A 57,671-nucleotide genomic window follows, 5' to 3' on the forward strand; every position below is an offset into this window, starting at 1 on the left:
CACGGTGACCGCGACCAACGCCGAGCAGTTCCTGGAGTACATCGACAGCCTTGAACCCCTGATCATCCGGGTGTCCGGGACGATCTCGATCACCAGCAAACAAGGGGTGCGACCCAACAAGACCATCGTCGGCGTCGGCACATCGGGGCACATCACAGGTGGCGGCCTGGACTTCTACCGGTCGTACAACGTGATCGTGCGCAACCTCCGATTCACCAACGCCGAGGACGACGCCGTCAACGTCGGCCAGAACTCCCACCACATCTGGATCGACCACAACACGTTCTCGGGCGCGGTGGACGGCTCGGTGGACATCGTGCGGGGCGCGGACTACGTCACCGTCTCGTGGAACCACTTCGACCACTCCGACAAGTCCATGCTGATCGGCCACTCCGACGGCGCCGCCGGCACGGACGTCGGCCACCTCAAGGTGACCATCCACCACAACTTCTTCGACCACAGCCGCCAGCGTCACCCGCGCATCAGGTTCGGCGAGCCGGTCCACATCTACAACAACCACTACCTGGGCAACGAGCTCTACGGCGTGGCCTCCACGATGAACGCCGGCGCGGTCGTCGAGGGCAACTACTTCGAGAATGTGCCGCACCCGCTCTACTCCCGCAGCGGTTACGCCGACAGCGACCCCGGCCGGGCCGTGCAGCGCAACAACATCTTCGTGAACTCCGGCGCCCCCGAGACCAACGGGACCGTCGTCGAGCCCGGCACCTACTACGGCTACACGGTCGATCCACCGCAGAATGTCCCGTCGGCGGTGCGCGCGGGCGCGGGCGTCGGCAAGATCGTTCCCCTATAGGAAACGTCAGGAACGAAGCGCCTCCAGGAGGCGGTCGGCCTCGGCGGCCAGGCGCGACAGCTCGGCCGCCGGGTCCGGGGAGCGGGCCAGCAGCATGCCGCCCTCGCACAAAGCGCCGAAGACCAACTGCGCGCGGGCGGGCACGGCCGCGGCGTCCTCCCCTTCGGCCGCCAGCGTGAATCCGGCGAGCAGGATGCGCAGCAGGCACCGGTGCTCGATCGCGCGCGCCGTCTCCCAGCCCAGCACCGACGGCGCGTCCAGCAGCACAATCTGCCGGAATCTCGGATAGAGGCAGTGCTCCAGGAAGGTACGGGCGCCCCGGTGCAAGGCCGCCCACACGTCGCTCTCCTCGGCGGCCACGCGCTCCAGCTTGGCGGAGGCCTCCGCCAGCTCACTCTCGAACGCCGCCCGGAACAAAAACGCCTTCCCCTCGAAGTGGTGATACGCGGCCCCCTTGGTCACCCCCGCCGCCGCGGCCACCGCGTCGATCGAGGTCCCCGCATAACCCTTGTCACCGAACACCGCCCGCGCGGCCAGCACCAACGCCGCCGTGGTCTCGTCCGAACGCTCTGCCTGGGTACGGCGGATCATGGTGCTCCCATTGACTTACATACTCGCGGTACGTAACTTCGAAGTACAGCTACATACCCACAGTATGAATCATGGAGGTGAGCCGTGTCCTCACCGCACATCGCCGTCTACGGCGCCACCGGCCACACCGGACGCCTGGTGTCGGCCGAGCTCCGCGCCCGTGGCCGGGAGATCATCATGTCCGGCAGGGATGCCGGCGCGCTCAAGACCCTGTCCGACGAGCTCGGCGGGGCCCGCGTGCATCAGGCCACGCTCGACGACCCGGCCGCGTTACGGGAGCTGGCCGGGCAGGCGGGCGTGCTGATCCACTGCGCGGGACCGTTCACGCACACCGGCAAGCCCGTGGCCACGGCCGCGGCCGAGGCCGGCTGCCACTATGTCGATCACGCGCTCGAGCAGCACCACACCAAGTGGATGTTCGACACCCTGCAGGAGCCCGCCAGGCAGGCCGGCATCACCATGGTCACCGCGATGAGCTTCTACGGCGGGATGGGAGACCTGCTCGCCGGCGCCGTGGCCGAGGGACTGACCGGGATCGACCGGGTGATCACCGCCTACGCGGTGTCGGACTGGCGGCTGACGACGGGGGCCAAGCAGACCGCCGAGCTACTGTTCGCCGACACCCGGCGGATCACGTACGAGGACGGCGAGCAGCACGTCGGCTACGTCGAGCCGCGTAACGCCGTCTTCCCGTTCCCGCCGCCGCTCGGGCCGCGCACGATGATCGCCCCCGTCCCGTTCTCCGAGGTCGTCACCGTGCCCAGGCACGTGCGGACGCCTCGCGTCGAGGCGCAGCTGACGGCGCAGACGTTCGAGGAGGAGCAGGCGTTCACCAGCGAGCACGTCGACGCCGCGACCAGGGCGGGCTCCCGCTTCACCGTCGCCGCCCAGGTGATCACCGCGGACGGCGGCAGCGCGGGACAGGTCAGCGGGCACGACCTGTGGCGCCTGAGCGCCCTGGCATCGGTGGAAGCCGCGGTACGGCTGGCCGACGGCCACGGCCGCCCGGGCGTCTACGGCCCAGCCGAGGCGTTCACGCCGGGCCCGTTCCTGCGCGACCTGGAACGGCTCGGGCTCTTCACACTGACTCTCCCAGGAAAGGCGGAAGCATGATCCTCGTGACCGGCGCGGCCGGCGGGCAGCAGGGAGCGACAGGGCGGCAGGTGGTGGACTTGCTGCTGGAGCGCGGCGAGGAGGTCAGGGCCTTCGTGCACGCCGACGACCAGCGGGCCGAGGAGCTCCGCAAGATCGGCGCGGAGGTGGTCGTCGGCGACCTGCGTGAGATCACCACGGTGCGCCCCGCCATGCGCGGGGTCAGGCGGGCGTACTTCACCTATCCGGTGACGGCCGGGCTGCTCGACGCCACCGCGGCGTTCGCGGCGGCGGCCAAGGAGGAGGGGGTGGAGCGGGTCGTGGAGGTGTCCCAGCTGGATGCCTCCCCCGAGGCGGGCACCCCGCGCATGCGCCGCCACTGGTTGTCCGAGCAGGTCTTCGACTGGGCCGGGGTGGGCGCGGTGCACCTGCGTGCCGGGGTCTTCTTCGAGAACCTGGCCGTGGTGGCGGCCGCGTCCGGCAACCGCGAGCTGGCGCTGCCGCTCGGCGGCAGGGACACGCTGGTCCCGCTCGTCGCCGCCGCCGACGTGGCCAGGGTCGGGGCCGGGCTCCTGCTCGACCCCGGCCCAGTAAATGACACAGCGGACCCGGTGTGCCTGGTGAACGGGCAGATGGCGACCATCGGCGAGGTCGCCGACGCGTTCGGGATCCCGTACGTGGACGTGCCGCCCGAGGAGTGGGAGTCCCGCGCGATGGACATCTACCAGGACGACGTCGCGGTCGAGCACCTCACCCACCTGTGGGCGCTCTTCCGCTTCATCGGCCCGGGGCACCACCCGCTCTACAGGATCACCGAGAGCATCGAGCGCATCGGCGGCCGGCCCCCGGTGACCCTGCGCGAGTTCGCTCAGGGCTCGCGGTAGTCGGCCGCCACCCCGATCAGTGAGATCAGGCCGGTGGCGAACTCCATCGCCTCTTCGTGGCCCTCGCTGAACGGCGGCTGGAAGCCGACACCCTCCCACGTGCGCGTCTGCGCGTCCCACAGGTCGGCGCCGACCTCGAAGTCCCAGCCGAACACGCCGTAGTCGTACCAGAGCTCGTCCGCGGAGTTGCCCGCCGCCGAGTAGAGCACGTCGGTCACCGGCCCGGTCTGCTGCGGCCAGATGACCGTGCCCCGCTCGGCGGCGATGGCCTCCTCGATGGTGCGGGCCGAGCGCAGGAAGTACGCCTCCTCCTGCGGGGTCGGGCGGGGCAGGGTGACGCGGCCGTCGAGCTTGTACGCGCCGGGCGGCCACATGAAGTACCCGCCGTAGCTGTGTACGTTCATCGCGAACCTGATGTTGCGGTACTTCTGCGCCAGCCAGATGACGTTGCGGCTCTCGGGCTCGGAGTGCTCACCGGGCCCGGCGTACGTGCCGCTCTGGCAGTTGGCCGAGGCGCCGAAGTAGCCGTCGCTCAGCGACCCCACGGCGTAGTTGCGGTTGACGTCCACGCCCCAGGTGTTGCGCAGCGCCGGGTCGGCCTGCTGGGGCGGGCAGTGGTTGGTCATGTTCTTCCGCTGGGCGGCGAAGTCGTAGAAGCTGTAGTTCGCGCCGTCGGGGTTGACGGTGGGCACGATGAAGATGTCGGTGCGTTCGAGCAGCCGGCGCGTGGCCGCGTCGCGAGCTTGGTTGCGCAGCAGCCGCTCGGCGGCCTCGATCGTGACCAGCGGTGTCACCCATTCCCTGGCGTGCTCCTGGGCGTAGGCGAGCACGCCGGTGCGTGAGCCGTCGCGGTGCGCGCCGATGCGCAGGGCCAGCACCGTCGCCGGTCCCCGCGCGACGTCGGCCGGGGCCTTGAGGAAGTCGCTGAGCTGGGTGAGCGGCGCGGGCGCCATGACTCCCGCGCCGGGGTCGGTGCGGTAGGTGGAGGCGCGGACGGAGATGCCGGGTGTCGCGTTGATCGCGGCGGCCACCTGGGCGGCGGTGCTGGTCACGGCGCCCGAGCCGTCGGTGGCCAGGCTGATGATGATCAGCTTGCCGTTCACCGTCACCTGCAGGGCCCGGCCGGGGGCGCCGGGGTCGACCAGCTCGACGGCCAGGTCGTTGCCGCCCTCGGAGCCGTAGGCGGTCGAGGTGATCACGACGGCGGCCGAAGGCGGGGTGCCGAGCAGGGCCTGGGCGTGCCGGCGGTAGCCGTTCGTCGGGTACGGCAGCGTGATGAGCTCCGTCAGCTTGGGGTAGCGCCGGTGCAGGGCCTTGATGCGCTCGTTGAGCTGGGCCGGCGGCATGTACTGGGTGACGAAGTCCTTCTGGTAGCCGGGTCCGGTGCGGTCGGGCCGCTCGCCGTCGGGCCATGCGCTGACCCGGGCCTCGGCCTTGCCGCCGCCTGCCGACGTGACGGTGATCCAGCGCGGCAGGCCCGTGACCGGGACCGGCGTGCTGAGCTGATGGCCGAGGTACGCGCCCGCGTCCACGTACGCCACCATCTCGGCCTGGCCGCCCTGCCAGGTGACGGTGAGCGCGGCGGCCTGGGCGAGGCTGCTGGACGCCTCGACGGACAGGAAGTACCCGTCGCGGGACTTGTACCAGACGGCCCGCTCGATCACGATCTGATCCACCGCCGTCGCGGGCGTCGACCGGGCCTGCGGCGGGGTCGCCGGCGCGAGGGCCGCGCCGAGGGCACGGAGCGCGGTCAGCTGGCTGGGGGTGACGACCGCGTCGACCTGGACGCTGCCGTCGGGTTGCGGGCGTACCCGGTGGGTGAGGTCGGTGCCGGAGGCGACGAGCCGCTCCATCGCGGCCCGGTCCGGGACGGAGAGCGTGACCAGGGAGGCCGGCTCGGGATCGCCCGGCCCGGCGACCGCCGGGGTAGACGGCTCCGCGACGGTCAGGGTTGCGATGACGAGGGTCAGAACGGCTGCGGACGCACGTAGGCCACGCATCGGCTCCTCCAATGATCGCCCTTACGAGGCCCACTCATTGAAAGCCGACGGGAGGCCGACGACAAGAACCCCGGCCGGGAGAACCGGCCGGGGTTCTTGACTGACTCGCGAAGATCAGCCGGTGAAGCCGATCTGCGTGAAGTCGTAGTACGCGTATCCGCGAGAGCCGAAGTTGGCGAGCGTCTTCTTGACCGCGTAGATGTCAGGACGCTGGTACAGCGGGATGGTGTGCACCATGTCCCAGATCAGCTTGTCCGCGGCGTTGGCCAGCTCGACGGCCTTGGCCGGGTCCATCTCGTCCACCGCGGCCTGGATGGCGGCGTCGACGGCCGGGTCACTGCCCTTCGGGAAGTTGCTCTCCGAGTCGGTGTAGTAGATCTGCTTCAGACCACCAATCGGCAGCGGCGTGCCGATCCACGAGAACGGCACCAGGTCGAAGTCGCCCTTGATGATGTAGTCGTTGAAGAACTTGTCCAGGGGGACGGGGCGGATCGTCACCTTGATCCCGGCCTCCTTGAGCATGGCCTGGGTGAGCTCGCCCTCCGTCTGCGACACCGGCGTGCCGGTGGGGATGACGAAGTTCAGGGCGAACTCCTTGCCGTCCTTCTTGCGGTATTCGCCCTCCTGCTTCCAGCCGGCCGCGTCGAGCAGCTGCTTGGCCTTCTCCAGGTTGTACTTGCCGAGGTCGCCGGAGTTGTCGACGTAGCCCTTGTGGTTGTTCATGAAGACGTGGTTGCCGAGCGTCTGGATCGGCCAGTCCATGTCCTTCAGGTCGGACTGCGTGATCACGTCACGGTTGATCGCATACACGATCGCGTGCCGGACGTTCTTGTCCTTCAGGAACTCGCTCTGGTTATTGACGGTGAAGTGCCGCCAGTTCGGGCTGAGCGCCTTGCGGATCTCCGCGCCTGGGACCTCCTTGGCCCGCTTCAGCTCGGCCGGGGCGCCGGACGGGATCTCGACTGCGTCGATCTCGCCGTTGGCGAAGGCGTTCACCTGCGCGGCGGGCGACTCGATCGCCCGGAAGATGACCTTGTCGAGCTTGGGCTTCCTGCCCCACCACTTGTCGTCACGCACGAGCGTGAGCGTCTTGGTGCCCTCGTCGAGCTTCTCCACCTTGAAGGGACCCGCGGTGACCGGGATCTTCTGCAGGTAGTCCTTGTCGTACGCCTCGGGCGTCTCGAGGTGCTTGCCCGGGAAGAGGTGCGAGGTGCCCCGGTTGAACATGCCCTGCCACTCCGGGTACGGCTTCGAGAAGGTGATGACGGCCACCTTGTCCGAGTCGCCCTTCTCCACCGACTCGATCTTGTCCCAGCCGTCGACGGAGGCCGGCTTGAACGCCTTGTTCTTGCCGCTGTTGGCCTTCCACGTGGCCTCGAGGTCCTTCCACGTGATCGGCGTGCCGTCGGACCACATGGCCTTGTCGTTGATCGTGTAGGTGACGACCTGCTTGCCCGACGACATGTCGTTCTTGACGTCGGTCACGTAGTCCTTGTTCGGCGTGAAGTTGGCCTCCGCGTCGGCCACCATCAGCTGGGGCATGAACACGTCGAGCATCTCGGCCGTGTCCGCCTGGTTGCCGTCGACGTGGTTGCCGTTCCACTGGCTCGGCCACTGGCCGACCGTGAGGGTCAGCGTGCCGCCGTCCTTGACCTGCTCGTAGGCGACCGGGTTGATGCTGATGGCCGGGGTCTCCGCCATCTGCTGCTGCGCCTGCTGCGTCTTCTCCGCGGTGGGCTGCTTGCTCTCGCCGGCGCCCCCGCCGCAGGCCGCGACGGCCAGGGCCAGGACCGCGAGTCCCGCGGCTGCCTGGTATCGAACCTTCACTTTTCCTCCTGATCGTCCGAGGCCGTGATGACCTCGATCTCCTCCGCGTAGTGGCAGGCTGCGCCGTGGTCCACGGCGTTCGCGAGCCGAGCAACCGGGGGCTCTTCGTCGACACACAGCTGCTGCTCGCCCTCGGTGAGCCGGGCGAACTTGGGGCAGCGGGTGCGGAACCGGCAACCCGATGGCGGGTCGGCCGGGCTGGGCAGGTCGCCTTCGAGCAGGATCCGCTTCCGGGTGCGTTCCATTTCCGGGTCCGGCAGCGGGATCGCCGACAACAGCGCCTGCGTGTAGGGGTGCGCGGGATGGTCGTAGACGTTCTCGACCGTGCCGATCTCGGCGATCCTGCCGAGGTACATCACGGCCACCCGATCGGCCAGGTGCCTGACCACGGCCAGGTCATGGGCCACGAACAGGTACGACAATCCCAGTGTGTTCTTCAGCTCCTCCAGCAGGTTGATCACACCTGCTTGGATGGAGACGTCTAGTGCCGAGACCGGCTCGTCCAGGACGAGCAGCTTCGGCTCCAGCGCGAGCGCGCGGGCGATGCCGATGCGCTGGCGCTGCCCGCCGGAGAACTGCTGCGGGTAGCGCTCGGCGTGCTCGGGCGAGAGCCCGACCAGCTCCAGCAGCTCGGCGACCCGGGCCCGCACGTCCTTCCTGCCGTGCGCGCGCAGCGGCTCGGCGATGATGTCGCCGACCGGCATGCGCGGGTCGAGCGCGGCCATGGGGTCCTGGAAGACGATCTGCAGGTCGCGGCGGAGCGCCTTGCGCGCGCCGTTGTCGAGCTTGGCGCTGTCCTTGCCGAGCACGACGACCCAGCCGCCCTGCGGCGGCGCCAGCTGCATGATCTGCTGCAGCGTGGTGGTCTTGCCGCAGCCTGACTCGCCGACCAGGGCCAGCGTCTCGCCTTCCGCGATGTCGAAGCTGATGCCGTCGACCGCGTACACGGTGCCGACGCGGCGCTTGAAGACCGCGCCCTTCATCAGCGGGTAGTGCCTGATCATGCTGTCCAGCTGCAGCACCGTGGGGCGCTCGGCGCGCGGCACGCGGACCACGTCGCTCGGCGGGATGACCGGCACGGGGAACACGTCGGCCCCGCTCAGGCCCTTGTGCTCGATCTCGTGGGAGCGGATGCAGGCGACGTGCCGCCCCCCGGCGAACGGCGTGAGCGGCGGCTCCTCGTCGTCGCACATGTCCACCTTCATCGGGCAGCGCGGCGCGAACGGGCAGCCGGGTGGCAGCGCCGACGGCGAGGGCGGGTTGCCCTCGATCGGCACCAGCGGCCCCTCCTCGCCGTCGACCCTGGGGATCGAGGCGAGCAGGCCCATCGTGTACGGCATCCGCGGCCGGTAGTAGATGTCGTCCACCGGCCCCTGCTCGACCGGCCGGCCCGCGTACATGACGAGCACCCGGTCGGCCATGCCCGCGATGACGCCCAGGTCATGGGTGATCATCACGATGCCGGCGCCCGTCTCCTGCTGCGCGGTCTTGAGCACCTCCAGCACCTGCGCCTGGATGGTCACATCCAGTGCCGTGGTGGGCTCGTCGCAGATCAGCAGGTCGGGGTCGTTGGCGATGGCCATGGCGATCATCGCGCGCTGGCGCATGCCGCCGGAGAACTCGTGCGGGAACGCCTTGGCCCGCAGGTGCGGGTTCGGGATGCCGACCAGGTCGAGCAGCTCCACGGCGCGCTTGGCGGCCTTGTCCTTGGCCATCTTCTGGTGCACGCGCACGGCCTCGGCGACCTGGTCGCCGATGGTGTAGACGGGCGTGAACGCCGACAGCGGATCCTGAAAGATCATGCTGATCGTCTTGCCGCGTACCTTGATCAGCTCGTCCTCGTCCATGCCGATCAGCTCGCGGCCGTGCAGCTTGACCGAGCCGCTGACCACGGCGCCCTTCGGCAGCAGGCCCATGATGGCCAGCGAGGTGACCGATTTGCCGGAGCCGGACTCGCCGACGATACCGAGCACCTCGCCGCGCTCGACCTCGTACGACACCCCGCGCACCGCCTGGATGCCGCCGGGGAAGGTGACGGTGAGGTCGCTGACCTCCAAGATGCTCACGAGTTGCTCCCCGGGTCGAGTGCGTCACGCAGGCCGTCGCCGATCAGGTTGATGCTCAGCACGAGGAGCACCAGCAGACCTGCGGGGAAGACGAACAACCACGGGTAGCCGGTGGCGTTGCGCGAGCCCTCCGCGATGAGCGTGCCGAGCGAGACGTCGGGCGGCTGGATGCCGAACCCGAAGAAGGACAGCGCCGCCTCGCCGATGATCGCGCCGCTGACGTTGAGCGTCGCGTCGATGATCAGCAAGGAGGACAGGTTGGGGACGATGTGCCGGAAGATGATCTTCCAGCGCGGGATGCCCATGTAGACGGCGGCCTGGACGTATTCACGCTCGCGGAGTGAGAGCGTCATGCTGCGGACCACCCTGGAGGTCACCATCCAGGTGAACGCGGCCAGCAGCACCACGAACCAGAGCCAGGAGCCGCCCCTCAACCTCGGCGAGATGATCGCGATGATCAGGAAGCTGGGCAGGACGAGCAGCAGCTCCACACCCCACATGAGCACCTTGTCCCACCAGCCGCCGAAATATCCGGCGAACGCGCCCACCACCGCGGCGAGGCCGGTGGCGATCAGCGCCACGAGCAGGCCGATGATGATGGACTTCTGCATGCCGCGGAGCGTGACCGCGTACATGTCCTGCCCGATGGCGCCGGTGCCCCACCAGTGGTCGCCGTCAGGGGGCGACATGAAGGCCAGGAAGTCCTTGTCGGTCCAGTCGTAGGAGCCGATGTACGGGCCGACGTACGCCAGGAGGATCAGCAGGATCAGGGCGGCGAGGCCATAGCGGGCCTGCCTGTTGCGGAGCAGGCGCCGGAGAACGACTTTGGAGCGCATGTCAGCTCACCCGCACCCGAGGATCGAGGGCCGCCACCAGCAGGTCCGACAGGAAGGCGGCGAACAGGACGCAGACGGCGGTGAAGAAGGTCACCGCGGCCACGGAATTGACGTCGTTGGCGTTGATCGCGTCGACCAGCCAGGCGCCCATGCCGTGCCAGGCGAAGATCTTCTCAGTGAAGATGGCTCCGGTGAACATCGTTCCGAACGCGAAGGCGAAGTACGTGGCGGACGGGATCAGCGCGGTGCGCAGCGCGTGCTTGGTCAGCGCGGTCCTGCGGCGCAGGCCCTTGGCCATGGCGGTGCGGACGAAGTCCTGGCCGAGCACGTCGAGCATCATGTTGCGCTGGATGCGGCTGTAGAAGGCGATCGAGCCGAGGCTGAGGGAGATAGTCGGCAGGATCAGATGGTTGAGCCGGTTGACGAACTGCTCCCAGCCCGACAGCTTCGGGTTGTACTCGCCGGTGTACTCGATCAGCGTGAACCCGAGCCCGTCGTTCAGGGTGTACGTCGCCATCGCCAGCAGCGTGGCCAGGAGGAAGACGGGAAGGGCCATGATCACGAAGGAGCTGACGCCGATTACCCGGTCGCTGAGCTTGTACTGCCGCACCGCCGAGAGGGCTCCGAAGGCCACCCCGAGGGCGAAGCCCACCACCGTGCCGATCAGCAGCAACCTCAGGCTGACGAAGATCCGCCGGCCCATCTCCGCGTTGACCGAGCCGCCGTTCCAGGTCTTGCCGAAGTCTCCCGTGATGACGCCCTTGGCCCAGGTCCCGTAGCGCACGAGCACAGGGGTCTTGTCGTTCAGGTTGTAGGCGTCGAGCGTGGCGTCGATGACCGACTCGGCGATGGGAGGCTGGCGTGCCTGGTACGCGGCCCGCGGGTTCATGGTGCTGGCGGCAAGCGTGTACGCGAGACTGGCCGCGATCGCTACCAAGATCACATTCATTGCCAACCTGCGAAGCAGGTACTTGCCCATTACTCTCCGTTCGCGCTGTCCCATACCGCGTCGTGAAAACTCAATGACGCGGTGATGGCGATCAGCCGGAGAATATCTGGCACCATATAACGTCAGAAACGAGTCAACATAACATTCAGGTCACTCACAATAGATCGCAAGAGGTCGTGTGATGCACCGAAAAAGTGGCCTGTACCTGCGGAAACACCAGCAATTCAGGGGCTTCTTTGCCGCTCCGGTAAGCGGTAGTGTCACAAAACCCGGACAATAATTGACGATTGACCGGCGTGATCCACATCATTGTGTAGCGCCTTAGAATCCGGGCTTTCTTGTCTCTCGGCCGATTCGCGGGGGTCCTCGACCCGTCGCCGCGACGGCCCACAGCTCGCGCGAGCCGCCGGCGCGGCCCACACCCCGTCTCGAGGCCACCCGCGACAACGTCTCGCTTCATCTGATGAAATTTCAGCTTCATCTGATGAAGGGCTAGGAAAAATCCGGCTCCCGAGCTAACGTGCGGGACGTGGCAACTGATCCTCAGCGGGACGCCGCCCGGCACGTCCAGGTGGTCCAGGCCCTCGGCACCCGCATCGTCGGCGGTTCTCTGCCCCCTGGCACGGCCATCCCCGTCGAAGAGCATCTCGTCGGCGAGCTGGGCGTGGGCCGATCGGCGGTGCGGGAGGGCGTCAAGGTCCTGGCCGGCAAGGGCCTGCTGGAGACCAGGAGGAGCGCGGGCACCCGGGTGCGCCCCCGCGAGTCCTGGAACCTGCTCGACGCCGATGTGCTGAGCTGGCGGTTCGAGCCGGAGCCGCGCCCCGAGGACATCCGGGTGCTGGCCGACCTCCGCGTGGCGCTGGAGCCGGGCGCGGCCAGGGTGGCGGCCGAGCGGGCCGACGCGAGCGCGGTGCGGCGCGTCGACGAGGCCCTGGCCGCCCTCTACGCCACTGCCGACGATCCCGAGCCGTTCATCGAAGCCGACCTGGCCTTCCACAAGGCGGTGTTCGCCGCGGCGGACAACGACCTGCTGCTCTACATCTACGACATGATCAGCATCGCCCTGCGGTCCGTGCGCCAGGTGCACACCCGCTCGGTGGCGCACAACAAGGAGACGCTGCCCGGCCACGAGCGGGTGGCGGTGGCGATCAGGCGCCGTCACCACCGCAAGGCCGAGGAGGCCATGCGCGAGGTGGTCGAGGTCGCCCGCGCCGACGCCGAGCAGCACATCCGCCTCTGTTGCTAGGAGCCCTCATTTGGACGTCCTCCTCGACGTCGACGGCCCGGTGGCCGTCGTCACCCTCAACAGACCCGCCAAACTCAACGCCATCACGCCCGGTATGGCCGCCGCGCTGCGTGCCTGCCTGGACCGGATCGACGCCGACCCGGCCCTGCGGGTGGCCGTGCTCACGGGCGCGGGCGAGCGCTCGTTCTGCGTGGGCAGCGACATCCGGGAGCTGGACGCGTACGAGACGCCGTGGGAGTTCCGCAACCGCGGCGACTACGGCGACGCGGTCCGGGCCCTGCGTAAGCCGATCGTCGCGGCCGTCAACGGCTACGCCTACGGCGGCGGCCTGGAGCTGGCCCTGGCCTGCGACATCCGGCTGGCCGCCGGCACGGCGACGTTCGCCGCGCCCGAGATCAAGCTCGGCTGGATCGGCGGCAGCGGCCAGTCCGCGTTGCTGGCCCATTCGATCGGCCCGGGCAACGCGGCCACCATGTTGCTGACCGGCGACCCCATTGACGCCGCCCGTGCCCTGGCGTGGGGGCTGGTCACCGACGTGTTCCCGCGGGAGGAGCTGCTGCCCGCCGCCGTCGAGCTCGCCGGGAGGATCGCGGCACGCCCCCCGATCGCCGCGCAGACCGCCAAGGCCAACCTGAAGGCCGCCTACTCGATGCCGCTCGACCAGGCCATCCAGTACGAGCGCGACCTGCAGACCGTCTGCTTCGCCACCGCCGACGCCGCCGAGGGCCGGGCCGCGTTCGCCGCCCGCCGCGAGCCCGTCTTCGAGGGGCGTTGATGGGCGCGCTCGACGGCTACCGCGTCATCGACCTGTCCATCGCGATGGCGGGACCGCTGGCCGCCATGCGGCTGGGGGATCTGGGCGCGGACGTGGTCAAGGTGGAGCCGGTGACCGGCGAGTGGCAGCGGCACGCCCCCGCGGGCGGCGCCACGGGCAACCGGGTCAACGCCTCGTTCCTGTCGCTCAACCGCAACAAGCGCAGCCTCGCCGTCGACCTGAAGTCCGAGGAGGGCCGCGAGATCGTGCACCGGCTGGCCGCGACGGGCGATGTCTTCCTCCAGAACTACCGGCCCGGAGTGGCCGAGCGGCTCGGCATGGACTACGAGACGATCAGCGCGGTCAACCCCGCCATCATCTATGTCTCCATGTCGGGATACGGGGAGAGCGGTCCCTACGTGTCGAGGCCGGGGCAGGACATCCTGTTGCAGGCCATGAGCGGGGCCATGTTCAGCACGGGCCGCGACGGCGACCCACCGGCGCCGGCCGGGACGTACGCGATCGACGCCGTCACCGCCTACAGCGCGTTCGAGGGCGCGCTGGCCGCGCTGCTGCACCGCGAGCGCACCGGCGAGGGCCAGCGGGTGAGCGTCAACATGCTGGACGCGGCCATCGCCGTGCAGATGCAGGAGCTGTCGATCTTCACGGTCGGCAAGGTGCCGCAGCGGCGCGGGCGCGAGCCGCACGGCCACACCTACATTCGCGCGCCGTACGGCGTGTTCGCCACCAAGGACGGTTACCTCGCGCTCGGCATGCCCAGGCTCGACGTGCTGGCGGTCGCGTTCGACCTGCCCGAGGTGGCCGGCATGGACGGCCACGCCGGCCGCGACGAGATCACCGCGGCCGTGGCCCGCCGCCTGCCGGACCGCACCACGGCCGAGTGGCTGGAGATCTGCGCCCGCCATGACCTGTGGGCGGGGCCCGTGTACGGCTACGCGGACCTGGTGGCTGATCCACAGGTGCGGCACAACGGCTCGTTCGTCACCTACGAGCACCGCACCGAGGGCACGGTCACGACGCCCGGCTTCCCGTACCGCATGAGCGCCGGCCCGCCATCGGTGCGCAGGGGCGCGCCGCTGGTCGGCGAGCACACGCGTGAGCTGCTCGACGAGCTCGGCTACCCGGCCGAGCGCACGGCAGAGCTGGTGGCGAAGGGCGTGCTGGCGTGCGCGGACTGACCTGGGACCATCCGCGCGGGTACGCGCCGCTGGACGAGCTGACCCGGCTCGACCTGGCGGGCGCCAACCCCTACGGTCACGTGCCCGAGCCGATCGTGTGGGATCGGCAGCCGCTCGAAGGATTCGAGTCGGAGCCGATCGCGAAGCTCTGCGAGACCTACGACGTGCTCGTGATCGACCACCCGGGGCTGGGCGCGGCCGTGGACGCGCTGGTGCCGATGGAGGAGCTGTTCGAGGCGGACGAGCTCGCCAGGCTCAAGGCGGGCACGGTCGGACGCACCTGGGACAGCTACCACCTGGAGGGACGCCAGTGGGCGCTGCCGCTCGACGCGGCCACCCAGGTCGCCGTCGCCCGGCCCGGCGTCAAGGCGCCGGCGACCTGGCCTGAGGTGGCGGAGTTCGCCCGGGGCAGGCGGATCGCCCTGTGCCTGGGCGGGCCGCACGCGTTCCTCATGTACTGCGCGCTCTGCTCCGGCGACTTCCTCGACGAGACGGCCGGGACCACGGCGCTGGAACTCATGGCCGAGCTGCTCGCGCTCGCCGACCGCGAGGTGTCGCTCCGCAACCCGATCGGGGTGCTCAACGCCATGGCGGCGGGCGGGCCCGACTACTGCCCGCTCGTGTACGGCTACGTCACCTACCCGCTGGCGTTCTCCGACGCGCCCGCCTGGCCGGGGCGCGCGCCGGGGAGCGTGCTCGGCGGCACGGGGCTGGCGGTCTCGCGGCAGCGCGTCGAGACGACCGGCGAGTCCGCCGGCACGGTCGGCCAGTCCGCCGCGGTCGGCCAGTCCGCCGGCACGATCGGCGCGGCCGTCCGCGCGCATCTGCGCCGGCTGACGTCCGCGCCGGTGCAGGCCACGCTCTTTCCCGCCACCGGCGGGCAGCCGGCCGCCCGGGCCGTCTGGCAGGCCCAGGGCGCCGCGCCGTTCTACCGCGGCACCGGCGCCACGATGGAGGCCGCCTGGGTCAGGCCGCGGTTCCCCGGCTACATCGCCCTGCAGGACAGGTCGTCCGCGCTGCTCCGCGACGGGCTGCTCGCCCGCGTGCCGGCCCGCGACCTGCTCGAGAACCTGCGTAAGGAATGGAGGCACGCATGACCACGGCGCTCGTCACCGGCGCGGCGGGAGCGCTCGGCAAGGCGATCGTCCGCCGCCTGACGGCCGACGGCCACCAGGTGGCGGCACTCGACCTCGACGCCGGCGCACTCGAAGCCGCGCTCAACCTCAAGGTGGATCTGCGCGACCCGGCCGCCATCGAGGAGGCGTTCGCCGAGACGGCCGCGCGGCTCGGCCCGGTCGGCATCCTCGTCAACAACGCGGCCGTCTACCCCAGCAGGCCTTTCCTGGAGGTGCCGCTGGCCGAGTACGACGACGTGCACGCGGTCAACCAGCGCGCCTACTGGCTGGCCGCCCAGCACGCCGCCCGGCAGATGACCGGAGGCGGCGCGATCGTCAACATCGCCTCGATCACCATGCACGGCGGCTGGTCCGACCTGGCCGCCTACGTCGCCACGAAAGGCGCGGCGGCCGCGCTGACCAGGGCGTTGGCCCGCGAGCTCGGCCCGCGTGAGATCCGGGTCAACTGCGTCTCGCCGGGTGCGTTCCCCACGGCGGCCGAGGAGATCCATCCGGATCCGGAGGCGTACAACCGGTTCGTCCTGGAACGGCAGTCGCTGCAGCGGCGCGGGACCCCGGAGGAGCTGGCCGCCGTGGTGTCGTTCCTCACCGGCCCGGACGCCTCGTTCGTGACGGGCCAGACCATCGAAGTCAACGGAGGGTGGGTGATGGCATGACGCCGGATCGCAGGCGGCTGGCCGAGCTGACCGGAGACCTGAGCGCGGCCGGCGGGGTCCGGCTGGTGACGCTCGGCGACGGGCTCGAACGCGGCATCAGGACCCTGGAGTTCCGCACCGGCTCTGGGCTGGCGTTCGACGTGCTGGTCGACCGGTGCATGGACATCGGGCACGCCGAGCACGCCGGGCGGGCGTTCGGCTGGCGCTCCCCCACCGGCTTCCGCCATCCGGGGCTGCACGAGAACGCCGACGAGGACGGCTTGTCGTGGCTGCGCTCGTTCTCCGGGCTCGTCGTCACGGCCGGGCTCGACCACACGCTGTTCGGCGGCGAGGTGCCCGCCGACGACTACCGCTACCCGCCCCGCCAGAGCGTGCGGCACGGATTGCACGGCCGCGTCGGCAACATTCCGGCCCGGCTGACCGGGTACGGCGAGCGGTGGGAGGACGACCGCTGCGTGCTCTGGGCCGAGGGCGAGGTGCGCCAGGCCGCGGTGTTCGCCGAGAACCTGCGCCTGGTCCGGCGCATCGAGGCGGACCTGGGCGGTGACGAGATCAGGCTGGTGGACACGGTCACCAACGCCGGGTTCGAGCCGGCGCCGCACATGTTCCTCTACCACATCAACCTCGGCTGGCCGCTCCTCGACGAGGGCGCCAGGTTCGAGGCCGACATCCGCGAGACCCTCTGGCAGACCGACAGCGTGGCCGAGCAGAAGGCGGACCACATCACCTTCCCCGGGCCCGCTCCCGGGTTGGTGGAGCAGGTGTACGAGCACGCGCTGGTCCCCGGCGCCGACGGGATGCACCGGGTGGCGGTGGTCAACGACCGGCTCGGCATGAAGGTGAGCGTGGAGTGGCCGGCGGCGGAGTTCCCGTACTTCTTCGAGTGGCTGAACCTGCGCTCCGGCAACTACGCGGTCGGCCTGGAGCCGTCCACCCACCACGTGTCCGGCGACGCGGCGGCCAGACACGACGGCAGCATGATCTGGCTCGGACCGCTGGAGTCGCGGGTCTACCACACGACCTTCCGCGTCTCCTAATGCAGGCCGTACGCGCGCCGGGCGGTGCCGGCGAACACCTCGGCGCGCTCACCCCCCGACAGCCCTGCGCACAACTCGTCCGCGGCCTGCGCGACCCGCTGGTATTCGGCCGCGAGCAGGCACACCGGCCAGTCGGAGCCGAACATCACCCGATCAGGCCCGAACGCCTCCAGCACGACCTCCGCGTACGGCCGCAGGTCGGACACCCGCCACGCCGCCCAGTCGGCCTCGGTGACCATGCCGGACAACTTGCAGAAGACGTTGGGGTGCGCGGCGAGCTCCTTGATCCGGCTCCGCCACGGCTCCAGCTCGCCGGCCGCGATCGGCGGCTTGGACAGGTGGTCGAGCACGAACGTCAGCCCCGGCATGGCCCTGACCGTGTCGATGGCGGCAGGCAGCTGGTGCGGCAGCGTCAGCAGATCGTAGGCCAGCCCGGCGGCCCCCACCGCGGCGAGCCCGCGCCGCACGTCGGGCCGGTTGAGCCACTCCGGGTCGGGCTCGGACTGCACGCCGTGGCGCACGCCCACCAGCCCGCCGGGCAGGGCGGCCAGCGTGTCGGCGGCATCCGGCGCGGTCAGATCGATCCAGCCGACCACGCCCGCGACCAGGTCGGACGCGGCCGCGAGGGCCAGGAACTCACGGGTCTCGTCCAGATCGGACAGCACCTGCACGAGCACGGTGCGGGTCACCCCGGCCGCGGCGGCGGGCCCGGCCAGGTCGTCGAGCGTGAACGTGCGCCGGACGGGCGCCATCGGCTCCGGGTCCAGCCAGGTGTGCGGGCGGACGGCGAGGTCCCAGACGTGGTGGTGTGCGTCGATGCGATCCATAGGTCAGTCGAGCTCCAGCTCGGGCGGGAGATCGTTGGCAGACCGAAACCTAGCAGACAGGAGCAACGATGATCAACGACGGCTACACACGACGCGGCGTGCTGGCGACCGGGTTAGGCGCCGCCGCCGGAACCCTGCTGACGAGCGGCGTCCCCGCACGGGCCGCCACCACCGACGGCAACCCCCTTGCCCTCTGGTACACGCGCCCCGCCGCCGCCTGGCTGGAGGCGCTGCCGGTCGGCTGCGGGCGGCTCGGCGCGATGGTGTTCGGCGGCGTGGCCACCGAGCGGTTCCAGCTCAATGAGGACAGCATCTGGGCCGGTGGGCCGCACACCTACGACAGTCCCGAGGCGCTGGCCGCGCTCCCCGAGATCAGGCGGCTGGTCTGGGAGGACAAGTGGCAGGCGGCGCAGAACCTGGCCGACCGGACGTTCCTCGGCAGGCCCAGCGAACAGGCGCCGTACCAGGTGCTCGGCGACCTGACGTTGACGTTCCCCGGCTCGGCCGAGTTCACGGAGTACCGCCGCGAGCTGGACCTGACGCGGGCGGTCACCAGTGTGACGTACGTCCGCGACGGCGTGCGCCACACGCGCGAGGTCTTCGCCAGCAACCCCGACCAGGTCATCGTCGTCCGGCTCGCGGCCGACAAGCCGGCCTCCGTGACCTTCCAGGCGGCCTTCTCCAGCCCGCAGTCCTCCGGCGTCGCCGCTGCCGGGCGGGACACTATCGCCCTCGACGGGGTCAGCGGCGACACCCAGGGGCTCAAGGGCGAGGTGCGGTTCCGCGCCCTGGCCAAGGCCCAGGCCAAGGGCGGCAGGGTCCGCGCCGACGGCGGCACGCTGGTCGTCGAGGGCGCCGACGAGGTCACGCTGCTGATCTCCATGGGCTCCAGCTACCGCAGCTACAAGGACGTCGGCGGCGACCCGGCCGAGGTCGCGGGGCGACATCTCGAGCGGGCGAGCGGGCAGCCGTACGAGGTGCTGCGGCGTAAGCACGTCCACGACTACCAGCGGCTCTTCGGCCGGGTCGAGATCGACCTGGGCACCTCGGAGGCGGTCGCGCTGCCGACCGACGAGCGCATCGCGCGCCGGCAGCTCGACACCGACCCGCAGCTGGCCGCCCTGTACTTCCAATATGGCCGCTATCTGCTGATCTCTTGCTCCCGCTCCCCCGGCTATGCCGCGAACCTGCAGGGCATCTGGAACGACTCGCTGACGCCCGCGTGGGAGTCGAAGTACACCATCAACATCAACTGTGAGATGAACTACTGGCCGGCCGGGCCCGCCAACCTCATCGAGTGCATGGACCCGCTGTTCGACCTGATCAAGGATCTGTCGGAGACGGGGGCCAAGACCGCGCGGACGCAGTACGGCGCGGGCGGCTGGGTGGCGCACCACAACACCGACGGCTGGCGCGGCACGGCGCCCGTGGACTTCGCCTTCTACGGCGTGTGGCCCACCGGCGGCGCGTGGTTGTGCCTGACGTTGTGGGAGCACTACCTCTACACGGGGGACGAGCGGCGGCTGCGCGAGCACTTCCCGCTGATCAAGGGGTCGGTGGAGTTCTTCCTCGACACGCTGCAGACCGACCCCAGGACCGGCTACCTGGTGACCAACCCGTCGCACTCGCCCGAGGTGGGGCACCACGAGGACGGCGACGAGAACGTCAGCATCTGTGCCGGGCCGACCATGGACATGCAGATCCTGCGGGACCTGTTCGAGGCCTTCGCCTCCGCGTCCGAGGTCCTGGGGCGGGAGCCGGAGACGCGGGAGAAGGCGCTGGAGGCGCGGTCCCGGCTCGTGCCGAACCAGGTCGGCCACCTCGGGCAGATCCAGGAGTGGCAGGAGGACTACCGCGGTGACGCGGCGCTGTCGCGCAGCCGGCACATCTCGCACCTGTGGGGCCTGTTCCCCGGGCACCAGATCGACCCGCGCCTGTCGCCGGAGCTGGCCGCGGCCGCCCGCCGGACCTTGCAACTGCGCGGGGAGGCGGGGGCCGGGTGGTCGCTGGCCTGGAAGATCAACTTCTGGGCGCGGCTGCTGGACGCGGCGGAGGCGTACAAGCGGCTGGGGAACCTGCTGGTGCCGGCCAGGACCGCGCCGAACATGTTCGACCTGCACCCGCCTTTTCAGATCGACGGCAACTTCGGCGGCACGTCGGGGATCACGGAGATGTTGCTGCAGAGCCATGCCGGCCAGGTGCATGTGCTGCCCGCCCTGCCGGCCGCCTGGCCTTCCGGGTCGCTGCGGGGGCTGCGGGCGCGGGGCGGCTTCGAGGTGTCCCTGGAGTGGGCCGGCGGGGCACTGACGCGCGGCCGGATCCGCTCGGACCTGGGTCGGCGGCTGACCCTCCGCACTGCGAAGCCGGTCACGGTGACGCGGGACGGCCGCCCGGTCGAAGCCGGCCGCCCGGAGCCCACCGTGCTCGTCCTCGACACCCGCCGCCACGCCGTCTACGACCTCGTCCCGTCCCCCTGACCCAGCTGTCCGCGCACCCATGCGGGATCGGGGTTGACGTACGGCCGGCCCGCCAGCACCACGGTCGGCACCGTCTCGTCGCCACCGGTGGCCGCCCTCACCGCTGCCGCACCGGCCGGGTCGCGCCAGATGTCGACCCAGTGCAGCCGGCGGGCGTCGCGACCCAACCGGGTCCGCAGCCGCAGGCAGTATTTACAGCCCGCCCGCCAGTAGACGATCGGCCGGCCGTCCTCAGCGCTGCGGCGTTGCGCCTCCACCGCACCGATCGACCTAGGGAAGACCAATGGCGAATACCGTACGGCGAGGAGGAGAAACACCACCAGGAGTACGGCGGCGACGCCCGGTGAACCCGCGGCGATCTGGCCGATCGCAACGACCGAACCGCCCACGACGAGCACCATCGGCAAAATCCAAGCCCGCGTCATGACGACACATGCTAGCCATGGCGCAGGTCCGGCCGATCGGCAGCCGGGCGTGCGGCCCCTGGCCCACTTCCCGGTCCCGCCATGGGCGTGGAGCCTCCTACGCCGGGGCGGTGGCAGCCTCGGCGGTCGCCGTGTCGGCGTGGGCCCGGGGGCGGGTGCGGGAGGCCTCGCCACGGGCGTGGGCGGCGAACAGGCGGGCCGCCTCGTCCGGGTCACCCGACGCCAGCGCGGCGACCAGGTCGTCGTGGTGCCCGGCCATCGCCGTCCAGTCCCCGTCGTACAGCGGGTTGCCCACCACGTGCAGGCTCCACAGATTCGACTCGATCGTCCGCCACACCCTCAGCAGGAAGGAGTTGCCGCACGCGGCGCACACCCGCCGATGGAACGCCAGGTCCGCGTCCCTGAACGCCCCGATGTCACCGTCCTTCGCCGCCTTCCGCATGGCGAGGACGTCAGCCGACAACTGCCGCAACGTCTCGCTCCGGATGCGCACGGCCGCGCCCCGAGCGGCGTATTCCTCCAGCAGGACCCGGATCTCGCGCACCTCCCGAGCCTGCTCGTCGGAGATCTCCGCGACGTAGCTCCCCCGGTTGGGATAGGAGATGACCAGCCCTTCGTGCGCCAGCCGCTTGATGGCCTCCCGGGCAGGGGCCTGGCTGGTGCCGACCCGCCGCGCGATCTCGGCCTCCACGAGCCGCTGTCCCGGCAGCAGCTCCCCCGACACGATCCAGCCGCGCAGCAGCGCGTAGACCCGGTCGGACAGCAGCTCCCTCGGCAGCAGCCGGTCGGCGGACGGGGCGATCTGCTGCTCCTGCCAGATGCGCGCGACCGTGGACTGCGACAGCCCGAGCTGCCTGGCCATGGTACGGGTGGACGGCACGGCGGCGCCGCCGGCCGCGGCCGCGATCACCCGCTCGGCCTCCTCACGCTCCGGGCTGCGCGGCCGCCCGGGCCGCGGCGCGTCCGACAGCCCGTCCAGACCCCGCTCCACGAACCTGGCCCGCCACTTGGCGACCGTCGCCGGGCTCACCGCCAGCCGCGTCGCGATCTCCTTGGGCGGCAGCCCGTCGGCGCACGCCAGCACGATGCGGCTGCGCAGCGCCAGCCCGCCGCCCGGCTCCTTCGCCCGCGCCCGCAGCGCGGACAGCTCCTCCGCGCTCAGCACCAGCCGCTTGTCGTCCTCGCGTCCGAGTCCTGCCACAGGCCCACCTTAACGTATTTATGACTCAGTCACCGGCCGGAAACGGATTTGTCACGGCGTAAAACCCCTTGACCGACCCAGGTTACCAACGTATTAAATAATCGCTAATCGAGTAACGACCCATTAAAAGGCGTCGCAGATCTCGCCCCCTTGGAGGTGCGATGCGTTCCCCCCGCCCATCACTCGCCCTGCCCGCGATCGGCTGTCTCTTCCTGCTCACCGCATGCGGCGGAGGCGGATTCGCCGGCGACTCCCAAGCACAGCAGAGCGAGGGCGGCCAGGTCACGGTCAGGATGCTGGTCAACATCAGCCCCAACCTCACCCAGGCCTACTGGGACGGCCTCGTCAAGCCGTTCGAGCAGGCCAACCCGGGCATCGACGTCAAGATCGAGGCCCCGACCGGCAAAGGCGTGGCCGACACGCTGCCGCAGCAGCTCGCCGCGGGCAACGCCCCGGACGTCGTCGAGACACTGATGGCGGACGAGACGCTGGCCAAGCAGATGCTCGAGCTGACCGATCAGCCGTGGGCCAAGGACACGCCGCTCGCCGAGCAGGCCAAGCTCGGCGGCAAGATCTACACGGTGGGCGTCGGCGTGCAGGCGCAGTCGCTGGTCTTCTACAACAAGACGGCCTTCGAGAAGGCCGGGATCGCCAAGCCGCCGGCGACGTTCGACGAGCTGGACACGGCCATGGGCCAGCTCAAGGACGCCGGTTTCCTGCCGCTGCAGACCGGGGGCGACTTCCTCACCGGGCTGCAGCTGCTCCAGCTCTCCAACCCCTCGCGTGGGCAGACGCATCCTGCCTGGCAGCAGGACGTCAAGGCCGGCAAGCTCAAGGCCGGCGAGACGCTGCTGCCCTATCTGGAGCGCTACCGCACCTGGATCGACAAGGGGTACGTCGACAAGAACGCGCTCGGCATGAAGTACGCCGACGCCGAGACCGCGTTCCTGTCCGGCAAGTCGGCCATGTACGTCATGGGGAGCTGGTTCACCGCCGCCGAGGCCAAGGCGAAGAAGGACTTCGAGGTGGGCGTCTTCGCCGCCCCGGTCGACAAGGGCCAGACCTACCCCGGCCCGCAGGGCGCCACGCTCGCGGCCCCGTACATGATCCTGAAGTCCACCCCGAACAAGGACGCGGCGCTCAAGCTGGTCCAGTGGCTGGTCACCGACCCGGCGGCGGTCAAGAGCCAGCTCAAGCAGGACGGCAACTTCCGCACCGGCGTCGAGCGCGAGTTCACGCCGCTGGAGAAGCAGGTGCAGGAGATCCTCGACGGCGCGCCGTCCGGGGTCCCGCAGGGCGAGGGCTACGGAGACGCGACCCTGCCCAAGGGTTTCAACGCCGCGTGGAACACCGAGGTCCAGGGCCTGTACGTGGGCAAGTCGCCCAAGGAGGCGGCCGAGGGCGTGGACCGCTGGCTGGCCGGCCGCTCATGACCCTCACCCGAGAAGCACCCCCGATCGTGACCCGGGCCGTCGCCGGGCAGCCGAAGAAGCGCCATGACGGCCTCATCACCGCGATCATGGTGGGTCCCGCCACCGTGCTCTACACGGTGATGCTGATCGTCCCGGTCGGGCTCGCGCTCTACTTGAGCCTGACCGACTGGGACGGCTTCAGCGCCAACCCCGCTTTCGTCGGCGCCGCCAACTACGCCGACCTGCTCGACGACCCCGACCTGCGCCGCGCCGCCCTGGTCACGCTGCTGGTCGCGGCGGCCGGCACGGCGGGGCTGAACCTCCTCGGACTCGGCTTCGCGCTGCTGGTGAACGGCGCCTCGCGGGCCAACACGTTCTTCCGCATCGTGCTGTTCTACCCGCACGTGCTGAGCGCGCTGGTCGTCGGGTTCCTCTGGTCGGCCATCCTGGGGACCGGCGGGGCGGTCAACAACCTCATCACGACCTGGGGCGGGGAGGTCATCCCGTTCCTGTCCGACCCGGCGTGGGCCACGGTCACCATGATCGCGGTGCTGGTGTGGGCCGGGTTCGGCGTCAACGTGGTGCTCTACCTGGCGGGGCTGCAGGCGGTGCCGCACTCGCTGATCGAGGCGGCGCGGATCGACGGGGCGACGCGCTGGCAGGTGTTCAAGCACGTGACGCTGCCGGCGCTCGGCCCGTCGGTGACGGTCAACATCGTGTTGTCGCTGGTGACGCTGCTGAAGACGTACGACCTGGTGGTGTCGCTGACGGCGGGCGGCCCGGCCGGGCAGACGCAGACCGTCGCCTACCTCATCCTGTGGAACTCCTTCCACGACGCCCGGCTCGGGTTCGGCTCGGCGCAGTCGGTGATCCTCATGCTGGTGACCGCGGCGCTGGCGTTCGTGGTGACGAGGCTGCGCAGGCGCGGCGAGCTGGCGGTGCACCAATGAGAAAGGCCTTCCTCTGGGCGACCGTCGCGTTCATGCTCGTGCCGCTCTACGTGCTGACGGTCAACGCCTTCAAGGGCCAGCAGCACATCCTGGGCGACCCGTTCGGCCTCGGCGGGCTCACGCTCGAACCGCTGGGCAGGGCGCTGACGAACCCGCAGTTCAACGTGGTCAAGGGGTACGCGGTCACGCTGCTGTTCGTGGTGGCGGTCAACGTGCTGTCGGTGCTGCTGGCCGCGCCCGCCGCGTACGTGATCGCGCGCAGCCCCAAGCGCAGGTTCCGCGTGCTGATGTTGTTCTTCCTGGCCGGGACGTTCATCCCGGGTCAGGTGCTGGTCATCCCGGTCGTGTACGTGCTCAAGACCCTCGGCCTGATGGGCACCATCAGGGGGTTCGTTCTGTTCGAGACCGTGTTAACGCTACCTTTCTCGATCTTCCTGTACGCCGGCTACATCGCCACCATCCCGGCCGTGCTCGACCAGGCGGCGGCCGTGGACGGGGCGGGCAGGCTGCGGACGTTCTGGCGGATCGTCTTCCCGCTGATGCGGCCCGCGGTGGCCACGATGGTCATCCTCAACACCTTCTCGGTGTGGAACGACTTCGTGAACCCGCAGATCATCCTGGGCCCGGGCAGCGGCCTCTACACGGTGACCACCGGCGTGTACGCGGCGGTCAGCCAGTACTCCACCGACTACACGGTGGTCTTCCCGACGCTGCTGCTCGCCATCGCCCCGCTGCTGGTCTTCTTCGTCTTCATGCAGCGGCACATCATCAGCGGCCTCACCACCGGTGCGACGAAAGGTTGACGATGCGGGAAATCCAGGCGACCGTCCCGCTCGGCGAGCCGCCGGCCTGGGCGGTGCTCGAGCGCAGGCTGTTCGACACGCTCGACGAGGCCTGGCGGGCCTTCGCGGCCCGCTACTGCGGGCCCGACGGGCGGCTCATCTACCACGGTCCCGCCGCCGACCGGGACGGCGCCGACGACTTCTACGAGGCGTTCTTCAACTGGCCGGTGCTCTACCAGCTGGGCGGCGCCGACGACCTGCTCGAGGCGGCCAAGCACCACTGGGAGGGGGTCACCGCGCAGCTCACCGAGCTGGGCTATCTGGTGGACGAGTTCGAGCGCGGCTACGACTGGTTCCATCAGGGCGAGTCGCTGCTGCTGCTCTACGGCATCTGCGCCGCCGACCCGCGCGACGAGCGTTTCCGCGATCGCGCGTACCGCTTCGCCGACCTGTACCTGCCGGGCTCGGCCAACTACGACGCCGAGCACGACATCATCCGCGCCCCGCACAACGGCGCCGGCGGCCCCCGTTACGGCCTGCAGTGGGAGTGGGCGTCCTACCACACGGACCTGGTCAGCATGCGGCCGTACGGGCTGCCACTACGCGACCTGCCGGGCATCACCGAGTGGGAGGACCTGGGCGACCCGCACAACGCCGCCCGCATGGGCGCGGCGATGAGCGAGCGCCTGGGCCGCGGCGACGTGGCCGTCAACCTGGCCGCGACCAGCCTGGCCGTCAACGCCTGGCTGTACGACGGCGACGACCGCTACCGCGACTGGGCGCTGCGTTACATCGGCGCCTGGCAGCGGCGAGCGACGGCCAACAACGGGATCCTGCCCGACAACGTGGGCCCGTCGGGCGTGGTCGGCGAGCTGCACGGCGGCCGCTGGTACGGCGGCACCTACGGCTGGCAGTGGCCGCACGGCCTCTACAGCGTGGGCGCCGCCGCCGCGATCGCCGCGGTCAACGCCCGCCTGCTGACCGGCGACGACGACGCGCTGGCGATCGGCCGCGACCCTCTGGAGACCGTGTACGGCCGGGCGATCCAGGCCGGCGTCACCGAGACGGACATGAGCATCAGCGATCGCTGGCTGGCCGAGCTGGGCGACGAGGCGGGCAAGCCGACCATGCTGGTGCCCAACCGGCACGACGACCAGGGCTGGTTCGACTTCCAGCCGCCGCAGCTGGGCCTGCCGGTCTGGCTCTGGCACATGTCGATGGGGCGCGAGGACGCCGCCAGGATCGACCGGCTCCGGGCGGCCTCCGGCTACGACTGGGCCACGGTGCGGCCGTTCCGCAACAAGGAGGAGGCCGGCCACGAGGCGCCCTGGCTGGAGTTCCTGCGCGGCGCGAACCCGGGCTTCCCCGAGGCGATGCTGACCACCGCGCTCGGCCAGGTGCGGCGGCGGATGGCGCTCATCGAGGCCGACGACGCCGACCCGGCCGCCATCCACGTGCACCACTGGCAGCGGCTCAACCCGGTGCTCACCGAGGCGTTGCTGCAGCTGGTCACCGGCACCCCGCAGGTGCTCTACAACGGCGGGGTGCTGCCGGCCAGGCTGGCGTACTTCGACGCCGACCGCCACCGCCCGGGCCTGCCACCGGACGTGGCCGCGCTGGTCGACTCGGTACGGCCCGGCGGCGTCCGCGTCGAGCTGGCCAACCTGGGCCTGACCCGCACCCGCCGGGTCGTGGTGCAGGCGGGTGCGTTCGGCGAGCACCGCATCGACCGCGTGGTCGCCTCCCAGGCCGGCGACGGCGACTACCCGGGCGACCCGCGTTCCTACACCTCTCCCCCGATCACCGAGACCGAGCGGGAGGTGACGGTGGGCGGGCCGCGGCTGCTCGTGGAGCTGCCGCCCGGCCGCCGCATCCGGCTCGACCTGCACACGACCGCGCGCGTCCGCACGCCGTCGCACCAGCACTACTGAGGAGATACATGGACGACGCCATCTGGGATCTGCCTGTTCGCGGGTCGCTGCCCGCCGAGCCCGATCCCGCCCTCGTGGAGGGGCTGTCGCGGATCAGCTCGGCCACCGCCTGCGCCAAGCTGCACGCCCAGGGCATCCGGCGGACTTTCATCGAGGGACCGCGTCCCATCGCCCCAGGCCAGAAGATCGCCGGCCGGGTGCGCACACTGCAGTTCATGCCGCAGCGCGAGGACGTCGCCTCGGGGCTCGGCCAGGAGTATGTGGAGCGGCACACCGCGCTGTGGGCCGTGCTGGAGCGGATCGAGCCCGGCGACGTGCTGGTCGTGCAGGCGTACGGCAGCGCGTACACCGGCTGCTTCGGCGACATGCTGGTGCGCTACTTCAAGCGCAAGGGCGGCGCGGGCATCGTCGTGGACGGCCGGATCAGGGACCTGCCCAGGGTACGCGGGCTGAACGTGCCGATCTGGTCCACGGGGGCCACGCCGCACTACGCCTCGCAGGCGGAGCTGTTCCCGTGGGCGTACGACGTGCCCGTGGCGGTCGGCGGCACGCTTGCCCTGCCCGGCGACCTGGTCGTGGCCGACGACGACGGAGCCGTGGTGGTGCCGCGCCGCCGCGCGCAGTCGGTGCTGGAGGCGGCGGCCGACCACGAGCAGTGGGAGCGCTACAGCCGCGCCCGCATCGAAGAGGGCGGCGCCCTGTCGGACTACTACCCCCTCACCCCCGAGACCCGCGCCGAGTACGAACGGTGGCGGGAAGTTAAGGAGAGCCAGTGATCCTCAGGTCCTTGGGCGCGATCGTCTTACTCCTCGGCGGGGTGACGACGCCCACCCCGGCGGCCAGGCCCTCGTGCGACTACTTCGTCTCCCCCGCGGGCGGCGGCCAGGGCGACGGCAGCGCCCAGCGCCCGTGGACGTCCATCGAGCAGGCCCGCGACCAGCTGCGGTCGAAGAAGCGGCAGCAGAAGTGCGACATCGTCGTCAATCTCAAGGCCGGCGACTACGTCGTGGACAAAACGATCACCTTCACCGAGGCCGACTCCGGCGAGAACGGCCACAAGATCATCTACCGCAGCGCGGACGGCCCCGGCAAGGCCCGCCTGCTCGGCGCCAAGCCGCTGACCGGCTGGCAGAAGCACACCGACACCATCTACAAGACCAAGCTCGACCGGGCCTTCTACACGCTTTTCGAGGACGGCAAGCGCGCCACGACCGCCCGTCACCCGAACCGGACGAGCGACGACCTCTGGTCGCCTTACCTGTTCTCCGTGCCGGGCGAGCCGGAGAAGGAGGCGGTGCGCCAGTGGCTGTACTTCAAGCCGGAGGACGTGCCGAAGGAGTGGGACGCCGACTTCGACAAGAACTCCCAGATCGTGGTCTGGTCGGGCGGCTCGTGGAGCTGGTTCACCGACACCGTGCCGCTGGGCGGCGCCGACTTCCGCAAGAACTTCTTCACGCTCAACCACTGGGCGCGCTACTCGTTCGTCAACAGCCGCAGCGGCTCGCGCTACTTCCTGCAGAACACGCTGCGGTTCCTGGACCAGCCGGGCGAGTATTACTTCGACTTCGCCAACAGTGAGGTCTACTACTGGCCGCGCACGTCGATCGACAAGGTCATGGCCCCGACCGTGAAGACGATCATCTCGCTGGCCGGGTCCTCCCCCGACCGGCGCGTGCAGAACGTCGCCTTCGACGGGCTGGCGCTGCAGTATTCCGACTTCGTGGACTGGTATCGGGCCGGGTGGATCAGCGAGGGCGACTCCGGCTACGAGCACAAGTACCCGGTCTATGACCGGCAGATCGAGATGCCGCGCAACCGGTTCGGCATGATCACGCTGACCAACACCAGGGACGTCGACCTGACCAGGCTGCGGCTGTCCGACAGCGGCTTCATGGGCGTCTACATGTTGTTCGCGAATGAGCGCGTCAAGGTGTCCGACAGCCTGCTGGAGAACATCGGCGCCGACGGCATCAAGGTGGAGGGCGGATATCCGGGCGAGGGTGACATTTCCGGACATCACACGATCTCCAATAACTACATCTCCCACGTCGGCGAGCTGGTCCCCGGCGACGCGGCCGGCATCGAGCTGCTGAGCACCGGCAACAACGTGGTCAGCAACATCGTCGTCAAGCACAGCGCCCGCTACGGCATCAGCCTCGAGGTCCGTCCCGAGGTCAAGGACGAGGACAACTACGCGCGCAACAACCGGTTCTCCTACATCCGCATCGAGGAGGCGGGGCTGGACAGCGGAGACATGGGCGCCTTCTACACCTACGGCGTCTCCAACTCCGACCCGCACCCGATCGACAACCATGTCTCGCAGATGGTGATCGGCGACGTCATCAACGACCCCGGCGGCGCGATGCCGGACAGCGGGACCCGCGGGGTGCACATGGACGCCGGCGGTTGCGGATTCTCCTTCGAGAACATCGAGGTCGGCAAGGTCAGCGACGACAAGTACCAGAGCTACCAGTGCAACGAGGTCAAGAACGCCAACTGGGCAACCGGCTTCGACGCCTCCAAGATGGAGTACGACAAGATCGGCGTCACCAGCGCCTTCCCCTATCCGATCCCCAGCTAGGCGAGGCCTGGACGGCGGGGTGCCGGCCGAGCGGGCGGCGCCCCGCCGGCCGGCGCCATCCCCACCCCCTGGAGCGCCCGTTGAACAAACTCACGCGTCGCGGCTTCCTCTTCTCGGCCGCCGCCTCCACCACGCTCGCCCTCGCCTCCCCGGCCGCCTCCGCCTCGGCGGGCTCCTCTGGAGCGTCTGACACCGCCGGCGCAGGCTGGTTCGCCCGGCCGCAGCGGGCCGTCCGCCCGATGGTGCGCTGGTGGTGGCCGGACGCGCACGTCGACCCCGCCGAGATCCGGCGGGAGGTCGACCAGCTCGCCGACGCCGGGTTCGGCGGCGCCGAGATCGCGGCGGTGCACCACAGCATCCGCGACAAGTCCGTGCTCGACCCGGCCAGGCACGGCTGGGGCACACCCGCGTGGAACGCCGGCGTCGAGGCCGCGCTCGACCAGGCGGCCAGGCGCGGTCTCACGATCGACCTCACCATCGGCCCGTCCTGGCCGGCGGCCGTCCCCACGATCACGCCCGAGAGCGAGGCGGCGGTCAAGGAGCTGGCCTACGGCTCGGTCACGGTGTCGGGCGGCGCCACGTACGCGGGCGAGGCGCCGCCTCCTGCCGTGGCCGGGCATCCGGCGCGCAAGCTTCTGTTCGTCCAGGCGGCCAGGATCGAGCCGGCGAACTCCACCCGCGACGAGACCGGCCTCGACCCCGCCTCCGTGGTCGAGGTGGCCGTAGCCGGCGGGCAGGTCACCTGGACCGCACCGGCCGACGGCGAGTGGGTGCTGATCGCGTACTGGGAGCGCGGCTCGGGCCAGCGCCCCGAGTCCGGCCCGCACACCGAGCCGGAAGCGTATGTCATCGACCACTTCAGCCGGGAGGGCACCCAGGCGGTGATCGACTACTGGGAGTCCACGCTACTGACGCCTGCTGTGCGCAGGCTGCTGAAACGTTCGGGCGGCGCGCTGTTCGAGGACTCCATCGAGATCGAGACGGATGCGCTGCCGTGGACACCCGGGCTGCCTGCGGAGTTCGAGCGGCGGCGGGGCTACGACGTGGCGCCCTTCCTGCCCGTCATCGTCCTGAAGGAAGAGGACCAGGTCTTCGCCTACGACGCGGCGCTGACCCGGCACGCGCGTAAGGACTACTGGGACACTGTGTCCGAGCTGTTCAACGAGCACCACTTCGCGATGCTGCGCGACTGGGCGCATTCGATCGGCCTGGAGCTGCGGGCGCAGCCGTACGGGCTGCGGACCGACGCCATCGCCGCCGCGGCCGTCCTCGACGTCGCCGAGGGCGAGTCGCTCGGGTTCAAGAACCTCGACGACTACCGGTGCCTGGCCGGGGGCCGGGACCTCGCCGGGCGGGAGGTGATGTCCTGCGAGGCAGGGGCGTACCAGGGCGGGGCGTACACCACTACCTGGAAGAAGCTGCTGCGCACCATGGGCGGCGCGTACGCGGCGGGGCTCAACCAGACCGTACTGCACGGCTTCTCCTACGCCTCCGCCCCGGGCGCCGGCTGGCCCGGCTTCGCCGCTTTCACGCCGTACAACGGGACGGCGGGCTACGCGGAGTCCTGGGGGCCGCGCCAGCCGACCTGGCGGCACATGAGCGATTTATCGGGATATTTCGCCCGAGTGCATGCGGTCATGCGGGCCGGCGCGCCGCGCGCCGACGTGGCGGTCATGCGGCAGACCGGCTACACCAAGACCGGCATCGGAGCCTCCTGGTTCACCTCGAGCGGCGTGCCCGCCGGGTGGACGCATCAGTTCATCAGCGAGCCGCTGCTCGATCTTCCAGCCGCCCGGGTCGCGCGGGGACGGCTGGCACCGGACGGGCCGGCGTACAAGGCGCTGTTCGTCGAAGGCGACAAGTTCTACGCCGCCGAATGCACGATGACCCTCCGGGTCGCGCGGCGGCTGCTGGAGTACGCCGGGGCCGGGCTGCCCATCGTGCTGCTCGGGGCCTGGCGGGCCGCCGCTGTGCCCGGCGTCGCCCGCGACGGCGAGAACGAGCGGCTCAGGGCCATGATCGCGGACCTGCTCGCCCGCCCCACCGTGCGCATGGTCGCCGCCCAGGCGGACGTCCCCGGTGCGCTCGACGCGCTCGGTGTGCGCCCCGACGTCCGGTACGCCACCGCGTCCACGCTGCTCACGGCCCGCCGCGTGGCCGGGGACGTCGACTATTACTACCTGTGCAACGGCAAACACGTCGAGAACCCCAAACCGCCTGTGGCCTCCATCGACCACGACGTCACGCTGGCCCGAACGGCCCGGGACGGGGTGCCGTACCTGCTGGACCCGTGGACGGGGCGGGTCCAGCGGGCGGCGCTCTACACGGAGGACGGCGAGGGGATCCGGCTGCGGGTGGCGCTGCGGCCGGGCGAGTCGATGGTCGTGGCCATCGGCCGTCCCGGCCTGTTCGGGACCCCGGCGCGGACGGCGCCGCACGTGGTCGCGACGGACGCCGACCTGGTCAGGTACGACGGGAGCACTCTGGTGGTGCGCGCCTCCCGCGCGGGGACGTACACGACCACGCTGTCCGACGGCCGGACCGTCACCTCCGTCATCGGGCCGGTGCCCGAGCCGGTGATGCTGTCGTCGTGGCGGCTGGAAGTGGAGGACTGGCGGCCGGAGGGCACGGTCGCGCACCGGCTGGATCTCGACCGGCTCACCCCTTGGTCGGACATTCCGGAGCTGGCCGACGTTTCGGGCATCGGCCTGTACACCACTGACGTCCACGTGGAAGGCCGGGCGTACCTGGACCTCGGCGAGGTGACCGACACGTGCCGGGTCCTCGTCGACGGCCGCCGCCTGGATCCCGTGAACCAGCTCAATCCGGTCGTTGACCTCGGGCGAGGCGCCAGGACCCTGCAGGTGGAGGTGGCGACGCCGCTCGGCAACCGGCTCCGCGTCGCCGACCCGGCCGTCTACGGCGGCCTGGCCCGCCAGCCGTACGGCCTCGTGGGTCCGGTCAGGCTGGTGCCGTACGGCGAGGCCCGTGTGGACGCCCGATGAAACGCGTCAGTCGGGCGACCCCCGGCACGCGCCTGGCAGCCACGGTCAGCACGGTCAACCCGGCCAGTGCCAGCAGCGAGGTGAACACCCACTCCCCTGAGCCGCCCGGCCCGTAGACGCGGGACTCGCGCCCCGTGTCCACGGCCTGGGTGGTCTGTCCGGCTGCGAGCACGGTGCGATCGCTGCCGTACAGCTCGACATCGCGCCGCATGACCCGCCCGTCACCGGAGACGAAGTCCCCGGCCCAGACGCAGGACTCGTGCCCAGGATGCTGGACGCACCGCAACTGCTTGGCGGTGAACACCCCGCTCACCCCGTCGGCGCGCGCGGCTCGTATGGCCGGGCCGAGCGCGGGGACGGACACGAACAGCAACAACAGCCCTACAACGGCCAGCGCCACCGTGAACCCGCTCAACCGCCGTTTCGTGACCGTCATGACCTAGTGTGCGATCGCGCAGGTGCAGGAGGCGCCCGACCGCTCCGCGGGGGTGGGGTGGCGGTGGAGGAGCATCGCCACCACCATGGGCGCGAAGACGAGGGCGTTGTAGAAGAGGTGCAGCTCCATCCTGGGCAGGACCAGCTGCAGAACGCTCGTCGGGACCGGACGGCCCGCCAGGTAGACGCCGCTGAGCTTCTGCACGAGCAGCAGCAGATGCTCCAGGTGGTGCCAGACCTGGATGCCGAGAGAGATGTTCCACCATGTACGCGACCTGCCGGTGAAGCCCTTGCGCAGCATGATGAGGCCCACGAGCATGAGCAGCGCGTACCCGTAGTGCATCCACTCCGAGGTCACCAGCCACGGGAAGGGCATGCCCAGCACGCCCCGGGCCTCGCTTAACGGCCAGCCCCAGGCATAGACCTGCACGGCCTGAGTCACGTGCTCGGCCCAATGGGCCACCACGATGACCATGAAGATCGTGAGCGCGCTCTTGTGGTGGCGCCCGTTGAGCGTGGACGCGCTGATCGTCATCGTGGCCATTTCTCACCTCGTGTTTCTTGCGATGACACTGCCTGAAAGTGCCACAGTGACGCTGGGAGTACGCGCAGCGATGAGCAGCACAGGCAAGACGATCTCCGATGGCACTGGCAGCCTGCTTGCAAGCTCTTGCAGGTGACTGGCAACGGCCGCGACGCCTTCGTCACCCAAGATCAAGGCGGCTCCTCCGCGAGCTCCGCCGGGCGGGCCTCCTCTAACCCTGCCGGGTGCTCGTCATGGCTCTTCCAGCGCGTAGTCGACCGCCCGGGACAGCCTGAGCCTCGCACCTTTCCGGAAGGCCGCCGTGTACGCCTGGGCCCCCAGTGCCCGCCGTGCCCGCTCGACGCACTCCTGGTGTGACTTCACCTGGAACCGCGGCCGCGACGGAGAGGCGGTGACCGCCCGCCACAGGTCGTGGGCGGCGCCCAGCAGCCAGGCGGCGCGCTCGTGCCGCCCGCGAGCCCCAGCGGTCCAGGCCAGCACCTCCAGGCACTGGAGGAGGCCCCATCGATCGTCAACGGCGCTCCAGAACGCGGTCACCACCCGCATCTTGGTCTCGGCCCGGCGCCAGTCGCCCTGTTCCCAGCGAGCGATGCCGAGCGCGTACAAGGCGTACGCGCGGAAGAGCGCCGCGTCGCGCTCTTCGCACATCGTCACGAGTTCCTCACCGTAGGCGGCGGCCCGGTCCGGGTTCAGGTGGGCGGCGAAGAGAGTGGCGAAGTAGAGCGTGACCCCCACGGCGTGGACGTCGTCTCTCGCACGGTGACGGGTGAGAGCGTCCTCCACGAGCGCGAGCCCGCCCTGGGGATCGCCCTCGGCCAGCGCCGCGACGCCGGACATCTGGGTGGCGAACGCGAGCAGCGCCTCGTCCCTCGACTGCCGCGCGAGTGCCAGGCACTCCCGCAGGTCGGCTCCGGCCGCCGGATCGCCCTGGTAGAGGGCGAACAGCCCGCTGGCCCACAGGCCCATCGCCCGGGTGGCGTTCGGTCGAGACACGAGCGCGAGACCGCGTTTCAGCCAGTGCCGTCCTTCGCTGAGCGCGCCGGCCATGAGCCAGTGGGCCCAGAGCGCGGAGGCGATCTCCAACCCGGCGGGCGCGTCACCGGGCCTGTCGAAGCAGAGGTCCAGGGCGACCCGCACGTTGGGAAGCTCCACGTTCAGCGTCCGATGGCGGTCGATCTGGCCGGGCTCCATCCGGTCCACGCGCACGCGCCCGGTCAGCCGGCGATAGTGGTCGATGTAGCGCGCACGCAAGGCCTGCGCGTCCGTGGAGGGCAGCCGCTCGCGACCGTACGCGCGGATGGGCTCCAGCATGCGGTAGCGGACTCCGCCGTCGTGCTGCTCCGCTGTGCACAGGATGGACTTGTCCACCAGGCCGGCCATGAGATCCAGCACGTCCTCGCGTGCCAGACCCTGCCCGGGGCAGACGGCTTCGGCGGTCTCCAGGTCCACGCCGCCCGGGAACATCGACAGCCGCTCCCACAGTCGCCGCTCACCGGACGAGCACAACCCGAAGCTCCAGTCCATGGTCGCCCGCAGGGTCTGGTGGCGTGCCAGCGTGCCAGGGCCGGTCTGGGCCGGTAGGTCCAGGCACTTGTCGAGCTCATTCGCCAGATCCTCCACCGATGCCGTGCGTAGCCGTACCGCCGCCAGCTCGATGGCCAGCGGAATCCCGTCGAGGCGCCGAGCCAGCCGGGCGACCGCCCCGGCGTTGGCCGCGTCGACGACGAAACCCGGCCGGATGGTCGCCGCCCGCTCCGCGAAGAGGCGCACGGCGTCTCGCCGGGCGATGTCGCGCGTGGTGTCGCCGGGCTCGGGTAGGGAGAGCGACGGCACACACAGCACCCGCTCCCCGTAGACCCCGAGGGACTGCCGGCTGGTGGCCAGGATCCGCAGCCACGGGGTGTCGCGCAGGAGCCGCTGCACCAGGCGGGCGCACGCATCCAGCAGATGCTCGCAGTTGTCCAGCACCAGCAGCACCCGTTTGTCGGCCAGACGCTCCACCAGCACTGCCACGACGTCCGGTCCGGTGTCGCGGACTCCCAGCGCGGCGGCCACGGCCGGGGCCAGCAGGTCCTCGTCGTCGATGGTGGCCAGCTCCACCAGCCGAACCCCGTCCCGGTACTTCTGCCGCGCGAGCTCGCTGACACGTCGCGCCAGCCGCGTCTTGCCGACACCACCCGCGCCGGTCAGGGTCAGCAGGCGGGTCTTGGGCAGGATCCGCCTGACTTCGGAGATCTCATGCCTTCGTCCGACGAAAGCAGGGGTGTCGGGCTGCGACCAGTCCGCCGACGGCTGTTCGGCGGCCGGGACGTCCCGGATCGTGTCGTGGGCGGTCATGCTCGTGCTCCGCCGGGAGGTTCCTCTCCGGAGAGGCGGGCCTGCTCGGCGACCCAGCCGGCGATCTGGGCCCTGGAGGTGAAGCCGAGTTTGCGCAGGACGTGCTGGGTGTGGCCCTCGGCGGTGCGCTGAGCGATCACCAGCGTCGCCGCGATCTCCTTGTTGCTCATCCCCTGGGCGATGAGGCGGGCGATCTCCATCTCCCTTCGGGTGAGGGCCGAGAGCCCGCCGGTCTCGCCGGACAGGCCGCGGGACGGCGCCTCCTCCATGAGGGCGTAGGCGACCGCCTGCTCGCGGGAGAGCCTGGCGCCCCGGTCGACGGCGGCTTGGAAGGCGTGCTCGCCCAGGGCGCGACGCGTACGGGCCTCGCATTCGTCGTGGTATCGGATGAGGTGGCCGATGCCCAGGAGTGGCACGCCGATCGGCTCCCAGATGTTACGCAGGATGCCCAGCAGTTCGCCGGCCCGCGTGAAGTCCCTTTCCGAGGCGGCGATCCAGGCCAGCACCTCGATGTTGCCCCCGACCCCGACCGAGTCGTCCACTTCGTGGAAGAAGCGCAGGCTCTGCTGTTGCAGGGCCGTCGCGCGACGCGTGTCGCCCTGGCGCCAGAACTCGACGCCGAGCGCCGTCATCGCGTACGACTTGTGCCAGCTCTCGCCATGGGCGTCACAGACGGCGATGCCCGCCTCGGCGGCGGCGACGGCGCGTTCCGAGTCGCCGAGGACGGAGTACGCGAAGGTGAGCCAGGTCAACGCCTGGACCTCGCCCGCCGGGTCTGCGACCGCGCGATGACGGTCCAGCGCTTCCTGGAAGGAGCTGACAGCCGAGGCGGTGTCTCCCTCCTCCATCGCGATCATGCCGGAGTACTGGGCGACGTAGCCGAGGACCGGTTCGAGTCCGAGTCGCTCGCCGAGCTCTCTGCTCTCGGCGAGCCGCTCGACGGCCGAAGCCAGATCACCCTGGATGATGGCGAGCCGGCCACATGCCCACAACGCCCGAGCCCTGACCTCGCACAGGCCGGCGGTGTCCGCGAGTCCCCGCTCGAGCCAGTCGCGTCCTTCGCCCAGGTGGCTGCTGGAGATCCAGTGGTAGAGGAGGTCGCTGGCCATGTCGATGCAGAGCCCGGCGTGCTCGGCGTGGCAGTATTCCAGGGCCGTGCGCAGGTTGGGATGCTCGACTCGCAGCCGGTTCAGCAGTTTGATCTGCGCGGGGCCGAACAGCTGCGCCCGCGCCTCGCGCGACAGCTCCCGGTAGTAGTCGCGATAGCGGCGTTTCAGCTCCTGGTCCTGCCCGGAGGCGATCAGCCGCTCCCTCCCGTACTGCCGGATGGTGTCCAGCAGCCGGTATCGCACTCCCCAGGGATGCTCCTCCCTGATCAGGACGGACTTCTCCGTCAGGCCGCCCACAAGGTTGACGATCTCGTCACGGGCGATGCCGTCCCCCGCACAGACCGCTTCCGCCGCCTCCAGATCCAAGCTGCCGCGGAACACCGAGATGCGTGCCCACAGCAGGCGCTCGTGCTCGGTGCACAGGTCGTAGCTCCAGTCGATCAAGGCGCGCAGCGTCCGGTGGCGCGGCGCAGTGACCGTCGATCTCGTGGTGATCAGCCGGAAGCGATCGTCCAGCCGCTCGAGCAGTTGGTGGACCGAGAGCGCGCGCAGCCGCGCGGCGGCGAGTTCGATGGCGAGCGGCAGGCCGTCCAGGCGGCGGCAGATCCGCTCGACGATGCCCTGGTTCTCGTTCGTGACGGTGAAACCGGGCACGACGGCCTCGGCCCGCTCGGCGAAGAGCCGGGCCGCGTCGGATAGGGAGTGCGGCCCGCCGTGCTCGGAGTCAGGGCCTGACAGCGTCGGCACTGCGAAAACGTGCTCGCTGGCGATGCCCAGCAACTGGCGGCTGGTGGCCAGGATGCGCAGCTCGGGGGCGGAGCTCAGCAGCGTCTGAGCAAGCATGGCGGACTCGTTGAGTACGTGTTCGCAACTGTCCAGGAGGACCAGCGCCCGCTGCTCGCGCAGGCGATCCGTGAGCACCTGGATGGGCGGGCGGGCGGAGTGATCCTGGATCTTCAGCGCGGCGGCCACGGCCTGAGGCAGCAGCGCGGGGTGGTTGAGCTCGCTGAGTTCTACCAGCCAGACCCCGTCGGGGAAGGCCCGTCGCAGGTCGGCGGCGACGCGCAGGGCCAGCCGGGTCTTGCCGACACCGCCGGGCCCGGTGAGGGTCACCATGCGGGCGTCGGCCATCAGGCGTTTGACCATCGCCACTTCGTGCCGGCGCCCGATGAAACTGGTCAGCTCGGCAGGTAGTCCGTCGGTGTACGTGTGCGCCAAGGCGCGCACTGTGGCATTGGTCATCGATGCCTCGCATCGGCTCTGGTAAGTAGGCGACCGCACGCGAAGACGAGCCGATGTAACCAACATATGCCCCATGGCGTGTACCGGTCACGGGGACGTTATGCCTGCTCATCGCGTATGCCGGGGTCACATGCCCGACCGTCGGCAACCCATGGTGATGATCGGGCTCGCGCATGGGACAGATTTTGCGAGGACGTGCCACGCGGCCGGCCGAGCGCCCTGGCCGGCGACGTGTGACGGCACCGTGGTCAGCTCTCCAGGAGGCGGGCGAGTGCGTGAAGCGTTTCCGCGGGAGTGCCCGGGGGCGGGGACACGCGCAGCACGGGCTCGCGCAGATCCAGCGGAGCCCGGGCGACGGGGGCGGCGCCCACGAGCAGGCCCGCCCGGGCGGCCCGCGACCTGACGTCATCGGCCGACCCGCCCTGTGGCGGCATGAGGGTGACGAGGGCGGAGGGCTCGTCGAGCGGCTCGACCACCCGCCACCCGCCGGCGCCGTCGAGAACGCGCCGTGCCAGGCCGCCGAGGCCCGCCAGGTGGGCGTGGACGGCGGCCGGGCCGAGGGCCTGGTGTTCCCGGACCGCCACGCCGAGCGCGATCCGCGCCGCGATCCCGCCCTCCGAGCCCTCGTAGCGGATCGCGCCGGGCCGCGGCGACGGCTCGTCCCCGGCCAGGGGCGGCGACGGCTCCTTCCCGGCCGCGCTCAGGGGCGACGACGGCGCGTCCGGGATCGCACGACGCGCCGGCGTGCCCGCCGCCCACACGTGGCCGCCGAGCGTCGGGACGGCGGCGTCCATCTCCGCCGTGAGGCCGGGCACGATGAGGAAGCCGGCCCCGCGTGGCCCGGCCAGCCACTTGCGGGAGGTGCCCACATAGGCGGTCGCGCCCACGCCGCCGGCGTGCACCTGGCCGAGCGACTGGCAGACGTCCAGCACCAGCGGCACCCCGGCGGCCCGGCACAGGGCGCCGATCTCCGCGGCAGGCTGCACGACGCCCCGGTGCGAGGCGACGTGCACCACGCTGACCAGGTCCAGCCCCGCGGCAAGCACCGACCGCAGCCCGTCCAGGTCGATGCGGGAGTCGCCGTCCACGGGCAGCTCGACGAGCTTCCAGCCGCGTTCCGCGGCCAGGCGGCGCAGCAGCATCAGCGTGCTGCCGTACTCCGTGCGGGCGAAGCCGACGCGGCTGCCCGGGGGCAGCCGCCAGCCGCCGAGCAGCGCCGCCATCGCCGCCGTCCCGCTCTCCGCGAACGCGACGTCGGCGGGCCCCGCCCCGACCAGGGCGGCCAGCGCCGACCGTGCCGGGGTGAGGTCCGGCTCGGCCGCGTAGCCGCCGAGCTCGCGCTCCAGCCGCAGGTGCGCGACCACGGCGTCGAACGTGCGGTCGCTGGGCACGTTGCACCCGGCCGCGTCCAGAAGCCCCGGCGGCACGACGGACCGCGCCGCCCGCCACGCCTTCGCGACCGTCTCCGCCGTCTCCCAGTCCGCTGTGGCCTCCTCCCGGATCACGCCTCGGCCAGGAGGAGGGCGAAGTCGCCGGCCGGGTCGGTGTACCAGCGGCGCACCGCGAACCCCGCCGCCGCCAGCTCGCGGCGCAGGCCGTCCGGCCGGAACTTGGCGCTGATCTCGGTACGCGTCTCCTCCCCTTCGGCGAAGTCCACGACCAGCCCGAGCCCGCCGAGCCGCACCCGCATGGCCCTGGAGGCACGCAGCCGCATCTCGATCCAGTCGTTGCGCTCGTCGTACAGGGCGACGTGCTCGAAGGCGTCCGGGTCGAAGCCGGCGTCCAGCTCCCGGTTGATCACGTGCAGCACGTTGCGGTTGAAGGCGGCCGTCACGCCGGCCGCGTCGTCGTAGGCGGCGACCAGCCGTTCCCGGTCCTTCACCAGGTCGGCCCCGAGCAGGAAGGTGTCACCGGGGCTGAGACTGTCGTGCAGTTCCTTCAGGAAGACCTCGCGGGCGACGGGATCCAGATTCCCGATGGTGCCACCCAGGAACGCCACCATACGCCGCCCCGTACGTGGCAGCAGGCGCAGATGCCGTTCGAAGTCGGCGCACACGGCCTGCACGGCGAGCCCGGGGTAGCGCTCTGCCAGCCGGTGCGCCGCCGACCGCAACGTGACCGCGTCCACGTCCACCGGCGTGTAGCCGCGCAGCGTCCCGGCCGCGGTGAGGGCGTCGAGCAACAGGACGGTCTTCTCGCTGGTCCCCGACCCCAGCTCGACCAGCGTGTCCGCGCCGCTGGCCGCCGCGAGCTCGCCCGCCCGCGCTCGGAGGATGGCCAGCTCGCGCCGGGTCGGATAGTACTCCGGCAACCGGGTGATCTGGGAGAACAGGTCACTGCCCACCTCGTCGTAGAACCACTTGGGCGGCAGCCATTTGGGGGTCGCGGTCAGGCCGGTTCTGACGTCGTGTTCGAGGGCGTTGCGCAGGTAGTCGCGGTCAAGATGGTTGATCAACCGCACGGTGGACTGGCTGATAGGCACAAGATCTCCCAGTAGTCACAAGGGCTGGACGCGTACGCCGTCGGCGGCGGTGGCGAGCAGCAGGCTCCGCTCCGGCACGGCCTGCCATCCGGGCAGGTCGTCAAGCGGCTCGCTGGCCACGAGAACGCCGTCCTCTAAAGGGCGGACGAAGAGGGTGTCGCCCCAGACGGTCGCGGCGAGCGACCCCCCGTCGCAGGCGAGCAGGTTCAGGCGGGCGCCGGGGTCCCTCGCCCCGGCCTTCACGACGACCTCGGCGAGGGACTGGCCGAGGTCGAGCCCGGTGCGCAGCCGCTGGAACACGGCGGCGGCGAGCCAGGCGGAGTCGCAGGCGCTCTCGGCCTCCTCGGCGAGGTCCCTGACCGCCTCCCGCGCGACGCGGCCGTTGTGGCTGAGCAGCCACGGCCCGTCGGTGAAGGGCGCGGTGGCGCTCTCCTCGACCGGCATGCCGGAGGTGGCGCAGCGGACGGCCGCCAGCAGGCAGCCGGAGCGGGCCACCTGCGCGAGCGCGGGCAGGTTGGCGTCCGCCCAGATCGGGATCGAACGGCGGTAACGGATGGGTTCGGTGCGGTCCGGGTCGTACCAGCCCATGCCGAAGCCGTCGGCGTTGACCGTGCCGTGCCGCTGCCGGCGGGGCGCGTACGACTGGGCGTGCAGGCCGTGCTCGGGCTCGTGGATCAGCGTGGCGGCGGGTCTCGGCGCGCCGAGCCAGGCCGCGTGGCGGCACACTAGCGCTGCTCCGCGGTCCGGGCGCAGCGGAACCCGGTGAAGATCTGCCGGCGAATCGGATAGTCCCAGTTCCTGAACGTGGTGCGGACCGCGGCGGGGTCGGCCGCCCACGAGCCGCCGCGCAGCACGCGGTAGTCGCGGCCGAAGAAGACCTCGCTGTACTCGCGGTAGGGGAAGGCGCTGAAGCCGGGGTAGCCGCCGAACCACGTGTCGGTCCACTCCCACACGTCTCCGACCATCTGCTCGGCCCCGTACGGGCTCGCCCCGCCGGGGTAGGCGCCGAGCGGCGCGGGCCGGGCCGCCCGGTGCCCGAGGTTGGCGAGCTCCGGCGTGGGATCCTGATCGCCCCACGGGTACTTGCGGGCCCGGCCCGCCGCGGCGTCCCAGCCGCACGCCTTCTCCCATTCCGCCTCGGTGGGCAGCCGCTTGCCCGCCCAGCGGGCGTAGGCGTCGGCCTCGTACCAGCACACGTGCTGGACGGGTTCGTCCATCGGCACGGGCTCGGTGCGGCCGAAACGGCTGCGCCACCACGTGCCGCCGTCCTTGACCCAGAACAGCGGGGCGAAGACGCCGCTGTCCTGCCGCCACCGCCAGCCCTCGGGCGTCCACCAGCGCGGGTCGTGGTAGCCGCCGTCCTCGATGAACGCGGCGTAGGCGGCGTTGCCGACGGGCAGCCGATCGATCCAGTAGGCGGGCAGGTCGACCCGGTGGGCGGGGCGTTCGTTGTCGTAGGCCCAGGGCAGGGTGTCGGTGCCCATCAGGAACGAGCCGGCGGGGACGTACACCTCCTCCGCGCCCGCCGCGCGTCCGGGCGGCAGGGCGCCGTCCCGCACCATGCCGGAGCGCCGCGACAGTTGCAGCGTGGCGAGCATGGTCTCGTCGTGCTGGTGCTCGTGCTGGATCACCAGGCCGAACACGAACCCGTCGCGGCGCAGCGGGCTCGGGTCCTCCAGGTCGACGGCGTCCAGGACGTCGAGCACGCGGCCGCGTACGCCGCCGATGTAGTCGCGAGCCTCGGCCGGGCGCAGGAACGGCAGCGTGGGCCGGTCCTTGCGCGGCGTCTTGAAGGCGTCGTAGATGTCGTCGATCTCGGGCCGGAGCGGCGTGATGCCCGCGGCCGCCCGCAGCACCCACAGCTCCTCGTAGTTGCCGACGTGCGCGAGGTCCCACACCAGGGGCGACATCAGCGGCGAGTGCTGGTGGACGAGCACATCGTCGTCCGCCTCCGTGTAGGTCAGCGACCGGTCGCGCACCGCGATCAGCTCGGCCGCGATGCGTTCCTTGAAGTCGTTCACACTCGTCCCCCTTCGGTCAGCCAGGCCCGGGGGCCCAGGTCTATGAGGTCGGCCGCCGGCGAGCGGCCGGGTGTCACGTGCCGGTCGGCGAAGGCGGCCACCTCGCCGACCAGGGCGGGCGTCGCGCCGAGGCGGGGCAGCGCCTCGAGCGCGGCGCGGAAGCAGGCCTCCGCGGCCTTGGCCAGCCGCGGGTCCGCCAGCCCGCACCGCGCGGCCTCCGGCCACATCTCCCGGTACGGCTCCGCGGCGGCCAGCGCCGCGTCGGCGGCCCGGTCGTCGGCGATGAGCGCGCAGGTCACGGCCACGCACACCGGCCAGGTCGCCGGGTGCTGGGCGTCGAGGTAGCGGATCTCCAGCCAGCCGCGGGGGCGCACCGGAGGGAACACCGTGGTGGCGTGGTACGCCAGATCCGCCGCGGTGGGCTCGCCGGTCGCCAGCCAGTCGCGGAAGGTCGAGCCGTCGCGGACCGGCCGGCAGCGGTCCCCGTCCTCCCGCACCAGCATGAGGCGGGCGTCGAGCAGATAGTCGGCCCAGTCCGCGGCCGGGTCGCCCGACACGGGGACGGGGACCGTCCTGGTGGGGTCGAGGTTGTCCCACACGGCCTGGCGGCCGGACATCCAGCCGCACGGGCGGCCGCCGCTGAGCGGGGAGTTGGCGAAGGCCGCGGTCAGGACGGGGCCCAGCAGGTGCGCCCGCTCCCAGCGGGTCTCAGGCCGCCATCCCAGGTCCAGGTTGACCTGGATGGAGGCCGTCGAGCACATCATCAACGGCCCGTAGGGACCGCCGAAGAACTCCGCCATGGCCTCGTACCTGGGCAGGCTTAACTGCCGCCGGGGCGGGCGCACCGGATCGAGGCCCACGCCCGCCAGCGCCAGGCCCGCGGCCTCGAGGGCGCGGCGGGCGACGGCCAGGTCGGCGGTGAGCCCGTCGATCGCGCCGGACAGCGGTCCTGCGGGCCCGGAGAGCTCCAGCTGGCCGCCCGGCTCGAACGTCACCCGGCTCCCGCCGGGCAGCGGCGGCAACGCCCGCGCGACCTGCTCCAGCGGCACGTGCCTGGCGACGTCTGCCCGGTCGAAGACGAGAAACTCCAGCTCGACACCCACCCGATCGCCGCCGCCCGCGCGGAAGCACCGGCGGGCGTAATCCCCCACCTCCGAGGCGTCCTCCAGCGGCGCATCCGCGCTGTCCGCCGCTTCGGAGGCCTCCTGGGCCTCCGAGTCGTCCTGGGGTGGCGTCGGCCCGATCGTCACGTGGCGCATGGGTCTACAGACCCGCGAGCCACGCGAGCGTTACAGGAGAATTCTCAGGCGGGTCGCCGGCTCCTGAAGGCGGACATCAGCCGCTCCCGCGTGCGGTGCGACAACTTCTCGGGAGGCGGGTCGCCGAGGGCCCGGATGGTCGAGCGGAATTGGTCGACGTAGTGCCCGCAGTCCTCGCAGCAGGACAGATGAACCTCGATCCCGGCACGGGACGGCTGGTCGAGGGCGTCGTCGAGGTAGGCGGTGATGACTTCCACCAGTTCGCCGCACGTGAACCGCTTCACGACGTTGCCCGCCTTACCCTCTGCGATATGAACCGCTTCACCTATTCTGCCTGCTTCACCGACTCGAAGTAGTCCTCCAGCAGCCCGCGGACCACCGCACGCGCGCGATGCAGCAGGACCCGCTGGTTGGCTGCCGAGATCTCCAGGATCTCGCAGACCTCCTCGGAGGTACACCCCTCCACGTCACGCAGCGTGATCACGATCCGCTGCCGCGGCGGCAGCCCGGCCAGAGCCTCTCCGATGAGGCCGCGCACCTCCGCGGCGAGCGCCTGGCTTTCCGGGGTCGGCCAGACCGCGGGCGACTCCTTCCAGCTTCCCGGCAGGGCGGCGTCCGTGCCGTGGAACCGCGAGGGATCGACGGTCGGTCCGGCGTCCAGTTCGAGGGCGCTCCACGGCAGTGTACGGCTCTCCCGCACGCTGCGCTTCTTCGCCGTGTTCACCAGGATGCGGTAAACCCACGTCTTGACCGACGAGCGGCCCTCGAAACCGTCGATGGCGCCGATCACCGCCAGCCAGGTGTCCTGCACCACCTCCTCCGCGGAGTCGTCGGTGGACACGTAGGTCCTGGCCACCCGCAGCATGCCCCGCGACCAGGTGTCGAGCAACGCCGAGAACATCGCCTCATCGCCCGCCCGCAGAGCCGAGACGACGATGTCATCCGGGGGCAGCGTGCTGCCCGCGAAAGACCCCACGATCGTTTTCCTCCCCCGTGCCGCTTGGGGACATCATCACATGGCCGCCGGAGCCGTCGTTGCTCCCCCTATCTTGCGGGCGGCACGGCGGTGAGGAAACCGCGCGGAGTCAGCGGAGTTGGATGGCCGGTTCCGGGCGGTGGATGCCGCGAGGCCGGTAGGTGAGCGCGTCCGAGACCCCGAGATGGTCTGCGAGCAGCCAGATGATGGCCAGCCACATCTCGGTGCCCTGCAGTCCCGGCGTGCGGGTCGCACCGCTTCCCCGGGTCAGGGCGAAGCTGAAGCCCGCGCCGTCCTGCCAGCCGCCGACCGCGCGAATGAGCCGCTCCCTGGCCCAGGCCGCGCCCTCCTCACGGCGGTGCCGCGTCTGCTTGCCCGCCAGCCAGAGCGGGTGGATGACGTCGAGCACGTTGCAGGCGTTCCCGGTGTCCGGGCCGAAGTGGCGAGGGTCGCGCGCCTGGGCGAGCACGCTGTCGACAGCCCGCTCGGGGTAGGGCAGCGGCACTCCGAACTGCGCGAACGTCCCCCGCGTGAGCCGGTAGAAGCCGTTGACCACCTGCAGCCAGCCCGCGTCGGCATCCGGCTCGCCCCACATGCCGTGGGCCTGCGAGCACCTCGTCAGGAGCCACCCGTACAGGGTCTCGATCTCGCCGCGCAGGCCGAAGTCGGCGAGGTTGCGGTAGAGGCCGGTCCCGACGGTGTCCACCCACGAGCCGGCCGTCCACGCCTTGCGCTTCCAGTCGAGGGCGTCCAGGGCGGCGATCAGGTCTTGGGAGCCGAGGCCGGCGACGGCGTGGACCGGGTGGCGGAAGCGGGCGCCGAGCAGGTCGAGCGCGTAGCCGACACAGAGCACGTGGTAGGCGGCGGCTCCGTCGAGCGCCGGCGTTCCTGTGTCGCCGAGCTCCGGGACCAGGCCGGTGGCGGCGTCCTGCCGGTCCTGGAGGAACCCGACGATCTCGTCCCGCGCGGGGATCGGGGGCGGGCCGCCGAGCAGCAGGTCGGCGATCTCGACGGCGTCGCACCAGGCCCGTACGGTCGGCTCGGCGTCCGGGCGGTCCACGTAGCGCTCGCCCGTCCAGCAGCGGCGCAGCACCGCCTCGGCCTGGTCCCTGGCCCGGTCGGCGAATTCGGCGAGCAGCCGCTCCAGGTCGCCTTCCTTCCCAGCGCCGTGCCCGGCCGCTTCCTTCGCAGCGCCGTGCCCGGCCGCACGCGCGACAGCGGCCTGGCCCGAGCTCGCGACGTCATCCGGCAGGACGGCGGTGGGGCGTGGGGTGCGGCGGTCGCGGATCAGGCGGGCCGGATTGCCGGCGACCATGGCCCAGGCGGGCACGTCCTTGGTGACCACCGCGCCCGCCCCGACGACGGCGTGATCGCCGATCGTCACCCCGTCCAGCACCACCACGTTCGACCCGATCCACACGTCGTCGCCGATGCGGATGCCCTTCGACGTGATCGCCTGCCGGAACACCGGCCGGTCCGGGGCGGCGCCGTGGTTGAAGCCGAGCAGGGAGGTGTGCGCCCCCACCCGCACGGCGTTCCCGAGCACCACACGCCCGCGCGCCACCGAGTACGGGTTGAGCGTGCAGTCGTCGCCCATCACCACGTCGTCCGTGACGTACGCGTGGGCCGCGATGTAGCTGCGCTCTCCCAGGGTGAGCCGATCCGCGTAGACGGCCGCCAGCGGCGAGATGAACACCTTCTCCGGTGCCTCCAGCTCCATCCGGCCGCGCAACCCCGCCACGTGGTCCGCCTGGGCCTGCCGGTCCTCCTCGGTCGCATGGGCCCAGAACAACCACGGGCAGAAGTCGAACTCGGTCATGTGATCAGCATCCTCTCCGTCGTCCCCAGCATCATCGACCACCGGCACGGCGGTCGTGCCGGCCGACCTGCCCGACCGGCACGACACGGAGAAGACCAGCGCTCGGCCGGCCTGCCTGGAGGCGCCGGCCGAGGCCGAAGAGGAGGCTGCGCTGTCGCCTGATCAGCGGCCGAGCAGGGTCCGGACGTACTCGCCGATCGGCTGCGTGGGGCGGCCGATGAGCTCACGAAGGGTGCCGGGCGTCTGGGCGAGCCAGCCACGGGAGATCTGGACGTCCACGTCGGCCAGCACCCCCGCCATCGGAGTCGGCACGCCCGCGCCGGCCAGGACGCCCGCGTAGTCGTCCTTCGGCAGGTCCTGGTAGGTGATCTCCTTGCCGGTGACCGCGGAGATCTCGGCGGCCAGCTCGGCGAGTGTCCAGGCGATGTCGCCGGACAGCTCGTACACCTTGCCCTCATGGCCCTCACCGGCCAGCACGGCGGCCGCGCCGGCGGCGTAGTCCGCGCGCGAGGCCGCGGCGATCCTGCCGTCGCCGGCGGCGCCGTACACGGCGCCCAGCTGGGGAGCGATCGTGATCGACTGCTCGTAGTTCTCGTGGTACCAGTTGTTGCGCAACAACGTGTACGCCACCCCGGACGCCGTGATGTACGCCTCGGTCGCCTTGTGGTCGGCGGCGAGGGCCGCTTCGGTGAGGTCGGCGCTGGGCGCGCTGGTGTAGGCGAGCACGGCCCCGGCCTCCTTGGCCGCGTCCACGACGGCCGCGTGCTGCTGCGCACGGTTGGCGTCCAGGCCCGAGATGAGCAGGACCCTGGTGGCGTACTGCAGCGCGCCCTTCAGCGTCTCCGGCCGGTCGTAGTCGGCTTCGCGCACCTCCACGCCGAGGTCGGCGGCCTTCTCGGGGGTACGCGCCGCCGCGACGATCCGCTCGGCGGGAACCCGCTTCTTCAGCTCCTCGATCACCAGTCGGCCCAGGTGTCCGCTAGCCCCTGTCACCACGATCATGGTTACTCTCCTCCCAGTACATGCGGTTTGGTTAGCACTTTCTATCAGAAAGTGCTGCGATCGCGTAAGCTGACCTCTATGGAGGACTTCGAGAATCTGGTGGCCGACGTCTTCTCGCGCCGGTGCACCTCGCGCTCGGTACTGGAGTCGATCACCGGCCGCTGGGCGATCCTGGCGCTGACGGCCCTGTACGAAGGGCCTTACCGGTTCAACGCGCTGCGCCGTCGCGTCGACGGCGTCAGCGAGAAGATGTTGTCCCAGACCCTCCAGGCCCTCGAACGCGACGGCATGGTGCTACGGGAGGCCGAGCACACGATCCCGCCCCGGGTCGAGTACAGCCTCACCGCGCTCGGCCGCGAGGCCGCCGAGTATCTGATCCCGCTGATCACCTGGGTGGAGGGCCGCATGCCCGACGTCATGTCCGCCCGCGAGACCTATCAGGGTCGCTAGCCCCAGCCGTGCGGAACGACACGTTCCGCCCCCGGAAGCGATCTTCATCAGGTACGCTCCCTGCTCCGGTGCCGCCGACGACACGCCGCCGCCGAAGCCGGTGCTCGAGAAGGACACCATCAAGGTGGGCATCGTGCCGACGGATCTCGCGCAGACCGACTACGTCACCACGTTCTCCACCAAGCACAGGGGCATGCCGTTCAACCTCAACGGGCTGGGCACGCTCATCGTTACCGCCATGTTGCGGGATGCCGGCATGAAGGCGCACGATGTCACGTTCGTGGAGGTGCCCTTGCCGGATCACGGACTGGCAGGTGGGTTGCTGGATGACGAGCGTCGACTGGGTGACGAAGAACCCGCAGACGCTGGCCGCCTTCCAACGTGCCTTCACCAAGGCCCAGCGGCTCGCCACGAGCGACCGCAAAGAGGTGGAGGCGGTGCTGCCGACGTACGTGAAGATCGACGCGGCGACCGCCACACAGACGTCCCTGGGCGCTTACCCCACCGCCGTGGACCCGTGCAGCGGGTGGCCGGCCTCATGTTGCGGCACGGGTCCGTCTTTCGCCACGTGGACGTGAAAACCGTCCTCGCCCCCTGACGCTGTCACACCTGGACGCTGAAGATGACGGCGGCGCGCAGGGCCAGCACGCCGGCCAGCACCAGCAGGGGCACGGCCAGCGAATGACGTACGGCCGCCGCGCCGTCCGCCGACAGCCGTTCGGTGACGAGGCCGTACAGGCCTGGGGCCAGGCCTGCGAGGGCGACCAGCCACAGCACCAGCCACGGCAGGCCGAACACGATGCCCTGGGTGCCCGCCGCGAACAACGTCACCGCGAACACCACGATCAGCGCCAGCTCCAGCAGCGCGTACAGCCGCTCGGAGACCGACAACATCCCGGCGCTCGGGCGCGCCTCCGGGCGGTAGCGGGCCAGCAGGAGCATCAGCGCGGCCGAGCCGGCCAGGCCGGAGGCGAGGAAGAGGCCGCCGAGGGCCCAGGTGTCGCTCCACACCGGCTGGTTCGACACCGACAGCAGCACGCCTGTGTAGCCCGCGATGAACAGGCCGAACAGCGATCCGAAGATGGTGAAGGGGCGGTTGTCGAGCCAGGTCACCAGGGGGAGGCGGAGCTTGCCGTCGCGGACGAGCGAGGCGGCGAAGGAGACCGTGGTGATCGCCCCGAACACGACCAGCGCCCAGGAGCCGATCGACATCGGCGACCAGTATTTGAAGTTGAGCCCTGGGTGGCCTGGGGTGGTGTTCCACATCATGTGCCAGAAGCGCCACGGCTGGCCGAGGTCGAGGGCGAGCAGGAGCGGCGCGATGAGCATCGGCGGGAAGGCGATGTAGTAGCCGATCCTCGCCATCGGCTCGTCGCCGGGGGCGTTGCGGAGCCTGAGCAGGGTGGCCAGGACGTAGGAGCCGCCGGACAGGCCCGCGAGGAAGAAGTAGGCCAGGATGTACCACAGCCAGTCCGGGGGGCCGGCGAAGTGCTGGACGTCATCCATCGCTCTCTCCCTCGGCCTCCGTCACTTTCTCCTTGCGGTGGCGCAGCGCGATCAGGCCGCCGAGGACGCCCAGGATCGCGGTGACCGCAGCGGTCAGGTAGCCGCCGACGTTGTTGCGGCTGGGCAGCACCGCGTTGCGCTCGTCCGGCAGGCCGTACTTCTCCGGCCGGTCCATGAGCAGGAAGAACGCGTTCAGGCCGCCGTACACCTTCTCGTCGTGGCCGTACAGGCGGGCCTCCGTGACGCCCTGGGCGTGCAGGATCTCCAGGCGTTTGGCGGCCGTCTGGCGCAGCTCCGAGACCGGGCCGAACTTGATCGACTCGGTGGGGCAGGCCTTGGCGCAGGCCGGGGTCATGTCGTTCTGGAGGCGGTCGTAGCAGAGTGTGCACTTCTGCGCGATGCCGTTCACGTGGCTGGCGCCGATCACGTCGTACGGGCAGGCCGCGATGCAGTTGCGGCATCCGTTGCAGACGTCGGGCTGGATGAAGACGCTGTCGAACTCGGTGCGGATGATCGCGTTCGTCGGGCAGACCTCCATGCAGCTGGCCTGCTGGCAGTGTTTGCAGACGTCCGACATCATCAGCCACGCCTTGCCGTTGCCCGGGGTGAGGCTCTCGTCGGGCACGTTGTCGTGGAACTGCACGTGCCGCCAGTTCTCGGCGTCCAGCTTGCCGGTGTTGTCGAAGCCGTCCAGGAACGACGGTTCGTTGCCTTCCAGCTCGTTCCACTGCTTGCAGGCCACTTCGCAGGCCTTGCAGCCGATGCACACGCTGGTGTCGGTGAAGAACCCGTACGCCTGGCCCGGTGTGATGTGCGGCATCTTCAGAACCCCATCAGATTGGGCGTGATCTTGGTGTAGCCGTGGTCGGCCATGTGCAGGTCGATGGGCACGGCGGCCAGCTCGTCCACGTGCGGTACGGCGTGGGGGTCGCGGCCGAGGTCGACGTCGATGAGGTAGCCGCGGCAGGCCTCGCACGATTCGGCCCTCAGGTGCGGGAACAACGCGTCGCCCGCGGCGGTCCTCCGGCCGACCCGCGGTTCCTCGCTTCCGGACGGCGCGGCTTCGGCGTGGACGGTACGTTTTCCGGTCTCACCGCACTGGGGGCAGGTGGTGGCGGAGAAGCTCCACTCGTGGGCGCATCGGGCGCAGTGCAACATGCGGCGGCCGCTGACGAGCGGGTCGTCGTCGGCGGTGCGGTAGCTGAGCTGCGGCGCGCCACCACACGCGGGGCAACGCCGCCCCGCCTCGTGGCCGGTCGGCGCGGAGAACGGGACGACGCGCATCGTGGCGCGCGCGAGATAGCGCTCGACGGGCGCGAGCTCCTCGCCCGCGAGCCAGGCGTCCAGCAGGCCGCCACCCCAGTCTCCGCCCGTCCTGAGCGGCCCGTTGAGAGCGGCGGGCGGACCGGCGCCCGAAGCCGGGGCCAGGAGGCCGTTGCCGACGGCTATGCGGACCGCGGCCGCCAGGAGCGGGGGGCCGTGAGCGGCGGTCGCCTCGATGACGCGGGGCAGCACGTGCACGTGCGCCCACTCCACGGCCCCATCGGACGGGACTCGGTCGCCCACCGACTCCCACGTCTCCACCAGTGCCAGGTACAGCCCGAACACCTCGGCCGCGTGCGGATACCGCTCGCGCAGCTCCGTCGCCCGTGCCCGGTCCCTGGCGAACATCAGAGCTTCTCGATGTTCACCAGGAACGCCTTGTACTCCGGCGTCCGCGCGCTCGCATCCCCCACGAACGGGGTGAGGGCGTTGGCCAGCCAGTGCTGCCCGGTGTTGATGCCCACGAACCCCCAGTGGATGGGGATGCCGATCTGGTAGACCCTGCGGCCGTCGATGTCGAGCGGCCCGAGCCGGCTGGTCACCACCGCCCGCACCTCGAGCTTGCCCCGCCGGGACGACACCCGCACCCGGTCACCCGTCGAGATGCCCTTCTCGCGCGCCAGCGCGGCCGGCACCTCCACAAATGCCTCCGGCTGCAGCTGGACCAGGTGCTCGACGTTCTGGGTGACGTAGTGCTCGTGCTCGGTCAGCCGGTACGAGGTCGCCACGTACGGATAGTCGGCCACCGTGCCGAACCGGTTGGGCCGCCCGGCCCGCTCGTCGTACCTGAAGGCCACCGGCGTCGCCGACACCTGCGGGTGCAGCGGGTTGGCGATGGGCGACTCGATGGGCTCGTAGTGCTCGGGGAACGGCCCGTCCGCCACTGCGTTGCTGAACAGGCGGCCCACGCCCTCACCCGTCATGATGAAGGGCAGCGGCGCGTCAGGGCCGGGCCCTGTGGTCGGCGGGTAGTCGGGCACGTCCCCCACCCACGCGCCGTTCTCCCAGGCGATGCCGGGGCGCGACGGGTCCCACGGCCGCCCGCTCTCGTCGGCGGAGGCGCGGTTGTAGAGGACGCGGCGGTTGGCGGGCCAGCTCCACGCCCAGTTCGGGTAGAAGCCCATGCCGGTGGGGTCGTTCTTGGCCGGGTCCTGCACGCCGTCGCGCCGCTTGGCCAGGTTGCCCTCCTCCGGGTAGTGGCCGGTGTAGATCCAGTCGCCGGCACTGGTGGTGCCGTCGTCCTTCAGGTCGGCGAAGGTGGACAGCCGTTGGCCGGTCCGCAGGTCGCGGCCGTTGATCTCCTGCGCGATCTCGTCCAGCTCGGGTTTGCGCGGGTTGGCGTACGGCAGCGCCATCTTCAGCACCGGGTCGGGGAACTTCCCGCCCTGGGCCTCGTACAGGTCCCTGACCCGCAGGAACAGCTCGGCGAGTATCCAGTGGTCGTGCCTGGCCTCACCCTCCGGCGGCAGCACCTGGTCCTTCCACTGCACCCAGCGGCCGCTGTTGGTGAACGAGCCGTCCTTCTCGATCCAGTGGGTGGCCGGGAGCATGAACACCTCGGTCTGGATCTTCGCCGGGTCCATGCCGGGGGCCTGCCAGAACTCGGAGCTGGTGGTGGCGAACGGGTCCATCACGCACAGCCACTTGAGGTTCGTCAGGGCCTGGAGCACCTGGTTGGAGTCGGGGCCGATGCTGGTCGCCGTCATCCCGGACAACATGATGCCCTGCATCTTGCCGCGCAGCGCCTGGTCGAAGATCGAGATCCAGGAGGCGTTGGCGGCGGGCTTGGGCAGGTAGTCGAAGGCGAACTCGTTGTCCTTCGTGGCGGCGTCGCCGTACCAGGCCTTGAGGAGGCTGACGAGGTAGCGGCGGTAGTTCTCGCCGAAGAAGTTCACCGCCCTGGGGTGCAGCTTGACGCTGGCGCTCTCGCCCAGGTAGGCGTTGATGTCCTCCTGGCCCGGGGCCGGGATGCGGAGGTAGCCGGGCAGGATGTCCCAGGAGATGGCGTGGTCGGTGTTGCCCTGGATGTTGGCGTGGCCGCGTTCGGCGTTCATGCCGCCGCCGGGGCGGCCCATGTTGCCGAGCAGCAGTTGCAGGAGGGCGCCCGAGCGGATGAGCTGCACGCCGGTGGTGTGGTGGGTGAGCCCGACGGCGTACACGATGGTCATGACCTTGTCCGGGCGGCCCATCTCGCCGACCTGCCTGGCCACCTGGAGGAACTGCTCGCGCGGGATGCCGGTGATGCGGGCGACGGTGTCGGGGTCGTAGCGCTGGTAGTGGGCGCGCAGCAGGTTGAGCACCGAGCGCGGGTGGTCGAGGTCGACCCTGGCGTGGCCCTCGTCATCGGCCTCGTACGCCCACAGCTTGGTGTTGTAGACGCCCTGCTCCCGGTCGAAGCCGTTGAACATGCCGTCCTGGAAGGCGTACCCGTCCTTGACCACGAAACCGGCGTTGGTGGCCCACCTGACGTAGTCGTCGTGATAGAGCCGATTCGTCAGCACATAGTTGATGAGGCCGCCGAAGTAGGCCACGTCGGTGCCGGTCCGAATCCTGATATACGTGTCCGCGACCGCCGAGGTCCGCGTGAACCGCGGATCCGCGTGGATGATCTTCGCGCCTCGGTCGAGCTTGGCCCGCATGAGCCAGCGGAAGCCCACCGGGTGGGCCTCGGCCGGGTTGGCGCCGTTGACGAGGATCAGATCGGCGTGCCTGATGTCACGCCAATGATTGGTCATGGCCCCTCGGCCGAACGTGGCAGCCAAACTGACCACCGTGGGACCGTGTCAAACACGGGCCTGTTGTTCGAGGTGAACCAGGCCCAACCCCCTCATCAGCTTCGTGGCGAGATAACCCTCTTCCGAGCTGAACGCCGCCCCGCCGGCGAAGGCGACGCCCTCGCAGCGGTTGACGACGTTGCCGTCGGCGTCCTGGGTGACGAACGTGGCGTCACGCGAGGCCTTGATGTTCCTGGCGAGCCGGTCGAGCGCGAACTCCCAGGAGACCTGTTTCCACTCCGCCGCTCCCGGCGCGCGGTAGAGCGGGTGCGGCACCCGCCTGCGCGAGATGGCCAGCTGCAGCGACGTCGCGCCCTTCGGGCACAGCGTGCCCTCGTTGACCGGGCTGTCCGGGTCGCCCTCGATCTGCAGCAGCTCCGTCTTGCCGTTCGCGGCCTTCTTGGTGTGGGCGATGAGCGAGCACCCGACCGCGCAGTACGGGCAGAGCGAGTGCGAGAGGGTCGCGCCTTCGATGCGCAGCCGCTGCTTGACCCTGATCGACTCGGTCAGGTCGAACCCCAGGGCGGAGCCGCCGAGCACCCCTGCCGGTCCGATGCTCAGGAACTGCCGCCGGCTGACCTCCATGGCCGGAACTCCCCTCAGCTGAAGCTTTGGGTACCAACCTTTTGTTCACCGTATGATCTGACTCCCTGCGCGTCTAGCCCTGGGCCAGTTGAAGGTCGTGGCGGCCGCCCGGATCCTCGGGGTTGCGCAAGAGGTCGAGCAGTCTCGCATCGGCCGGCACCAGCACGCCGTGATCGCCGCGTTCGGCCGCCAGGCGCAGCGTCTCCCGCCAGGCGGCCCGCCCGGTCGGCACGGCGGCGGACACCCACCGCCCTGCCCCGTCCTCTTCGTACGCGCCGTCGCCGCTGCGCCGCACGCGGCTCTCCCCGTCCGCCTCGGCACCGGCGATGAGAGCGAGCCGTCCGCGGCTCAAGCGCTCCACCGTCGCCAGCACCTGCGGCGCGGGTGTGTGGGGCACGGCCACGACCAGGATCGATCGGTAGGTCAGCGCGGCGAGGGCGGCGGTCAGCGTGAGCGGATCGAGTGACGGCGCCGCACCGTGCTCCACCCACAGGGCGTCGGCCCCGGCCGCCTCGAACGCCACCGCGTCGGACAGCCACTCCCCCGGATCGTCCGACGGCCTCGGCAGCACGACCCCGACCTTCACCCGCTCAGTCATCGTGCCGCTCCCTGTCCACGACGACCCTCAGCCGGTCGTCGATCCTGCGGGTGAGATGGAGCCTGTCGAGGTGCTCCAGCAGCGGGATCACGACCCGCCGGTTGGTCTGGAGCGCGGCCCGCGCGTCGCTCGCCGTGAACGGCTGCGGCAGCTTCGCCAGCAGCCGTGCCGCCTCGGTGTCGGCGCCGGGCAGGAGCACCACACCGTCGGCGAGGCGCAACACCATTCCGGCCCGCGCGGCCAGCGCGACCGCCCGCCTGCCGAGGCCGAGCTCGGGCAGCCGCGCCGCCTCCGGCGCGAGGTACGGCGCCCCGGCCAGCTCGGCACGCAGCCGCTCGACGGCGCCGACGACGTCCGCGGGCACGCCCTCGCCGTCGATGCGGCCATCGGACACGTGCAGCGGCGGGCAGCTCTCGACCAGCGCCTCGACCAGGTCCCGCGCCGGGAGGCCGAGCACGGTGCGCGCGGCGTCCACCGGGATGCCCGGCTGTTCGGCCACGACCGCCCTGAGCCGCTCCGCCAGGCTCGCCCAGGACGCGGGGTCGACCATCCAGTCCCCGGCGCCGGGCACGTCGAGCCCGGCCGGATCGCACCCCATCGCGGCCAGCTCGGACCGCCGCACCACCCCGCGCCAGCTCAGCACGGTGGCCGCATCGGGCACCCGGCTCGCCGGCTCACGTGCCTGGCCGCCGTGGTGCTCGGGGACGGCGAAGGGCGCGAGCTGCGCGGCGGGGACGGCGAAAGGCGCGAGCTGTGCGGCCCGTTCCGCGGCCGCGCCTCGGCGGCGCAGCTCCGGTGGCCGCACGTCGAGCACCAGCACGCTCGTGATCGGCCGCCCTGAACAGCGCAGCAGGGCCCGGTCACCGACCCGCAGCGGGAGCGCCCGCGCCAGTGTCAGCCGCGCGGCCCTCGTGCGATCGGAGAAGGGGCGGATGCGTACCGGCACGGAGGCCGACCCCATGTGCAGGACGGCCTCACGCGGCGGCGGCCAGCCGTCCAGTCGCGCGTCCACCACGCCGGTCTCGATCCAGGCGTCGGGCGTGAGCAGCGTCGTGCCGCGGAGCACGCGGTCGCGTTCGACGCCGCGCAGGTTGACCGCGACGCGGGCGGTGGCCGTGACCTCGTCCACCGGCTCGCCCGTGACCTGCACCGCCTTGACCCGTACCCGTTCGCCGTCCAGGACGAGGGTGTCACCGGCCCGCAGCGTGCCGGCGGCGAGCGTGCCGGTGACCACCGTGCCCGCGCCCGTGATCGTGAAGGCCCGGTCGATCCACAGCCGCACCGGCGCCCGGGGGTCGGGCGGCGGGAGGGAGGAGACCAGCAGGTCGAGCCCGCGGCGCAGGTCGGCGAGCCCTTCGCCCGTGGCGCCGCTCACCGTGACGACGGGCCAGGAGGGGATCCGCTCGCGGGCCTCCTCCACCGCCAGCGCGGGATCCATGAGGTCGCACCGGGTGACCACCAGTAGGCCCCGCTCCACGCCGAGCGCCTCGATCGCCTCCCAGTGCTCCTGGGACTGAGCTTGCCAGCCTTGGTCGGCGGCCAGGACGAACATCACGGCCGGCACCGGGCCGAGCCCGGCCAGCATGTTCGTGACGAACCGCTCGTGCCCCGGCACGTCCACGAAGGCCAGGCAGCGGCCCGACGGCAGCGTGGTCCAGGCGAAGCCGAGGTCGATGGTCATGCCGCGGCGGCGTTCCTCGGCCCACCGGTCGGGTTCGATGCCGGTGAGCGCGCGGACCAACGTGGACTTGCCGTGGTCGACGTGCCCGGCCGTGGCGATCACGTACATGCGCGCACCGCCTCCGCCAGCTCCTCGTCCAGTTCGGGCGGCACGGAGCGCAGGTCGAGGAGGAGCCGGCCGCCTGCCACCCGGCCGACCACGGCGGGGGCGCCCAGGCGGAGCGGGAGCGCCAGCCGTTCGGGCAGGGCGAGCGCGACACTCGGCAACTCGTGGCCGGGTGCTCCCCCGCCGCCCACGACGGCCACGCTCTCGACCACCTCACACGCCACCCGCCCCGCCCCGCCTGGCTCGCGGCCATCCTGCCGATCGCCCGTGCACAGGAGCGCGGCCAGGCGGTGGGCACGGCGGCGTAGCCGGTCGAGGTCGGCGTGCAGCGCGAGCCGTACCGGAGGGTCCGAGCGGAGCGTCGCCTCCAGGGCGGCGAGGGTCAGCTTGTCCACGCGCAAGGCGCGAGCGAGCGGATGGCGGCGCAGGCGCCGCACCAGGTCGGCGCGGCCCAGGATCAGCCCTGCCTGCGGCCCGCCGAGCAGCTTGTCGCCGCTGGCCGTCACCAGCGCGGCGCCATCGCGCAGCGCCGTGCCGACGTCGGGCTCGTCCGGGAGCAGCGGGTCCGGGGCGAGCAGCCCCGAGCCGACGTCGACCACCACGGGCACCGGCAGCGTGCTCAGCTCGGCGACGGAGGCGGCGGCGGTGAAGCCCTCGACGCGGAAGTTGGACGGGTGGACCTTCAGCACGAACCCGGTTCCGTCGCCGATGGCGTCGGCGTAGTCGCGGGCATGGGTGCGGTTGG

At 71.0% G+C, this 57,671-nt stretch carries 49 protein-coding genes (2 of these 49 only partly in view); 19 read left to right on the plus strand and 30 right to left on the minus strand.

Going from position 1 to position 57,671, the window contains the following annotated elements:
• A protein-coding gene (locus tag ACTWQA_RS07820; protein ID WP_443158590.1) for a pectate lyase family protein crosses the window boundary here: on the plus strand, positions 1-814 show its 3' portion. 164 nt of this gene lie to the left of the window's left edge; 814 of the gene's 978 nt are visible here — the last part of the coding sequence; its start codon lies beyond the left edge, outside the window; the stop codon is at positions 812-814.
• Positions 815-820: 6 nt separating this feature from the next.
• Here ACTWQA_RS07820 and ACTWQA_RS07825 read toward each other — a convergent pair whose 3' ends face one another.
• A complete protein-coding gene (locus ACTWQA_RS07825) occupies positions 821-1,405 on the minus strand; it encodes a TetR/AcrR family transcriptional regulator (RefSeq protein WP_443158591.1) in 585 nt (194 codons plus the stop codon).
• Between the two features lie 84 nt (positions 1,406-1,489).
• On the opposite strand from ACTWQA_RS07825, the gene ACTWQA_RS07830 reads away from it, so the two are divergent.
• Together ACTWQA_RS07830 and ACTWQA_RS07835 are read left to right on the plus strand one after the other, a co-directional pair.
• On the plus strand, positions 1,490-2,518 hold the full coding sequence (locus ACTWQA_RS07830) for a saccharopine dehydrogenase NADP-binding domain-containing protein (RefSeq protein WP_443158592.1): 1,029 nt from the start codon (positions 1,490-1,492) through the stop codon (positions 2,516-2,518).
• On the plus strand, positions 2,515-3,381 hold the full coding sequence (locus ACTWQA_RS07835; protein ID WP_443158593.1) for an NAD(P)H-binding protein: 867 nt from the start codon (positions 2,515-2,517) through the stop codon (positions 3,379-3,381). The genes ACTWQA_RS07830 and ACTWQA_RS07835 overlap by 4 nt, the downstream gene beginning before the upstream one ends.
• On the opposite strand, the gene ACTWQA_RS07840 is transcribed toward ACTWQA_RS07835, so the two are convergent.
• The 5 genes from ACTWQA_RS07840 to ACTWQA_RS07860 all read right to left on the minus strand — a co-directional run bounded on the left by ACTWQA_RS07840 (position 3,366) and on the right by ACTWQA_RS07860 (position 11,089).
• Positions 3,366-5,381, minus strand: a complete 2,016-nt coding sequence (locus ACTWQA_RS07840; protein WP_443158594.1) for a M14 family metallopeptidase — start codon at positions 5,379-5,381, stop codon at positions 3,366-3,368. The genes ACTWQA_RS07835 and ACTWQA_RS07840 overlap by 16 nt on opposite strands.
• A gap of 114 nt (positions 5,382-5,495) precedes the next feature.
• Entirely contained in the window at positions 5,496-7,208 is a 1,713-nt protein-coding gene (locus tag ACTWQA_RS07845; protein WP_443158595.1) for an ABC transporter family substrate-binding protein, read from the minus strand.
• Entirely contained in the window at positions 7,205-9,274 is a 2,070-nt protein-coding gene (locus ACTWQA_RS07850) for an ABC transporter ATP-binding protein (protein WP_443158596.1), read from the minus strand. The genes ACTWQA_RS07845 and ACTWQA_RS07850 overlap by 4 nt, the downstream gene beginning before the upstream one ends.
• Positions 9,271-10,110, minus strand: coding sequence for an ABC transporter permease (locus ACTWQA_RS07855; protein WP_443158597.1), 840 nt, complete (start codon positions 10,108-10,110; stop codon positions 9,271-9,273). Before ACTWQA_RS07855 ends, ACTWQA_RS07850 begins: the two co-directional genes overlap by 4 nt.
• 1 nt (position 10,111) lies before the next feature.
• Complete coding sequence (locus ACTWQA_RS07860) at positions 10,112-11,089, minus strand: ABC transporter permease (RefSeq protein ID WP_443158598.1); 978 nt, start codon at positions 11,087-11,089, stop codon at positions 10,112-10,114.
• A 499-nt stretch (positions 11,090-11,588) separates the two neighbouring features.
• Here ACTWQA_RS07860 and ACTWQA_RS07865 point away from each other — a divergent pair, with 499 nt between their 5' ends.
• From ACTWQA_RS07865 to ACTWQA_RS07890, 6 genes are read left to right on the plus strand one after another with little or no spacing between them, the layout of a single operon-like run.
• Positions 11,589-12,305 carry a FadR/GntR family transcriptional regulator gene (locus ACTWQA_RS07865; RefSeq protein WP_443158599.1) on the plus strand — a complete coding sequence of 239 codons (717 nt, stop codon included), beginning with the start codon at positions 11,589-11,591 and terminating at the stop codon, positions 12,303-12,305.
• Positions 12,306-12,315: 10 nt separating this feature from the next.
• A complete protein-coding gene (locus tag ACTWQA_RS07870) occupies positions 12,316-13,080 on the plus strand; it encodes an enoyl-CoA hydratase/isomerase family protein (RefSeq protein WP_443158600.1) in 765 nt (254 codons plus the stop codon).
• On the plus strand, positions 13,080-14,258 hold the full coding sequence (locus tag ACTWQA_RS07875; RefSeq protein WP_443158601.1) for a CaiB/BaiF CoA transferase family protein: 1,179 nt from the start codon (positions 13,080-13,082) through the stop codon (positions 14,256-14,258). The genes ACTWQA_RS07870 and ACTWQA_RS07875 overlap by 1 nt, the downstream gene beginning before the upstream one ends.
• Complete coding sequence (locus tag ACTWQA_RS07880) at positions 14,246-15,355, plus strand: hypothetical protein (RefSeq protein ID WP_443158602.1); 1,110 nt, start codon at positions 14,246-14,248, stop codon at positions 15,353-15,355. Before ACTWQA_RS07875 ends, ACTWQA_RS07880 begins: the two co-directional genes overlap by 13 nt.
• Complete coding sequence (locus tag ACTWQA_RS07885) at positions 15,352-16,050, plus strand: SDR family NAD(P)-dependent oxidoreductase (RefSeq protein WP_327584046.1); 699 nt, start codon at positions 15,352-15,354, stop codon at positions 16,048-16,050. The genes ACTWQA_RS07880 and ACTWQA_RS07885 overlap by 4 nt, the downstream gene beginning before the upstream one ends.
• Positions 16,047-17,087, plus strand: coding sequence for an aldose 1-epimerase family protein (locus tag ACTWQA_RS07890; protein WP_443158603.1), 1,041 nt, complete (start codon positions 16,047-16,049; stop codon positions 17,085-17,087). Before ACTWQA_RS07885 ends, ACTWQA_RS07890 begins: the two co-directional genes overlap by 4 nt.
• Here the strand turns inward: ACTWQA_RS07890 and ACTWQA_RS07895 are convergent.
• Entirely contained in the window at positions 17,084-17,914 is an 831-nt protein-coding gene (locus ACTWQA_RS07895; RefSeq protein WP_443158604.1) for an amidohydrolase family protein, read from the minus strand. The genes ACTWQA_RS07890 and ACTWQA_RS07895 overlap by 4 nt on opposite strands.
• Before the next feature lie 68 nt (positions 17,915-17,982).
• Here ACTWQA_RS07895 and ACTWQA_RS07900 point away from each other — a divergent pair, with 68 nt between their 5' ends.
• A complete protein-coding gene (locus tag ACTWQA_RS07900; RefSeq protein ID WP_443158605.1) occupies positions 17,983-20,391 on the plus strand; it encodes a glycoside hydrolase family 95 protein in 2,409 nt (802 codons plus the stop codon).
• Here the strand turns inward: ACTWQA_RS07900 and ACTWQA_RS07905 are convergent.
• Positions 20,367-20,816 carry a glutaredoxin domain-containing protein gene (locus ACTWQA_RS07905; RefSeq protein WP_443158606.1) on the minus strand — a complete coding sequence of 150 codons (450 nt, stop codon included), beginning with the start codon at positions 20,814-20,816 and terminating at the stop codon, positions 20,367-20,369. The two genes, ACTWQA_RS07900 and ACTWQA_RS07905, sit on opposite strands and share 25 nt — an antisense overlap.
• Before the next feature lie 97 nt (positions 20,817-20,913).
• A complete protein-coding gene (locus ACTWQA_RS07910; protein ID WP_443158607.1) occupies positions 20,914-22,017 on the minus strand; it encodes an FCD domain-containing protein in 1,104 nt (367 codons plus the stop codon).
• 161 nt (positions 22,018-22,178) lie between these two features.
• On the opposite strand from ACTWQA_RS07910, the gene ACTWQA_RS07915 reads away from it, so the two are divergent.
• The 7 genes from ACTWQA_RS07915 (at position 22,179) to ACTWQA_RS07945 (ending at position 32,678) form a co-directional block, all read left to right on the plus strand.
• A complete protein-coding gene (locus ACTWQA_RS07915) occupies positions 22,179-23,450 on the plus strand; it encodes an ABC transporter substrate-binding protein (RefSeq protein ID WP_443158608.1) in 1,272 nt (423 codons plus the stop codon).
• Complete coding sequence (locus tag ACTWQA_RS07920; protein ID WP_443158609.1) at positions 23,447-24,379, plus strand: carbohydrate ABC transporter permease; 933 nt, start codon at positions 23,447-23,449, stop codon at positions 24,377-24,379. Before ACTWQA_RS07915 ends, ACTWQA_RS07920 begins: the two co-directional genes overlap by 4 nt.
• Positions 24,376-25,182, plus strand: a complete 807-nt coding sequence (locus ACTWQA_RS07925; protein ID WP_443158610.1) for a carbohydrate ABC transporter permease — start codon at positions 24,376-24,378, stop codon at positions 25,180-25,182. Before ACTWQA_RS07920 ends, ACTWQA_RS07925 begins: the two co-directional genes overlap by 4 nt.
• A gap of 2 nt (positions 25,183-25,184) precedes the next feature.
• Positions 25,185-27,092 carry a hypothetical protein gene (locus ACTWQA_RS07930; RefSeq protein ID WP_443158611.1) on the plus strand — a complete coding sequence of 636 codons (1,908 nt, stop codon included), beginning with the start codon at positions 25,185-25,187 and terminating at the stop codon, positions 27,090-27,092.
• Between the two features lie 8 nt (positions 27,093-27,100).
• Positions 27,101-27,868, plus strand: a complete 768-nt coding sequence (locus ACTWQA_RS07935; protein WP_443158612.1) for a hypothetical protein — start codon at positions 27,101-27,103, stop codon at positions 27,866-27,868.
• Complete coding sequence (locus ACTWQA_RS07940; RefSeq protein WP_443158613.1) at positions 27,865-29,673, plus strand: right-handed parallel beta-helix repeat-containing protein; 1,809 nt, start codon at positions 27,865-27,867, stop codon at positions 29,671-29,673. Before ACTWQA_RS07935 ends, ACTWQA_RS07940 begins: the two co-directional genes overlap by 4 nt.
• Before the next feature lie 80 nt (positions 29,674-29,753).
• The gene (locus tag ACTWQA_RS07945) at positions 29,754-32,678 is read left to right on the plus strand and encodes a glycosyl hydrolase (protein ID WP_443158614.1); all 2,925 of its coding nucleotides are present in this window, start codon (positions 29,754-29,756) and stop codon (positions 32,676-32,678) included.
• On the opposite strand, the gene ACTWQA_RS07950 is transcribed toward ACTWQA_RS07945, so the two are convergent.
• From ACTWQA_RS07950 to ACTWQA_RS08010, 13 genes are all read right to left on the minus strand, one after another.
• Complete coding sequence (locus tag ACTWQA_RS07950) at positions 32,635-33,114, minus strand: hypothetical protein (RefSeq protein WP_443158615.1); 480 nt, start codon at positions 33,112-33,114, stop codon at positions 32,635-32,637. The two genes, ACTWQA_RS07945 and ACTWQA_RS07950, sit on opposite strands and share 44 nt — an antisense overlap.
• 3 nt (positions 33,115-33,117) lie before the next feature.
• The gene (locus ACTWQA_RS07955) at positions 33,118-33,657 is read right to left on the minus strand and encodes a hypothetical protein (RefSeq protein ID WP_443158616.1); all 540 of its coding nucleotides are present in this window, start codon (positions 33,655-33,657) and stop codon (positions 33,118-33,120) included.
• A gap of 231 nt (positions 33,658-33,888) precedes the next feature.
• Complete coding sequence (locus ACTWQA_RS07960) at positions 33,889-35,994, minus strand: ATP-binding protein (RefSeq protein WP_443158617.1); 2,106 nt, start codon at positions 35,992-35,994, stop codon at positions 33,889-33,891.
• Complete coding sequence (locus tag ACTWQA_RS07965) at positions 35,991-38,345, minus strand: ATP-binding protein (protein ID WP_443158618.1); 2,355 nt, start codon at positions 38,343-38,345, stop codon at positions 35,991-35,993. The genes ACTWQA_RS07960 and ACTWQA_RS07965 overlap by 4 nt, the downstream gene beginning before the upstream one ends.
• Positions 38,346-38,593: 248 nt before the next feature.
• A complete protein-coding gene (egtE, locus tag ACTWQA_RS07970) occupies positions 38,594-39,850 on the minus strand; it encodes an ergothioneine biosynthesis PLP-dependent enzyme EgtE (protein ID WP_443158619.1) in 1,257 nt (418 codons plus the stop codon).
• Entirely contained in the window at positions 39,847-40,827 is a 981-nt protein-coding gene (gene egtD, locus ACTWQA_RS07975) for an L-histidine N(alpha)-methyltransferase (protein ID WP_443158620.1), read from the minus strand. The genes egtE and egtD overlap by 4 nt, the downstream gene beginning before the upstream one ends.
• 15 nt (positions 40,828-40,842) lie before the next feature.
• Positions 40,843-41,553, minus strand: coding sequence for an ergothioneine biosynthesis protein EgtC (gene egtC, locus ACTWQA_RS07980; protein ID WP_443158621.1), 711 nt, complete (start codon positions 41,551-41,553; stop codon positions 40,843-40,845).
• On the minus strand, positions 41,553-42,848 hold the full coding sequence (gene egtB / locus ACTWQA_RS07985) for an ergothioneine biosynthesis protein EgtB (protein ID WP_443158622.1): 1,296 nt from the start codon (positions 42,846-42,848) through the stop codon (positions 41,553-41,555). The genes egtC and egtB overlap by 1 nt, the downstream gene beginning before the upstream one ends.
• Positions 42,845-43,999, minus strand: coding sequence for an ergothioneine biosynthesis glutamate--cysteine ligase EgtA (egtA, locus tag ACTWQA_RS07990; protein WP_443158708.1), 1,155 nt, complete (start codon positions 43,997-43,999; stop codon positions 42,845-42,847). The genes egtB and egtA overlap by 4 nt, the downstream gene beginning before the upstream one ends.
• A gap of 152 nt (positions 44,000-44,151) precedes the next feature.
• Positions 44,152-44,391, minus strand: a complete 240-nt coding sequence (locus ACTWQA_RS07995) for an anti-sigma factor family protein (RefSeq protein ID WP_443158623.1) — start codon at positions 44,389-44,391, stop codon at positions 44,152-44,154.
• 41 nt (positions 44,392-44,432) lie between these two features.
• Positions 44,433-45,083 (minus strand): RNA polymerase sigma factor, encoded by a 651-nt coding sequence (locus tag ACTWQA_RS08000; RefSeq protein WP_443158624.1) that lies wholly within the window; start codon positions 45,081-45,083, stop codon positions 44,433-44,435.
• A 109-nt stretch (positions 45,084-45,192) separates the two neighbouring features.
• Positions 45,193-46,902, minus strand: coding sequence for an acyltransferase (locus ACTWQA_RS08005; RefSeq protein ID WP_443158625.1), 1,710 nt, complete (start codon positions 46,900-46,902; stop codon positions 45,193-45,195).
• Between the two features lie 162 nt (positions 46,903-47,064).
• Positions 47,065-47,904 carry an SDR family oxidoreductase gene (locus ACTWQA_RS08010; RefSeq protein ID WP_443158626.1) on the minus strand — a complete coding sequence of 280 codons (840 nt, stop codon included), beginning with the start codon at positions 47,902-47,904 and terminating at the stop codon, positions 47,065-47,067.
• 78 nt (positions 47,905-47,982) lie between these two features.
• Here ACTWQA_RS08010 and ACTWQA_RS08015 point away from each other — a divergent pair, with 78 nt between their 5' ends.
• Entirely contained in the window at positions 47,983-48,354 is a 372-nt protein-coding gene (locus ACTWQA_RS08015; RefSeq protein ID WP_443158627.1) for a winged helix-turn-helix transcriptional regulator, read from the plus strand.
• Between the two features lie 326 nt (positions 48,355-48,680).
• Positions 48,681-48,932, plus strand: a complete 252-nt coding sequence (locus tag ACTWQA_RS08020) for a hypothetical protein (RefSeq protein WP_443158628.1) — start codon at positions 48,681-48,683, stop codon at positions 48,930-48,932.
• 25 nt (positions 48,933-48,957) lie between these two features.
• Here ACTWQA_RS08020 and nrfD read toward each other — a convergent pair whose 3' ends face one another.
• The 8 genes from nrfD to selA form a co-directional block, all read right to left on the minus strand.
• Positions 48,958-49,860: an NrfD/PsrC family molybdoenzyme membrane anchor subunit gene (gene nrfD, locus ACTWQA_RS08025; RefSeq protein ID WP_443158629.1), complete on the minus strand. Its 903-nt coding sequence runs from the start codon at positions 49,858-49,860 to the stop codon at positions 48,958-48,960.
• Positions 49,853-50,680: a 4Fe-4S dicluster domain-containing protein gene (locus ACTWQA_RS08030; protein ID WP_443158630.1), complete on the minus strand. Its 828-nt coding sequence runs from the start codon at positions 50,678-50,680 to the stop codon at positions 49,853-49,855. The genes nrfD and ACTWQA_RS08030 overlap by 8 nt, the downstream gene beginning before the upstream one ends.
• Positions 50,681-50,682: 2 nt before the next feature.
• Complete coding sequence (locus ACTWQA_RS08035) at positions 50,683-51,531, minus strand: hypothetical protein (RefSeq protein ID WP_443158631.1); 849 nt, start codon at positions 51,529-51,531, stop codon at positions 50,683-50,685.
• Positions 51,531-53,954, minus strand: coding sequence for a formate dehydrogenase-N subunit alpha (fdnG, locus tag ACTWQA_RS08040; RefSeq protein WP_443158632.1), 2,424 nt, complete (start codon positions 53,952-53,954; stop codon positions 51,531-51,533). The genes ACTWQA_RS08035 and fdnG overlap by 1 nt, the downstream gene beginning before the upstream one ends.
• Before the next feature lie 12 nt (positions 53,955-53,966).
• The gene (locus tag ACTWQA_RS08045; protein WP_305915768.1) at positions 53,967-54,542 is read right to left on the minus strand and encodes a hypothetical protein; all 576 of its coding nucleotides are present in this window, start codon (positions 54,540-54,542) and stop codon (positions 53,967-53,969) included.
• Between the two features lie 73 nt (positions 54,543-54,615).
• Positions 54,616-55,140: a hypothetical protein gene (locus tag ACTWQA_RS08050; protein WP_443158633.1), complete on the minus strand. Its 525-nt coding sequence runs from the start codon at positions 55,138-55,140 to the stop codon at positions 54,616-54,618.
• Positions 55,133-56,929, minus strand: a complete 1,797-nt coding sequence (locus tag ACTWQA_RS08055; protein ID WP_443158634.1) for a SelB domain-containing protein — start codon at positions 56,927-56,929, stop codon at positions 55,133-55,135. Before ACTWQA_RS08055 ends, ACTWQA_RS08050 begins: the two co-directional genes overlap by 8 nt.
• Positions 56,920-57,671, minus strand: partial view of an L-seryl-tRNA(Sec) selenium transferase gene (selA, locus tag ACTWQA_RS08060; protein WP_443158635.1) — the 3' portion only. The gene runs 565 nt beyond the window's last position; 752 of the gene's 1,317 nt are visible here — the last part of the coding sequence; the start codon falls outside the window, past its right edge — the gene reads right to left on this strand; it ends in the stop codon at positions 56,920-56,922. Before selA ends, ACTWQA_RS08055 begins: the two co-directional genes overlap by 10 nt.

The sequence above is a fragment of the Nonomuraea sp. 10N515B genome (genome assembly GCF_052245915.1).
Classification (GTDB): domain Bacteria; phylum Actinomycetota; class Actinomycetes; order Streptosporangiales; family Streptosporangiaceae; genus Nonomuraea.

Excerpts from the sequence above, each read along its gene's own strand:
- ACTWQA_RS08030 (WP_443158630.1), bottom strand. The coding sequence starts at position 50,680 with ATGCCGCACATCACACCGGGCCAGGCGTACGGGTTCTTCACCGACACC.
- ACTWQA_RS07835 (WP_443158593.1), top strand. The coding sequence starts at position 2,515 with ATGATCCTCGTGACCGGCGCGGCCGGCGGGCAGCAGGGAGCGACAGGG.
- ACTWQA_RS07900 (WP_443158605.1), top strand. The coding sequence starts at position 17,983 with ATGATCAACGACGGCTACACACGACGCGGCGTGCTGGCGACCGGGTTA.
- ACTWQA_RS08020 (WP_443158628.1), top strand. The coding sequence starts at position 48,681 with ATGACGAGCGTCGACTGGGTGACGAAGAACCCGCAGACGCTGGCCGCC.
- ACTWQA_RS07895 (WP_443158604.1), bottom strand. The coding sequence starts at position 17,914 with ATGGATCGCATCGACGCACACCACCACGTCTGGGACCTCGCCGTCCGC.
- ACTWQA_RS07925 (WP_443158610.1), top strand. The coding sequence starts at position 24,376 with ATGAGAAAGGCCTTCCTCTGGGCGACCGTCGCGTTCATGCTCGTGCCG.
- ACTWQA_RS08015 (WP_443158627.1), top strand. The coding sequence starts at position 47,983 with ATGGAGGACTTCGAGAATCTGGTGGCCGACGTCTTCTCGCGCCGGTGC.
- ACTWQA_RS08055 (WP_443158634.1), bottom strand. The coding sequence starts at position 56,929 with ATGTACGTGATCGCCACGGCCGGGCACGTCGACCACGGCAAGTCCACG.
- ACTWQA_RS07930 (WP_443158611.1), top strand. The coding sequence starts at position 25,185 with ATGCGGGAAATCCAGGCGACCGTCCCGCTCGGCGAGCCGCCGGCCTGG.
- ACTWQA_RS07935 (WP_443158612.1), top strand. The coding sequence starts at position 27,101 with ATGGACGACGCCATCTGGGATCTGCCTGTTCGCGGGTCGCTGCCCGCC.
- ACTWQA_RS07855 (WP_443158597.1), bottom strand. The coding sequence starts at position 10,110 with ATGCGCTCCAAAGTCGTTCTCCGGCGCCTGCTCCGCAACAGGCAGGCC.
- ACTWQA_RS07885 (WP_327584046.1), top strand. The coding sequence starts at position 15,352 with ATGACCACGGCGCTCGTCACCGGCGCGGCGGGAGCGCTCGGCAAGGCG.
- ACTWQA_RS07860 (WP_443158598.1), bottom strand. The coding sequence starts at position 11,089 with ATGGGCAAGTACCTGCTTCGCAGGTTGGCAATGAATGTGATCTTGGTA.
- ACTWQA_RS08010 (WP_443158626.1), bottom strand. The coding sequence starts at position 47,904 with ATGATCGTGGTGACAGGGGCTAGCGGACACCTGGGCCGACTGGTGATC.
- ACTWQA_RS07840 (WP_443158594.1), bottom strand. The coding sequence starts at position 5,381 with ATGCGTGGCCTACGTGCGTCCGCAGCCGTTCTGACCCTCGTCATCGCA.
- ACTWQA_RS07960 (WP_443158617.1), bottom strand. The coding sequence starts at position 35,994 with ATGACCGCCCACGACACGATCCGGGACGTCCCGGCCGCCGAACAGCCG.
- ACTWQA_RS07950 (WP_443158615.1), bottom strand. The coding sequence starts at position 33,114 with ATGACGGTCACGAAACGGCGGTTGAGCGGGTTCACGGTGGCGCTGGCC.
- ACTWQA_RS07890 (WP_443158603.1), top strand. The coding sequence starts at position 16,047 with ATGACGCCGGATCGCAGGCGGCTGGCCGAGCTGACCGGAGACCTGAGC.
- ACTWQA_RS07920 (WP_443158609.1), top strand. The coding sequence starts at position 23,447 with ATGACCCTCACCCGAGAAGCACCCCCGATCGTGACCCGGGCCGTCGCC.
- ACTWQA_RS07875 (WP_443158601.1), top strand. The coding sequence starts at position 13,080 with ATGGGCGCGCTCGACGGCTACCGCGTCATCGACCTGTCCATCGCGATG.
- nrfD (WP_443158629.1), bottom strand. The coding sequence starts at position 49,860 with ATGGATGACGTCCAGCACTTCGCCGGCCCCCCGGACTGGCTGTGGTAC.
- ACTWQA_RS07965 (WP_443158618.1), bottom strand. The coding sequence starts at position 38,345 with ATGACCAATGCCACAGTGCGCGCCTTGGCGCACACGTACACCGACGGA.
- ACTWQA_RS07825 (WP_443158591.1), bottom strand. The coding sequence starts at position 1,405 with ATGATCCGCCGTACCCAGGCAGAGCGTTCGGACGAGACCACGGCGGCG.
- ACTWQA_RS07915 (WP_443158608.1), top strand. The coding sequence starts at position 22,179 with ATGCGTTCCCCCCGCCCATCACTCGCCCTGCCCGCGATCGGCTGTCTC.
- ACTWQA_RS08045 (WP_305915768.1), bottom strand. The coding sequence starts at position 54,542 with ATGGAGGTCAGCCGGCGGCAGTTCCTGAGCATCGGACCGGCAGGGGTG.
- ACTWQA_RS07905 (WP_443158606.1), bottom strand. The coding sequence starts at position 20,816 with ATGACGCGGGCTTGGATTTTGCCGATGGTGCTCGTCGTGGGCGGTTCG.
- ACTWQA_RS08035 (WP_443158631.1), bottom strand. The coding sequence starts at position 51,531 with ATGTTCGCCAGGGACCGGGCACGGGCGACGGAGCTGCGCGAGCGGTAT.
- ACTWQA_RS07955 (WP_443158616.1), bottom strand. The coding sequence starts at position 33,657 with ATGGCCACGATGACGATCAGCGCGTCCACGCTCAACGGGCGCCACCAC.
- ACTWQA_RS08005 (WP_443158625.1), bottom strand. The coding sequence starts at position 46,902 with ATGACCGAGTTCGACTTCTGCCCGTGGTTGTTCTGGGCCCATGCGACC.
- ACTWQA_RS08050 (WP_443158633.1), bottom strand. The coding sequence starts at position 55,140 with ATGACTGAGCGGGTGAAGGTCGGGGTCGTGCTGCCGAGGCCGTCGGAC.